This is a genomic window from Thalassospira tepidiphila MCCC 1A03514 (genome assembly GCF_001662875.1).
Classification (GTDB): Bacteria; Pseudomonadota; Alphaproteobacteria; order Rhodospirillales; family Thalassospiraceae; genus Thalassospira; species Thalassospira tepidiphila.
In genome coordinates, this window is sequence record NZ_JPVZ01000012.1 from 57672 (window position 1) to 115342 (window position 57671).

General features: G+C 55.2%; 54 protein-coding genes and 1 pseudogene (2 of these 55 cut by a window edge). 33 read left to right on the forward strand and 22 right to left on the reverse strand.

The window, feature by feature from the left end:
- The 10 genes from TH4_RS18795 to TH4_RS18840 all read right to left on the reverse strand — a co-directional run.
- Window positions 1–566, reverse strand: partial view of a tetratricopeptide repeat protein gene (locus TH4_RS18795; RefSeq protein ID WP_064782346.1) — the start only. It extends 754 nt beyond the left edge of the window; only the first 566 of its 1320 coding nucleotides appear in the window; its start codon is at window positions 564–566; the stop codon falls past the left edge of the window.
- A gap of 99 nt (window positions 567–665) precedes the next feature.
- The gene (locus tag TH4_RS18800) at window positions 666–4136 is read right to left on the reverse strand and encodes a tetratricopeptide repeat protein (protein WP_064782347.1); all 3471 of its coding nucleotides are present in this window, start codon (window positions 4134–4136) and stop codon (window positions 666–668) included.
- Window positions 4137–4138: 2 nt separating this feature from the next.
- Window positions 4139–4864, reverse strand: coding sequence for an OmpA/MotB family protein (locus TH4_RS18805; RefSeq protein WP_008890391.1), 726 nt, complete (start codon window positions 4862–4864; stop codon window positions 4139–4141).
- A complete protein-coding gene (locus TH4_RS18810; protein WP_245228006.1) occupies window positions 4861–5751 on the reverse strand; it encodes a flagellar motor protein MotB in 891 nt (296 codons plus the stop codon). The genes TH4_RS18805 and TH4_RS18810 overlap by 4 nt, the downstream gene beginning before the upstream one ends.
- 11 nt (window positions 5752–5762) lie before the next feature.
- Window positions 5763–6404: a protein phosphatase CheZ gene (locus TH4_RS18815; RefSeq protein ID WP_063087517.1), complete on the reverse strand. Its 642-nt coding sequence runs from the start codon at window positions 6402–6404 to the stop codon at window positions 5763–5765.
- A gap of 35 nt (window positions 6405–6439) precedes the next feature.
- On the reverse strand, window positions 6440–6826 hold the full coding sequence (locus tag TH4_RS18820) for a response regulator (protein ID WP_008890394.1): 387 nt from the start codon (window positions 6824–6826) through the stop codon (window positions 6440–6442).
- A gap of 219 nt (window positions 6827–7045) precedes the next feature.
- On the reverse strand, window positions 7046–7774 hold the full coding sequence (locus TH4_RS18825) for a MotE family protein (RefSeq protein ID WP_064782348.1): 729 nt from the start codon (window positions 7772–7774) through the stop codon (window positions 7046–7048).
- 151 nt (window positions 7775–7925) lie between these two features.
- Entirely contained in the window at window positions 7926–8618 is a 693-nt protein-coding gene (locus TH4_RS18830) for a DUF6468 domain-containing protein (RefSeq protein WP_008890396.1), read from the reverse strand.
- Between the two features lie 3 nt (window positions 8619–8621).
- Entirely contained in the window at window positions 8622–9773 is a 1152-nt protein-coding gene (gene fliM, locus TH4_RS18835) for a flagellar motor switch protein FliM (RefSeq protein WP_063087511.1), read from the reverse strand.
- A gap of 42 nt (window positions 9774–9815) precedes the next feature.
- Window positions 9816–10352, reverse strand: a complete 537-nt coding sequence (locus tag TH4_RS18840; protein ID WP_008890398.1) for a flagellar basal body-associated FliL family protein — start codon at window positions 10350–10352, stop codon at window positions 9816–9818.
- Between the two features lie 486 nt (window positions 10353–10838).
- On the opposite strand from TH4_RS18840, the gene TH4_RS18845 reads away from it, so the two are divergent.
- The 4 genes from TH4_RS18845 (at window position 10839) to flgH (ending at window position 14448) form a co-directional block, all read left to right on the forward strand.
- Window positions 10839–11597 (forward strand): flagellar hook-basal body complex protein, encoded by a 759-nt coding sequence (locus TH4_RS18845; protein WP_008890399.1) that lies wholly within the window; start codon window positions 10839–10841, stop codon window positions 11595–11597.
- Window positions 11598–11667: 70 nt separating this feature from the next.
- Entirely contained in the window at window positions 11668–12453 is a 786-nt protein-coding gene (gene flgG / locus TH4_RS18850; protein WP_008890400.1) for a flagellar basal-body rod protein FlgG, read from the forward strand.
- Between the two features lie 186 nt (window positions 12454–12639).
- Window positions 12640–13569, forward strand: coding sequence for a flagellar basal body P-ring formation chaperone FlgA (gene flgA / locus TH4_RS18855; protein WP_008890401.1), 930 nt, complete (start codon window positions 12640–12642; stop codon window positions 13567–13569).
- A gap of 105 nt (window positions 13570–13674) precedes the next feature.
- A complete protein-coding gene (gene flgH / locus TH4_RS18860) occupies window positions 13675–14448 on the forward strand; it encodes a flagellar basal body L-ring protein FlgH (protein ID WP_063087507.1) in 774 nt (257 codons plus the stop codon).
- 246 nt (window positions 14449–14694) lie between these two features.
- On the opposite strand, the gene dksA is transcribed toward flgH, so the two are convergent.
- The gene (gene dksA, locus TH4_RS18865) at window positions 14695–15111 is read right to left on the reverse strand and encodes an RNA polymerase-binding protein DksA (protein WP_008890403.1); all 417 of its coding nucleotides are present in this window, start codon (window positions 15109–15111) and stop codon (window positions 14695–14697) included.
- A 150-nt stretch (window positions 15112–15261) separates the two neighbouring features.
- Window positions 15262–15705: a flagellar assembly protein FliX gene (locus TH4_RS18870; RefSeq protein ID WP_008890404.1), complete on the reverse strand. Its 444-nt coding sequence runs from the start codon at window positions 15703–15705 to the stop codon at window positions 15262–15264.
- Between TH4_RS18870 and TH4_RS20730 the strand changes: the two genes are divergently transcribed.
- The 25 genes from TH4_RS20730 (at window position 15704) to TH4_RS18990 (ending at window position 44186) form a co-directional block, all read left to right on the forward strand.
- Complete coding sequence (locus TH4_RS20730) at window positions 15704–15913, forward strand: hypothetical protein (protein ID WP_157097807.1); 210 nt, start codon at window positions 15704–15706, stop codon at window positions 15911–15913. The genes TH4_RS18870 and TH4_RS20730 overlap by 2 nt on opposite strands.
- A gap of 160 nt (window positions 15914–16073) precedes the next feature.
- Window positions 16074–17216, forward strand: coding sequence for a flagellar basal body P-ring protein FlgI (locus TH4_RS18875; RefSeq protein ID WP_008890406.1), 1143 nt, complete (start codon window positions 16074–16076; stop codon window positions 17214–17216).
- 2 nt (window positions 17217–17218) lie between these two features.
- The gene (locus TH4_RS18880) at window positions 17219–17563 is read left to right on the forward strand and encodes a rod-binding protein (RefSeq protein WP_245228008.1); all 345 of its coding nucleotides are present in this window, start codon (window positions 17219–17221) and stop codon (window positions 17561–17563) included.
- Window positions 17564–17565: 2 nt separating this feature from the next.
- The gene (locus TH4_RS18885) at window positions 17566–18027 is read left to right on the forward strand and encodes a hypothetical protein (RefSeq protein ID WP_157097808.1); all 462 of its coding nucleotides are present in this window, start codon (window positions 17566–17568) and stop codon (window positions 18025–18027) included.
- 17 nt (window positions 18028–18044) lie between these two features.
- Complete coding sequence (gene flgK / locus TH4_RS18890; protein ID WP_083997194.1) at window positions 18045–20456, forward strand: flagellar hook-associated protein FlgK; 2412 nt, start codon at window positions 18045–18047, stop codon at window positions 20454–20456.
- A 27-nt stretch (window positions 20457–20483) separates the two neighbouring features.
- On the forward strand, window positions 20484–21716 hold the full coding sequence (locus TH4_RS18895; RefSeq protein ID WP_083997195.1) for a flagellin N-terminal helical domain-containing protein: 1233 nt from the start codon (window positions 20484–20486) through the stop codon (window positions 21714–21716).
- Between the two features lie 99 nt (window positions 21717–21815).
- Complete coding sequence (fliW, locus tag TH4_RS18900; protein ID WP_008890411.1) at window positions 21816–22286, forward strand: flagellar assembly protein FliW; 471 nt, start codon at window positions 21816–21818, stop codon at window positions 22284–22286.
- A 110-nt stretch (window positions 22287–22396) separates the two neighbouring features.
- Window positions 22397–23737 carry a flagellin N-terminal helical domain-containing protein gene (locus TH4_RS18905; protein WP_083997196.1) on the forward strand — a complete coding sequence of 447 codons (1341 nt, stop codon included), beginning with the start codon at window positions 22397–22399 and terminating at the stop codon, window positions 23735–23737.
- A 93-nt stretch (window positions 23738–23830) separates the two neighbouring features.
- Window positions 23831–24199 (forward strand): flagellar protein FlaG, encoded by a 369-nt coding sequence (locus tag TH4_RS18910; protein ID WP_064782355.1) that lies wholly within the window; start codon window positions 23831–23833, stop codon window positions 24197–24199.
- A gap of 102 nt (window positions 24200–24301) precedes the next feature.
- Entirely contained in the window at window positions 24302–26071 is a 1770-nt protein-coding gene (gene fliD / locus TH4_RS18915; protein ID WP_064782356.1) for a flagellar filament capping protein FliD, read from the forward strand.
- Between the two features lie 57 nt (window positions 26072–26128).
- Window positions 26129–26629: a flagellar export chaperone FliS gene (fliS, locus tag TH4_RS18920; protein WP_008891644.1), complete on the forward strand. Its 501-nt coding sequence runs from the start codon at window positions 26129–26131 to the stop codon at window positions 26627–26629.
- A 261-nt stretch (window positions 26630–26890) separates the two neighbouring features.
- Entirely contained in the window at window positions 26891–28531 is a 1641-nt protein-coding gene (locus tag TH4_RS18925; RefSeq protein ID WP_157097809.1) for a flagellar hook-length control protein FliK, read from the forward strand.
- Between the two features lie 21 nt (window positions 28532–28552).
- Window positions 28553–29341: a flagellar hook capping FlgD N-terminal domain-containing protein gene (locus TH4_RS18930; protein WP_064782358.1), complete on the forward strand. Its 789-nt coding sequence runs from the start codon at window positions 28553–28555 to the stop codon at window positions 29339–29341.
- Between the two features lie 48 nt (window positions 29342–29389).
- The gene (locus TH4_RS18935) at window positions 29390–31135 is read left to right on the forward strand and encodes a flagellar hook protein FlgE (RefSeq protein WP_064782359.1); all 1746 of its coding nucleotides are present in this window, start codon (window positions 29390–29392) and stop codon (window positions 31133–31135) included.
- Between the two features lie 354 nt (window positions 31136–31489).
- On the forward strand, window positions 31490–33091 hold the full coding sequence (gene fliF, locus TH4_RS18940; RefSeq protein ID WP_008891640.1) for a flagellar basal-body MS-ring/collar protein FliF: 1602 nt from the start codon (window positions 31490–31492) through the stop codon (window positions 33089–33091).
- 79 nt (window positions 33092–33170) lie between these two features.
- On the forward strand, window positions 33171–34427 hold the full coding sequence (locus TH4_RS18945) for a FliH/SctL family protein (protein WP_064782360.1): 1257 nt from the start codon (window positions 33171–33173) through the stop codon (window positions 34425–34427).
- Window positions 34420–34782 carry a flagellar motor switch protein FliN gene (gene fliN / locus TH4_RS18950; RefSeq protein ID WP_064782361.1) on the forward strand — a complete coding sequence of 121 codons (363 nt, stop codon included), beginning with the start codon at window positions 34420–34422 and terminating at the stop codon, window positions 34780–34782. The genes TH4_RS18945 and fliN overlap by 8 nt, the downstream gene beginning before the upstream one ends.
- Before the next feature lie 21 nt (window positions 34783–34803).
- Window positions 34804–35598 (forward strand): motility protein A, encoded by a 795-nt coding sequence (locus TH4_RS18955; RefSeq protein WP_008891637.1) that lies wholly within the window; start codon window positions 34804–34806, stop codon window positions 35596–35598.
- 86 nt (window positions 35599–35684) lie between these two features.
- On the forward strand, window positions 35685–37256 hold the full coding sequence (locus TH4_RS18960) for a sigma-54-dependent transcriptional regulator (protein ID WP_064782362.1): 1572 nt from the start codon (window positions 35685–35687) through the stop codon (window positions 37254–37256).
- Between the two features lie 89 nt (window positions 37257–37345).
- A complete protein-coding gene (gene flhA / locus TH4_RS18965; protein WP_157097810.1) occupies window positions 37346–39508 on the forward strand; it encodes a flagellar biosynthesis protein FlhA in 2163 nt (720 codons plus the stop codon).
- 57 nt (window positions 39509–39565) lie between these two features.
- Window positions 39566–40546 carry a flagellar biosynthesis protein FlhF gene (locus TH4_RS18970; protein ID WP_063087470.1) on the forward strand — a complete coding sequence of 327 codons (981 nt, stop codon included), beginning with the start codon at window positions 39566–39568 and terminating at the stop codon, window positions 40544–40546.
- On the forward strand, window positions 40543–41331 hold the full coding sequence (locus tag TH4_RS18975) for a MinD/ParA family protein (protein WP_008891633.1): 789 nt from the start codon (window positions 40543–40545) through the stop codon (window positions 41329–41331). Before TH4_RS18970 ends, TH4_RS18975 begins: the two co-directional genes overlap by 4 nt.
- A gap of 6 nt (window positions 41332–41337) precedes the next feature.
- On the forward strand, window positions 41338–42981 hold the full coding sequence (locus TH4_RS18980; RefSeq protein ID WP_064782363.1) for a hypothetical protein: 1644 nt from the start codon (window positions 41338–41340) through the stop codon (window positions 42979–42981).
- 86 nt (window positions 42982–43067) lie between these two features.
- Window positions 43068–43469 carry a hypothetical protein gene (locus TH4_RS18985; protein ID WP_064782364.1) on the forward strand — a complete coding sequence of 134 codons (402 nt, stop codon included), beginning with the start codon at window positions 43068–43070 and terminating at the stop codon, window positions 43467–43469.
- A gap of 168 nt (window positions 43470–43637) precedes the next feature.
- The gene (locus TH4_RS18990; RefSeq protein ID WP_064782365.1) at window positions 43638–44186 is read left to right on the forward strand and encodes a DUF4145 domain-containing protein; all 549 of its coding nucleotides are present in this window, start codon (window positions 43638–43640) and stop codon (window positions 44184–44186) included.
- 2 nt (window positions 44187–44188) lie between these two features.
- On the opposite strand, the gene TH4_RS18995 is transcribed toward TH4_RS18990, so the two are convergent.
- The 4 genes from TH4_RS18995 to TH4_RS19010 form a co-directional block, all read right to left on the reverse strand.
- Window positions 44189–44743 carry a prolyl hydroxylase family protein gene (locus tag TH4_RS18995; protein WP_064782366.1) on the reverse strand — a complete coding sequence of 185 codons (555 nt, stop codon included), beginning with the start codon at window positions 44741–44743 and terminating at the stop codon, window positions 44189–44191.
- A 142-nt stretch (window positions 44744–44885) separates the two neighbouring features.
- The gene (locus tag TH4_RS19000) at window positions 44886–45536 is read right to left on the reverse strand and encodes an ATP-binding cassette domain-containing protein (RefSeq protein WP_064782367.1); all 651 of its coding nucleotides are present in this window, start codon (window positions 45534–45536) and stop codon (window positions 44886–44888) included.
- Between the two features lie 12 nt (window positions 45537–45548).
- A complete protein-coding gene (locus tag TH4_RS19005) occupies window positions 45549–47234 on the reverse strand; it encodes an ABC transporter permease (protein ID WP_064782368.1) in 1686 nt (561 codons plus the stop codon).
- Between the two features lie 6 nt (window positions 47235–47240).
- Complete coding sequence (locus TH4_RS19010) at window positions 47241–48470, reverse strand: ABC transporter substrate-binding protein (protein ID WP_167351238.1); 1230 nt, start codon at window positions 48468–48470, stop codon at window positions 47241–47243.
- Between the two features lie 207 nt (window positions 48471–48677).
- Here TH4_RS19010 and TH4_RS19015 point away from each other — a divergent pair, with 207 nt between their 5' ends.
- From TH4_RS19015 to TH4_RS19025, 3 genes are all read left to right on the forward strand, one after another.
- Window positions 48678–49412, forward strand: a complete 735-nt coding sequence (locus TH4_RS19015) for a TerC family protein (protein WP_064782370.1) — start codon at window positions 48678–48680, stop codon at window positions 49410–49412.
- Window positions 49412–49891 carry a YbaK/EbsC family protein gene (locus TH4_RS19020; RefSeq protein WP_064782371.1) on the forward strand — a complete coding sequence of 160 codons (480 nt, stop codon included), beginning with the start codon at window positions 49412–49414 and terminating at the stop codon, window positions 49889–49891. The genes TH4_RS19015 and TH4_RS19020 overlap by 1 nt, the downstream gene beginning before the upstream one ends.
- 118 nt (window positions 49892–50009) lie before the next feature.
- On the forward strand, window positions 50010–50582 hold the full coding sequence (locus tag TH4_RS19025; protein WP_063087454.1) for a hypothetical protein: 573 nt from the start codon (window positions 50010–50012) through the stop codon (window positions 50580–50582).
- On the opposite strand, the gene TH4_RS19030 is transcribed toward TH4_RS19025, so the two are convergent.
- Both TH4_RS19030 and fliI read right to left on the reverse strand, forming a co-directional pair.
- The gene (locus TH4_RS19030; RefSeq protein ID WP_063087452.1) at window positions 50575–51003 is read right to left on the reverse strand and encodes a flagellar export protein FliJ; all 429 of its coding nucleotides are present in this window, start codon (window positions 51001–51003) and stop codon (window positions 50575–50577) included. The genes TH4_RS19025 and TH4_RS19030 overlap by 8 nt on opposite strands.
- Before the next feature lie 26 nt (window positions 51004–51029).
- Complete coding sequence (gene fliI / locus TH4_RS19035; protein ID WP_064782372.1) at window positions 51030–52616, reverse strand: flagellar protein export ATPase FliI; 1587 nt, start codon at window positions 52614–52616, stop codon at window positions 51030–51032.
- 405 nt (window positions 52617–53021) lie between these two features.
- Between fliI and ctrA the strand changes: the two genes are divergently transcribed.
- Window positions 53022–53717 (forward strand): response regulator transcription factor CtrA, encoded by a 696-nt coding sequence (gene ctrA, locus TH4_RS19040; RefSeq protein WP_008891622.1) that lies wholly within the window; start codon window positions 53022–53024, stop codon window positions 53715–53717.
- A gap of 100 nt (window positions 53718–53817) precedes the next feature.
- Here ctrA and TH4_RS19045 read toward each other — a convergent pair whose 3' ends face one another.
- From TH4_RS19045 to TH4_RS19060, 4 genes and pseudogenes are all read right to left on the reverse strand, one after another.
- Entirely contained in the window at window positions 53818–54465 is a 648-nt protein-coding gene (locus tag TH4_RS19045; RefSeq protein ID WP_209272242.1) for a methyltransferase family protein, read from the reverse strand.
- A gap of 609 nt (window positions 54466–55074) precedes the next feature.
- Window positions 55075–55887 (reverse strand): annotated as a pseudogene (locus TH4_RS20930) (CheR family methyltransferase); the annotation flags it as partial.
- Between the two features lie 9 nt (window positions 55888–55896).
- A complete protein-coding gene (locus tag TH4_RS21005) occupies window positions 55897–57558 on the reverse strand; it encodes a chemotaxis protein CheB (RefSeq protein ID WP_064782374.1) in 1662 nt (553 codons plus the stop codon).
- Window positions 57559–57626: 68 nt separating this feature from the next.
- A protein-coding gene (locus TH4_RS19060) for a response regulator (protein WP_008891618.1) crosses the window boundary here: on the reverse strand, window positions 57627–57671 show its 3' portion. 321 nt of this gene lie beyond the right edge of the window; the window shows 45 of its 366 coding nt (coding positions 322–366); the start codon falls outside the window, past its right edge; the stop codon is at window positions 57627–57629.

The window sequence follows — 57671 nt, forward strand, 5'->3', positions numbered from 1 at the left end:
TCGCGACGAACCCCGCGGCCTTCAAGATAAAGGTATGCCAGAACGCTGGCAGCAGACGGGTCATTCAGTTCGCTTGCGCGTTCGAAATAGGAGACAGCCTTTTCGTCGTCCTGCGGCACGCCCCAACCGTTCAGGTAGCAAACACCAAGGTTGTAAAGTGCTGCGACAGAGCCGAACTCGATCGCCTCTTCAAACCAGTGCGCAGCCGTTTCGGCATTTTCCTGAACGCCAAGCCCCTTGGCATAGAGATAACCAAGGTTGTTTGCCGATACCGGACCACCAGCGGCAGCTTCTTCGTTAAACCAGTAGGCTGCTTCGCGGTACCATTGCTGGCCTTCGCCAAGATCCTCGGCAACGCCGAGTCCCTTGCTGCGCATATAGCCATAGCAAACAGCCGCAAAAGCACGGCTCTGTCTGTGAATTTGGTCAAGGATGCGGCGGGTCGCGGACTCATCACGCGGCATGCCGTCGCCCAGATAATGCTTTTGGGCAAGCGAAAGCTGGGCGAAAATGTCCTTTTCGACATTCGCCTCATCGTAATAGACCATTTTAAGTGCACGATCCATCACAGCACTACACTCTTCACCGCTCAAAAAAATCCAACAGAATCATAGCGCTTACACCCACTTTGGGCGAAAAAGGCGCCACCATATAGTTATTGAACGTTAATTTATAGCACTAAGCTGCGACTTTTCCAACTGGTCTCGATAGGTTGCAAGGAAACCTTGGAACTCTTCTACTTCGTCGACGCGATCGGCAAGCGTCCGGTAATCGATCAGGCCTTGGGTCGGCGAAGACGTGATCAGGCTGAACGCCTCGGCATAGGGGCTTTGGGCCATGACTTCGCCATAGCGGCGCTTGAGCATGTTAAGGGTGCGTTCCTGCCCGGCCATCGCCAGATTGACCGCCCAATTGAGCATGTATCGGCCACGCTCATCAGAGATACCGTTTTCATCGAATGGTTCTTCACCGACCAGACGCTGGAACGTCTCGGCGGCGGACATATAGTCGCGGGTATTGCGATAATGGTCGATCCGCAGCAATTCGGCATTGCGCGAATAGTCGCCTTCAAGCGACGCAATCGCCTCGACACCGCGATCCGTATCAAGCAGGGCACGCGCCCGAAGGTGTCGACGCTGGGTGGCAAGTTCATCGGAAACGCCCGGAACTTCGGTCTCGTCGATGATGCGGATGGTTTCCTCGGGCTTGCTATCAAGAAGATAAACCAAGGCCAGTCGCGCCCCGACCCGGGCTTTTTCCACCCCGGTCAGACGGAAGTCGACCTGATGTTCAAGGAGTTCCTCGGCGCGTTCAAACAGTTCGACATCAACCATGCGGTCGGCAAGACGGCGAATAAGTTCGTCGCCCTTGTCACCCGCCGGCGTCAGTTCTCGGAACTCGTCATACAGCGCAACCGCTTTGATCGCCGAGATATTATTGATTTCCTCGCCGAGATACAGGTTTTCGAAAGTCTTGTGCATCATGTCGGTCGCCTCGGTCGCCACCGGCATATTCGGGAAGAAGATCGCGACCTGACGCAGGGTATTAAGCCCTTCGCGGAAATCCTTGTTCTCGATCTGCAGTTCACCGATCCGTTTGAGCAACGCCATCTCGAACGCATCACCACGCCATGCAAAACGCAGTTTCTGAAGCTGTTCGATCGCATCTTCGACCGTCAGGCGTTCAAGCCGCATCAGAAGTTCGGTGCGATCAAAGATCGCGTGCGCACGCGCCTTGCGGTTTTCGCCCTCTGCCACCTGATCCCAGGTCGCAACGGCCTGTTCAAGCTCGCCGGCTTCTTCTTCGAAAATACCCTTGAGGTACTGGATATCCATGATCTTGCTTTCGGAAAGACCCGGGGTCACCAGCATCTTTTCGATCATGTCCATGCCCGCTTCGGGGTTGCCGACGATCAAGGCCTGTTCGGTTGCAATCGGCACCAGACGCGACAGCAATTCAGGCGGGTAGTAGTCAAGGATATGAACACTTTCTAGAAGGTCGCGCGCACCTTCGTTCGGACGCCCGCGCGCAGCCAGGGTCACCGCCCGCCAAAGCTGCATCTCGGGGATCTTGCGCAGGCGTTCATCTTCAAGCAGGCGTTCGGCTTCTTCATATTCCCGGTTCAGGAACTTGACCGCTGCCTTAAGCGCACGGAACTGCAACCGCTGGGCAATCAGCGGATCATCGTGTTCCATTGCGGAAATCACCGCATCGGCTTCGGGTCCCAATCCGTTGGCCAGATAATACTGCGCCAGATCAAGACGCGCCTTGTTGCGATGCTCGTCACCGGATTCTGCAATTTTCCGGCGCAGCCCACGGATGGTTTTATTGTATTGATCCAGACCACCGCGCCGCCAATCATCCAACTCGAAAATAAGACCTTCGCGGCCATCGCCTGTTTGCGCACGCACGCCGGTTGCCGAGGCCAGCAAGCGCGCACCTTCCGGTGAAATGTTAAGACCATCTTCGGCGGTAACAATCACGGCCTGCCCATCATCGCGCCCGGCGACCTGCACGCTGTCATTCATCGGGGCAACGACCACGCCCTGAACGGATGGCAGAACTTCAAATTCCGGATAGCGCAGCGCAACCTCGATGCCATAGCCGTTCTGGGTTGTCGTGGTTACACGCAAAGTGTCACCGACTTCGGGATCATCAATCGGGATAATCGGCCCGACATCCTCAAGTGGTACGATCAGGCGCGCACGGGTCTGTTCGTCCAATTCAATCGACGGACCCAGCTTTTCAACCGGCTGCATGATGCCTTGCTGCATGGTGATGCGCCAATCACCCGTTTCACTCCGGCCGGTGTAAAGGCCGATGCCATCGGGGATTGTCATGCGGACAATCGTTGCGTAAGGGCTTTCGATCTGTTCGACAACGCCGATGATCTGGGCGGCCTGTTGGCGCACGTTATCAAGATTGAGATTGGCACGTACATCAAACGCCAACCACAAGAACCCGGCGCGCGACCATACCGCCGCCCCGCCCGGCTGACCGAACGGGAAACCAAGCGTCAGTTCGGTCGCGGTCTGGTCAACAGTGACAACAAGATCGCCGATGCTTTGCCGTTCGATCGGTGCCTGCCCGTTGGTTCGAACAGTATTACCCGCATTCTGCGCGGCCTGTGCAAGGGCTTCGGGTGAGTTGGGGTCAAGCGCGCCCTCTTCGGGCGTTGGTGCGGCTGCATCGGCCATATCTGGTGCCGCATCTTCGTTCTGCGCAGTTGCAGACGGGGTTGCAGGCGCAGGCGGCGCTGGGGTTGTCACCCCGGCCTCTGGTGTGTCTGTCGTCCGGGTTTGTGCGGTGGTGGTTGCCGGGGCACGCTGCACGCCCATGATATCAACCACGACCTTGTTGCCAGACCGGAAATGGCGCAGTTGTCGTGCCGGGGTCGTTTCGACAACGACATCCAGCGGATTGGTGTCGCCCTGGCGCACACGCACACCTTCGGGCAGGCGTCGTGAAATATCGTTGGCATTGATCCGGGCCGGCGCATCAAACGCGATGGTCTGCGCGCCTTGCGCCCCTTCAAGGACGTAATCGGTGCGGTTTGGCCAGTCAAACACCAGCCGATAGAAGGTGGGATGGCGTCCAACCCGCACGTCAAGCTCCGCCAGTTCTGCCGGGTTATCGGCAACGGTTTCAACAGGCGTTGTCGGCGCCGGGGTTATTTCGGGGGTTTGGTCATCCTGTGCGGGACGCGCCGGGGGTGTCGGTACTGCGGGTGCCGGTGCCTGGGGTTTATCAAGGATATCCAGGACGACGTTGCTGCCGACGTTAAACGCGCGCACTTCGTAATCATCACTCAGCACAAAGGCGATTGTGCGACCATCGGGATCAAAGAAAGCATCAGAAATATAGCGCGAAACCGGCGTCAGAACACCGCGCAACGAAGCCACCAATGGCTGATCGAACCGCACGACCAACTGGTCGCCGATGATCTCGGCGGTGTAATTGACCGGCTCGTTCCATTGCAGAACAATTCGGCCATACCCGTTATGAAGCCCGGAGCGGATGATAACAGGGTCCGCCACCTGGGCTATTGCAGGGCGCATTCCGCTATAAGGCAAAACCATTGCCGTGGTGGTCGCAATTGCAACCGCCAGCAGGATGCGCACGGCAAGTTTCGCCATACTTACGTGCCTCCGATCCCGCTTCCCCCGTGAGGCTCGATTACAATGTCGACCCGGCGCGCCATTGCAAATCGCGCCTCCTCATCCAAGAGTTTGGGAAGCTGGTCGTATCTTGATGCCGCAAATCCGTAAATATTTATGTAATCTGTGTAACCGGATTGCTTTAACTCGTTGGCAACAGCCCCGGCACGGGCCAGCGAAAGTTCCCAGTTCGATGCATATTGCCCACGCCCGCTAAGCGGTCGCGGATCGGTATGCCCCTGAACACCGATACGGTTACCGATATTGCGCAACACCCCGCCAAGCACAAACAAGGCCTGTTGCGCCTTGGGTGTCATATCCGAACTGCCGGCAACAAACAGAATATCACCCGGCAGGGAAATCACCAGTTTGTCGGCTTCGCGCGACATGCGCGCATCCCCCAGCACCGGGTTGTCATCAATCGCGTCGTCAATCACGGCACTGAGATAATCAAGGTTCATTGCCGGTTTGCGATACACACGCGGAATGTTCATGTTCGCCATCGGCTCGTCGGTATCTTCGACCGGCGACGGTTTGATAGATTGCGACAAGGCATCAACGACCTCGTCCCAGCGATCGATCTTGACCTTGGACATGGCAAACAGCATGACAAAGAATGTCAGCAGCAGCGAAATCAGATCCGCCAGACTAAGCATCCAGGGCGGTGGGCCCTTGACCTCTGGCTTGCGTGGTGCGTCTTCGCTCATCCGCCACCTCCCGATGCTTGTGGCCCAAGCGGGATCGGCTGGGAAATGGATGGCTGCGCGCCACCATTTGCCGGCGGGATCATGAATTGTTGTGGCGCGACAGCACCCGTCTGCCCGCCCGAACCAACGCCATTTGCGCCAGAATCCGGCGTCGTGGAGGTCGGCGTTGCGGCAGGTGTTTCATTTCCGTTGCCATTGCCGTTACGATTGATCGGTTCCGGCGCTTCCTTGGGACCGAAATTCCAGAAAAAGCGAAATGTCACGATGAACGGGTCGGCACCCGGGTCAATCCCGACAAAGAAACGGTCTTCGGGTGCGCCGACATCGGTCAGCTCGCGGGCAAATGATCCGGCCTGGGCGATCTGAAGATTGTTTTCAATCTGGATCGTGCCTTTGTCTTCGATCTGGCTGCCCATGACCATTTCCATCTCGTAGGAGGCATACCCATCGTCATCAGCCAGCACTTCGGCAAGCTGGCGCATGAAATCGGCCTGTCTTTCTCGGACCAGGATGGAATTGGTATCAAACAGCTGATCGACATGCATGATGACTTCCATCAACTTGCCCGGCTGAATGACTTCAACCCGGACCACTTTGATGGCGGTCTCGAAAAGATGCCCCAGCTTGTCCTGGGTTTCCTGTGCTGATACCGTTGGCCCCTCGATGGAGGTTACGGTCTGCAAACTGGTTGTCGGCGGGAGAATGGCCGCAAATGCCGAGGAAAGGCTTTCCTGCACTTCGCGGGTTTTGACCTCTTCAAAGGTCGAAATGGTATTGAGCAGAATGAAAAAGGCTAGCAGAAGGAGATAGAGCGCCAGAAACAACGCCACTGCCCCGTTTGTAGGGGGGGAAGGTGGTGTCGGTCCATCGTCCTCTATCTCCGCCATGATAACGCCACTTAGTTAAACATCGCGTCGATGTCGGCCTGCGTTACGCCTTTTCCTTCAAGCTGCGGACCGTTCAGCAAAGCCTCTTCGCCTTCCGGTTCTTTTTTCTTCCGCGGGTTGGCGGCAGCATATTTGGCGATTTCATCACCAAATGCCGTCACAAGCCCTTCAACCCGTTCTTCGATGGATTTCAGGGCCTTGATCACCTTGGTGGTGCGCTGGCCGGTGATATCCTGGAAGTTGCAGGCTTCGTAGACGCGCATCGTTGCACTGGTCACGATTTCGGCCTGTTCTGGCGGCAGAGTGCTTGCGAATTCTTCAAGCGTGTCCATGGCATCAAGGATTTCGTGTGTTGCCCCGGCGGTCGCATCGACGATGGCATCAAGCTCGTCGGTTGCGTTGGGGATATACTCGGCCTTGATGTCGTCCGGACGAAGCGAGGCGATTTCCGATTTCATCTTGCGAATGATGCCGGAAAGCTCATCGAGCTCGCCAAACAAACGTTTCTGATCATCGGTCGGTTTATCGCCCATAAAGCGCGACAACTGATCCATCAGATCGGACAATTGTTCGACCTTCAGGTCATCACCGTCAAGGCGAGCCTGAAGATCATTCAACAACTGACGTAGTTCGTCTTTGGTCGCCTTAGACATAGCGGTATCGCGGGACACCTGCCCCGCGCTCCTGATCAGAAATCACCAATGACAGTCTTCATCTTGCCTTTCAACGTCTCTGCGTTGAACGGCTTGACGATATAGTTGGAGACGCCTGCCTTTTTCGCCATGACCACGTTCTCGGTCTTGGCTTCAGCGGTGATCATGATGAAGGGCATATCCTTCAGTTTTGCGTCTGCGCGGACTTCCTTCAAAAGCTGAAGACCGGTCATCGGCTCCATGTTCCAGTCGGAAATCACGAGGCTGAACGGAGCCTCACGCAGTTTGCGAAGCGCCATGCTACCATCGGTCGCTTCTTCAATATTCGTAAAGTTGAGCTGCCGCAGAAGGTTACGGATGATACGCAACATGGTTTTGTAATCATCCACAATCAGGATCGGCATATTCGGATCGACGGCCATTCACAACTCCATCAGCTATCTGATCTCCCACCCTTGCCTACCATACTTCCGCATAGTAACAAGGCCCCTAATAATCGTGATGTACCTATTTAATATTGGTTAATCAAGATGTTTAACCCACGATTAAATTCGCCACCACGTTGTCTTCGCTCAAAAATTCTCCCCCAACGGCCACTCTTTCCCATTCGGGCCGTGCGGTCAATCCTTTGCAGCATTCCGCTATTGAAGCGGTAACATGTTGATATCCTGCTTGTAGGCCAGCTCGGACGTCAGCGCACGCGCACGGTCCGGCGTCATTTCTGACAGAACCGCTGCCGTGTTGGCTTCGCGCATGCCCAGTGCGACCTGCAAAAGAATATCCATATCAAGATCGTTCCAGATGCGAGCCGCATCTTTCGGCTTCATTTTTTCATAAACGCTGATCAGCTTTTTGATGCGATCATCTTCCTGCGCTTCCTTCGTTTCGACCAGACCTTCGATGGCCGATTTAAGGGATTTCATTTCCTCGATCTTGGCATTGATGCGCGCTTCGGCGGCGGCAATAAGGCTTTCACGTTCGTCAAGGCGCTGCTCCTTGCGGTCCAGCTCGACACGGCGGACCGACAGGTTCTGCAACAGGTCAATTTCTTCCTGGGTGAAAAGGGTCGGGTCACCGCCCAGCATCGGCGGCACGTCGGGGTTACCCGTGACACCGTCAATCGGCTCACCTTCCATGGTAAGCCCTTCCGGGTTATCCAGACCCGGATCGCCATTTTCCGGCGTCGCGGCCTGTTCGGCAGCAGGATCGGGTGCCGGTGCCTGCGCCTGGGCCATCTGCACCACGCTGACACCTTTATTCTCTGCCGTTTCCGGCTTGGCGGAGTCATACGAAAACAGGTTGACCACCCGCATCGAAAGCACCATCACGCCAACCAGAACGACCAACGGCAGAATACGCACACCTGACATTCACACACCCAAGCATGTCGGCACAAAGTGCCCATGCTCCTTCCCGATTGATTTCTGTCCGTTCCAGCGGAACGGGATCCTACCCATTAGATATATAGAAAACTCGTAATCTCAAGACCGACAACAACGCAAATTCGTTGTTTGAAACTTCCTATCGAACCGACCGCAAGGCCGCCAGCAATTCACGTTCTGCCTCGGAACGTCCCGCATCTTCATCCTGATCATAGGGATCGGATACATCCGCCCGACTGCCATATGATCCCCCCGAACGCGCGGGCTCTTCACGGTCATAACCATCATCGACCGGACCATTTCCGCCACGCTCGATCTCGCCGACCATTCTGGCGGCAAGTTCTTCAGCACGGGTTTCAACACCGACGCGATCACGGTCGTCAATGACATCATTGCGGTCTTTGGCAGCCTTCATCCGACCAAGACCGGCATTACCGGCCCCGGCCGATTTTCCACCATCACCGCCAGCAGCGATGCCATCGGCCGCATTTCCAGCGGTACGGCGCACGGAATTAACGTCGCGCGCAGCCTTTTCCAGACGGTTGGCGATGCTTTCACCGCGATCGACCATAAAGCTCAGGTCTTCGTTCAGCGCACTGGCCTTTTCAATATCCTCACGCAGCCGTTCACCAGACTGCTCCGCCATTTCCTTAAGAGCGGTGATCGACGTTTCTGCACGCTCATTGGCGGCATTGAACGCGGTCAGGAAGTTCTGCATGTCTTCGCGGCTACGCCGAAAAGCTGCCAGCTTGCGGTTCAGAATAATCGCATAGACAATCGTAGCCCCCAACAGCACGATCATCACAAGATCCAGATAGAACGCGAAGTCCATCAGCTAGTCTTCCTCGTTTATGCGCGCACGATCACGAACCTGAATGGCAATCCTGTCACCCTTGCGCCCCATCAACCCCTTGAACAACGGCACATCCCCGCAGCGGACCTCGACAGGCGAGGTCGGACCAGTATTAAGAACCAGTCTGTTCCCAACTTCAAGGTTGAGGACATCGCCAAGGGCCATGATCTGTTCATCGAGAACAGCCAATAGATTAACATGGGTCTGCCACAGCTCATTTGCGAGGTGGTTTTCCCAAATGGAGTCACGACCGAACTTTTCCCCCATGAACATCTGAAGCAGAAGTTCACGAACCGGTTCCAGCGTCGCATAAGGGATCAGAAGTTCAAGTCGACCACCACGGTCTTCCATGTCGATGCGAAGCTTCGCCACGATGGCGGCGTTGGCATGACGGGCAATGGTGGCAAAACGCGGGTTGGTTTCAAGGCGTTCAAAGCGGAACGTCACCGGGCTTAGCGGGTCAAACGCAGCTGAAAGATCACCAAGAACCACGTGGATCATACGTTCCACAAGGTTACGTTCAATCGTGGTGTAGGGACGACCTTCAATACGCATGGCCGCCGTACCGCGACGACCACCCAACAAAACGTCCACGATGGAATAAATCAGCGCTGAATCGACTGTCAGCAGCCCGTAGTTATCCCACTCCTCTGCCTTGAAAACACCAAGCATGGCCGGCAACGGGATCGAGTTCAGGTAATCACCGAAACGCAGCGACAGGATGTTATCAAGCGAGACTTCGACGTTATCGGATGTGAAGTTACGCAAGGATGTCGACATCATACGCACAAGGCGGTCAAACACGACTTCAAGCATCGGAAGTCGTTCATAGGCCACCATCGACGAGTTGATGATCGCCTGAATACCCGACTGATCGCCTGCACCCGAACCGTCATCAAAGCCGAGAAGACTGTCAATTTCGTCCTGGTTCAGAACGCGCGCAGATGTACCGCCGCCCATGGCTTCGGCCATATCGTCGCCGCCACCATCATCGTCGCCGTCATCATCGCCGAGCATGGATTCCCATTCGGCGGCCATGTCCTCGCCGCCGTCGTCTCCACCCTCGTCATCGCCGCCTGCCATGGCTTCCCATTCAGCGGCGAGAGCATCATCATCTTCGTCTTCATCAGCCATCAGCGATTGCTTCCTGAATTTGGCACTCGGGCTGCTACAAGATTATTGTACCAGCATTTCCTTGAACAAAACGTCGTTTATTTTCGCAGGCTTGGCTGCGGCACTCACCCGGATCAAAAGTTCTTCGCGCAATCTGAACATCCCTTCGGAGCCGGAAAGATCCTCTGGACGCAGTTCGCGAAGATAGACCTGAAAGTTGTCAACAATGCGCGGCATCATCTGTTCGACCTGCGGCAGCATGCCCTGATCGGCGACTTCCAGGCTGACACGAATTTTAAGGTAACTCTGCTTTCCGCCACCCGTATTCAGATTGACCAGAATTTCCGGCAAGTCGACAAAGCCGACATTTTCCGGAACGCCCGGGTCATTTTCAATCGAATCTTCTGTGATGACTTCCTCGGTCTGCTCGCCACCGCCACCGGTCAGCATGTCTATCACCGGCTGAAGCATACCGGTGAAATACGCCGCCGCAGCACCGCCCAGCAAAAGCAGCACAAGCAGAATGACCACGACCAGCATCTTCTTGCTTCGGCCACCGCCACCCTCGTCCATTTCGATTTCGTCGACGTCGTCACCCATCGCTTCGCAAATTCCTGCGTTTGAAGTTCTATCTTCCTGATCCAGCAAACACTGTGCCGGATTAAAAGCCATAACGCTATCACGTTAAAAATATGTTGCGTTTCGGTCTATTGGTGATTTGTCACAGCGGCAAATATTCCCATCTCAGCGCCATATGTTCAGCCCGGGCACGCAAAGCAATAGCCTGTCGTGGCCATCCCGGAATAAATTGCCGGATCGGCCCATCCGGCTTGTGGCGCAATTGTCAGATGGTCCTTTACCACCCTGCAAACCGGACATGTTTTGCCGACCTCCCCGCCCCCCCCCGGCAATCCTTTGCCCATAAAGGCAGTCGTCAACGGCACTTTCAGTCAAACTGCCGAAAAAAACGACCGGCAACAAATGCCGAACTTAAAATTTATTATTTTAAATCAATTACTTAGTAAAACTGGCACGCAGATCGCATTCCTGATGGTCAAGTTACAGTCCTGAAAGGGAAATTCGACCATGGAAAACGTTTCATACATTGCACTGTCTCGTCAGAAGACGCTGCGCAGCATGATGAACAACCTGTCGCAGAACATGGCAAACATGAACACGACCGGTTACAAAGAGCAGCGCATGATGTTCACTGACTGGATCGCAAAGAACAAGGACGCGCCGTTCCGTGGCGAACGCGAAATCTCGCTGGTTCAGGATATCTCGCAATACAGAAATACCACTGTCGGCAACATTGAACATACAGATCGTCCGCTTGATGTGGCGCTTAGCCAGCCGGACATGTTCTTTGCCGTCGAAACGCCAACCGGTGTCCAGTATACCCGTTCGGGCAACTTTTCCCTCGATCCGGGCGGCCAGCTGATCACCAATGACGGTTTTCCCGTGCTGAGTGATGCCGGTCAGCCTCTGTTCTTTAACGAGGCAGATGGCCAGATCGAGATCAAGGGTGACGGATCCATCTCGACCGATATCGGCCAGATCGGCAAACTTCAGGTCGTTACTGTCGATAACGTGCAAGAAATGATCGTCACCGGGAACACCCTTTATCGTGCGCCGGAAGATGAAAACAACGCAGATGCCGTCGAGCTTGTCGAAAATCCCGGCATTGTTCAGGGCGCGCTGGAAAAATCCAACGTCAATCCGATCAGCGCCATGACGCAAATGATTGACGTTCTTCGCACGTATCAATCGGTCAGCCGTTCTCTTGAAAGCGAGAACGAGCGTATGCGCAACATGATCAACAAACTCGGGGATGTCCGCGCCTGAACCGGCAGTGGCACCCGATAGATAACATCGAATTATAGCGCAAAATCTGCGCAATCGAAGGAGAAGACAGATGCGGTCACTTGATATCGGCGCTTTGGGCATGCAGGCTCAGTCCACCAACGTGGATGTGACCTCGCACAACATCGCCAACATGACCACCACCGGCTACAAGCGCCAGCGTGCAGAATTCCAGGATCTGCTGTATCAGGATTTGCGCCGTGCAGGTTCGCCGTCCTCCGACACCGGCACGATCGTGCCAACCGGTGTTCAGGTTGGCCTTGGTGTGAAGACCGCCGCAATCGGCCGCTACATGGGTCAGGGTTCGCTGACCATGACCGAGAACGAGCTTGACATTGCCATTCAGGGCCGCGGGTATCTTCAGATCGACCTGCCCAGCGGGGAAACGGCTTATAGCCGTGATGGTACGCTTAAACTTGATGCCAACGGTGCGCTTGTGACCAAGGACGGCTTTGCGGTTCAGCCGGGCATCACGGTTCCGGCCAATGCGCGCTCGGTAACCATCAACTCCAACGGTGAAGTTTTTGCCGAGATCGATGGCCAGGTTGCCCCGCAGAATCTTGGCCAGCTTCAGCTGGCGACCTTTATCAACCCGCCGGGCCTTAATGCCCTTGGCGACAACCTCTTCCTTGAAACCGAAGCATCCGGTCAGGCCAATGTCGGCGCCCCGGGGGATGTCGGCTATGGCACGGTTCAACAGGGATATCTTGAATCCTCGAACGTCAACGTGGTTCAGGAAATCACCAACCTGATCAAGGCGCAGCGCGCTTATGAAATGAACTCCAAATCGATCTCGACCACGGACGAGATGATGAGCGCCGTCAGCAACCTGCGATAATTTCCAGTTCTGAAAGCATTTCGTTTGCGCAAGTCGCGGTCACATGATCTGCGAACTTGCGCAAACTGTATTTACGCGATTTATACCGTTCCGTGGTACAGTAGGCGGATGAAGATAAAGAACATAATCCTCGCGCTCGCACTGTTGTCCGCAATTGCATCTCTGCCCCCTTTGACAGAGAGCGCTTTGGCGCAATCATCGCAAGGCAGCAACCTTCGCAACAATCAGCCGAGCAGTTCTTCTGTCTTTCTCAAACCCGATGCCCTGGTCGAAGGTCAGTATGTGACCTTGGGTGATCTGTTTTCCGGGCTAGATCCCCAACAGCAAGATATTGCCGTTGCCCATGCACCACAGCCGGGCAAACAAACCGTTCTTGATTATCGCTGGCTATACGGAATTGCCCAGCGCCACAATGTCGAATGGCGTCCGCGCACAACAGCCGATCAGGTCCTGATCACACGCGCCAGCCAAGTGATTACCATGGATGAGATCCGTGAAGCGGTCGAAATTTCCCTAGTTGACTATGGTATTCAGCGTCCCTTCACGGTCGATCTCTCGAGTGACAATTTCCAAATTCATCTGCCCGTTGACGCCCGAAACAGTGTTGATGTCAGTGCCATCGAGGTCAATTCACGCACCCAGCGCTTTGTTGCCAGCGTGACAACCGGCGCCCAGACGGCCCAACAACGGACATATCGGATCAGTGGCAAATATTACCCGCTAACAAGCGTTCCGGTGTTGGTCGAGCCAGTATCGCGCGGCTCTGTCATCCGTGCCGATCAGGTCGAATACCGCGATTTCCGTTCCGAACGCGTTCCAAACGGGGCCATTCGCGACATCAATGATGTGATTGGCAAGGAAGTCATGCGGCCCAGCAATCCCAATGAACCCTTGATGTTCCGGGATTTGAGCAACCCCATTCTGGTCCGTCGCGGATCGCTTGTGATTATTCGCCTGGTCACCGCCAACATGTCCCTGACCGCACGCGGCAAGGCAATGGAAGACGGATCACTTGGTGATGTCATTCGCGTGGTCAACCAATCGAGCAACAAGACCATTCAGGTCGAAGTCGTTGCCGAGAACGAAGTTCGCGCCCTTCCCGCTTTGTCTCAGTAATCCACGCAGCAAAACGCCACACAACCCGGCAAGCTTTTCCTCTTATATCAGCCGATAATTGGCACGGTACTTGCGTCAAGAAATGCAGGAACCTAGGAGGAATTCATGCCTACTAAAATCACCCAGATATCATGGCGGCGCATTGCGCTTGTCAGTTCGCTCATCGGGGCCACAGCATTGCTGTCAGGCTGCAACGCGATGAAACGGCTTTCCGAAGTTGGCGAACCGCCGAAACTGTCGTCCATTGATAACCCGACACAGTCAGAGGCCTATCGCCCGGTAAGTTTGCCGATGCCGGCCCCGCAGGTTGCTGAACGCAACCCGAACTCACTATGGCGTGCCGGCGCACGGTCCTTCTTCAAGGATCAACGCGCAAACCAGGTTGGCGACATCCTGACCGTGGTTGTTGAAATGGAAGACCGCGCGGCCCTTGCCAACACGACAGTGCGCTCGCGCACCAATTCCGAGGATCTCGCCGTTCCGAACCTGTTCGGGCTTGAGGCAGAAATGACCAAGGTGCTGCCCGAAACCATCGATCCGACCTCGATGCTGGATTTCGACAGCAACACCTCAAACCGGGGTGCTGGAACTCTTGATCGTAACGAAGCCATTGATTTGCGCGTTGCGGCCATCGTTATTCAGGTTCTGCCGAACGGCAACTATGTCATTCATGGCCGTCAGGAAATTCGTGTGAACAGTGAAATTCGCGAAGTTCAGATTGCCGGTGTTATTCGAGCCGCTGACATCAGCTCCGCAAACGAAGTCAATTACGACAAGATTGCCGAAGCCCGTATCTCATACGGTGGTCGCGGGACGATTTCCGATGTTCAGCAGCCACGCTATGGCAGTGAAGTTCTCGACATCATTCTGCCGTTCTAAGATTTGAAAAGTCTTGTGGCTCAATCCCGTTTCCCGGGTTCCGGTTGATCACATGGCGAAGCGTTCAAAGGTCACCTTCGGGTGGCCTTTTTCGCGTCAGAGCGACACAAAAACGAAAAGCCCGGCCAGAAGGCCGGGCTTTTGTGATTTTGGTTATCCCTAACCAGTAATCTCCCACCATGTCATGTCGTTGCATGACGGGGATCGGCCAAACCAAATCCCAAGTATTTTTTCCACCCGGCGCGATCAATCGTCGCGACGTGTGCGCTCCATCCGTTCGTGGCGTTCCTGGGCTTCGATGCTCAGGGTCGCAATCGGACGAGCTTCAAGTCTTTTCAAGCTGATCGGCTCGTCGGTTTCTTCGCAGTAACCATAAGATCCGTCTTCAATTCGACGCAATGCAGCATCAATTTTTGAAATAAGCTTGCGCGCCCTGTCACGAGTACGAAGTTCAAGTGCCCGGTCAGTCTCCGCCGACGCGCGGTCGGTAAGATCCGGTTCCTGAAGTCCGCCATCTTGCAGGTTCGCTAATGTTTCTGAAGATTCATGCAGAAGTTCTGCCCGCCAAGTCAAAAGTTTCTGGCGGAAATATTCCCGCTGACGCGGGTTCATGAACTCTTCGTCCTCAGCAGGACGATAGTCAGGTGGTAAAGTGATAGTCATGTATGCCCTCTATACAGGACTCATCGATCGCGCGGCAATATAGAGGCCACGCGCCAACGGTGCAAGCCGATTGAACAAATAAATGCCAATCACCCCTCAAAGGCGCAGAATTCTGCGATATTTCTATGGAAAATACCTTTGATTAAACAATCAGATCAGGCCGGAAACTTCAAGTTTCGCCAGCTCAACCCGGGCGCGAAGATCAATCTCATCGAGAACAGAAGATAGTTCTGGATCATCAATCATTTCGCGCTGCTGGTCGAGCAAACCGACCAGTTGCTGCAGGCGTGCGGGAGATAATTGGCCACTTAGCAAGCCGTCTCGCACAGCTTCAAGCTGCTCGAGCATGCTTTTTGCGCGCAACATCGCGGCCTTTTTAGGCGAATCCAGTGCATCCCCGCTTTGCTGGAGCGCAAGCAAGGCATCAAGGGCACTAACAGCACCCGCACTTCGAACACCAGCGGCACCGCCAGCATCCCCGGAAGAGTCGAGCGAACGCATGGCGTCAGCAAAACCACTTCCGCCAGATGTGCCGGACGATTTCTTGCGCGAGGTTGCCCCCGCACCAGCAGCCTTGGAACCGCTAACTTTCATGATCCGTGTCCGCTCAGTTGTTGTCGATCTGTTCAATGAACATATGCAGTGCATGGTCGGATGCATTCATTCAGCCCAAGCAGCCAGAGAAAGGGCAAACACCAAACTTGCAGAAATGAGTCTCCCTCAATCGCGCCAGACGCGCAACGGGAAAAAAATGCCGGGTTGGTACATCCGCCGCGACGAGACAGAGGCAAAATCACCTTAAACGCGTCGTTTTCAGAGCATTTTGGCGTTACAAAGGTCGCCATCGGCAGAAAGCCTCAGTTGGCATGGTTTTCGCAAATAGCTTTGCAAACGCGGTTTACCCGATCAATCGCCTCATTTGCCGGATGCGCTGCATCCCATGTAAAAGCGGAATTAAGAGTATGATCACAGGTCTTGGCAAAATAGCACGCAATGCACTCGCAATGCTCACGCTGGGAATGCTTGCCCTGACGCAGCTTACCCCTGCACATGCACAATCACGCATCAAGGATATCGCCGATTTCGAAGGCGTACGTGACAACATGCTGGTGGGTTATGGCCTTGTGGTTGGCTTGAATGGTACTGGCGATGATCTGGGCGATGCAGAATTTACCCGTCAAAGCATGGTTGCGATGCTTGAACGCCTTGGCATCAACGTCCGTGATCAGATCGAGGACCTTGAGTCTGATAACATCGCGGCCGTGATGGCCACCGCAACCCTGCCGCCGTTTTCGCGTCAAGGGTCGCGCATTGATGTCAATATCAGCGCGATTGGCACCGCCGAAAGCCTCCAGGGCGGCACGCTGCTTGTGACCCCGATGGTCGGTGCTGACGGCGAAGTTTATGCCGTTGCCCAGGGTAATCTCGCGGTTGGCGGCTTTTCCGCCGGTGGCAATGCTGAAACCATCGTCAAAGGCGTTCCGACCTCGGCACGTATTGCCAATGGCGGCATCGTTGAACGCGAAATCGACTTTAACCTGAATTCCATGCAGGACATGTCAGTTGTCCTGCGCAACCCGGACTTCACCACTGCACGCCGTGTCTCCGAAGCAATTAATGCCTATCTGGGCGAAGTTGCAGCACGCGCCAGCGACCCGGGCACTGTGCGGCTGAACATTCCGGAACGCTATAACCAGAATATTGTCGCCCTTTTGACCGATATCGAACAGCTTCGTGTTGAACCCGATCAGATCGCGCGTGTGGTGATTGACGAAAACACCGGCACCATCGTGATGGGCGAAAACGTCCGGATCAACCGTGTCGCGATTGCGCAGGGCAACCTGACAATCCGTGTGACCGAAACGCCGCAGGTTTCCCAACCCTCGCCCTTCTCCCAGACCGGCACAACCGAGGTTGTCGACCGCACCAATATCGAGGTCGATGAAGGCGAAGACAATCAGTTGGGCATCATGAATGGCGGTGTCAGCCTTCAGGAACTGGTCAATGGCCTCAACAGCCTTGGCGTTGGTCCGCGCGACATGATCACCATCCTTCAAGCCATCAAGACGTCTGGCGCGCTTCAGGCTGAAATCGAGGTGATGTGATGATGACCGACAGCACCGCCGCACTGATGGCGCAGGCACAGGCCAGCGCACAATACGGCAAGCAAAATAATATCGCGGCCCGCATGGATACACTCACAGACGGGCACATCAAGACCGAAGCACAGGCACGCAAGGCTGGCGAGGAATTTGAATCGATGTTCCTTGGGCAGATGCTCAGCCACATGTTTGCCGGCATTGAAACCAACGAAATGTTTGGCGGCGGGCATGGCGAGACGATGATGCGTTCCATGCTTGTTGATGAATACGCCAAAGAAATGTCCCGCGCAGGTGGCATCGGAATTGCAGATGCCGTTACACGCGAAATCCTCAAAGTCCAGGAGGGATGAAAATGACCACCCAAGAGCTGGTTACCGAACTTAAAAGCGTCACCTATGACCTTATGTCCCTGCTGGAACGTGAATCCAGTGAACTGCGCAGCCTGACATCTGCCGAATATGAGCAATTCCTGTCGGAAAAATCTGCCCTGGCAATGCAGTACGAGCAGCTGGTTGTAAAACTGCGCAGCTGTGGTGACGAACTCCGCGCCATGTCCGAAGAGGACCGTGAAGAACTGCGCGAGCTTCAGGCCGAGTTCCAGCAAGCTGCACGGCGCAATATGAACACGTTACAGGCGGCCAAGGCCACCAACGAACGCGTGGTTCAGGCCATCGTCCGTGCGGTCAATGATAAATCCAAAGAAGAATGCACGACCTATACCCGCTCTGCCACCACCAGCAAGGCGTCGCTCGGCGGTTATGGTCGCACGATCAATAAGTCCGGTGGCGCCTACAGCGTCAACGAAACGCTCTAAGGGTAAAGGCAAAGATCATGTCACTTACTCAGGCACTCAATACTGCGATCTCTGGCCTTAACACGGCGCAAGCCCGTATTGCGATCACGTCTTCGAACATTTCGAACGTGAACACCGAGGGCTATTCCAGAAAGATCGCCGGTCAGGAGACCCTGTCACTTGACGGTGTCGGTGCCGGCTCCCAGGTCGCTGACATTTATCGTAACGTCAACGAGGGCCTGGTACGTGAAATGCGCGGCGAACTGGGCAAAGCCGGTCGCGAAGAAGCCCGTTATGAGTTTTTCATGCGCGTTCAGACCCTGTTTGGTACCACCCAGTCTGATGCTGCGATCAGCCAGCGCATCAACGATCTGGCCGACGCGTTTGAACAGCTTGGCGTCACCCCGGACCAGAATTCCCCGCGCGTCGAAGCCATCGAAAGCGCTATTCAGGTCATGGAATCGTTTGAGCGGCTCTCAAGCCAACTTCAGGATCTGCGCGATGACATTGATGACCAGATCACCGATGAAGTGAATAGTGCCAACACCCTGTTGACGCAGATTTCCGAGCTCAATACCGGCATCATTCGCCTGAACAACCTTGATCAGCCAACGACAGAGCTTGAAGATCAGCGCGATCAGAAGCTTAATGAGCTGTCAAAAATCATCGATATCACGACCTTCAGCCGCAGTGATGGTTCGATCGTCGTGTATTCCGCGGCTGGTGCAAACACACTTCTTGATCGTACCCCCAACAAACTCTCCTTTACACAGACTGCCGGTTTCGAACCGGGTACGGGTGGCTCGGGTGTTTCGCTTGATGGAGAAGACATTACGGATACGCTGCGCACAGGGACCCTGAAGGGTCTGTTCGAGATGCGCGATTCCGAAATTCCGGCGTTGAATGACCAGATCAACGAACTGGCCACTCAACTGCGCGATGCCATCAATGAAGAACATAACAAAGGCACTTCGTTCCCGCCGCCAGCAAACCTTTCGGGCACACGCACGGTTGATGGCAGCGATCCGTTAACAGCGACCGGTGCATTTCGCGTTGCCGCACTCGATCAAAATGGTGACCTTGTTGCCACTGACAGCTGGGCTGACATTGCCCTGCCAACAACACCGGCAACGGTTCAGGGCATCGTTGATGCGATCAATGCCTCGGATGCTGGATCGTATCTGACGGCATCACTGGTGGACAATCGGCTGGTTATCGAAGGCCAGGATGGTAACCGCGTTGCCATTAACGAACTAGACAGTGAGATCACGCTGAGCGATGGTCGTGAGCAGGGCATGTCGCACTATTTTGGTTTGAACGACTTTGTCACGACCACCAAAAGATCCGATGTCATGACCTCTGCCGCGCAACAAAGTTCGACCAGTGCGCTGGGTGTGACGGCAAGTTCATTTACAATCAGTGCAGGCACGGGTGCGCTTGCCGGAGCGGGTATTACAGTCAACTACACTGCAACAGACTCGCTTGAAGATATCCGCGACAACATCCGCACAGCACTTCAGGGTGCAGGCTTCACCGCCGCTGCGGCCGAAGAAGCTGCGTTCATTGTCGAAGATGGTAACCGTTACCGTCTGGTCATTGAATATAATGCCAACCTGACGATCGATGACTCGGGTACGTTGTCCTCAAAGATCGGCTTCACCGAAGATCGTCCGTCCCTGTCTGGCAACATGGATGTCGCCGCGGCAATCAAGAATGATCCCTCGCGGATTGTGCGCGGACAGATGAATGCGGACACTTACAATACCTCGACCGCAATCATCGATCCGGACGCGGCCATTCCTAACTTGGGCCCGCTTGTACCGCCGCCGGTCAACTATACACTGACTGTCAGTGGCAATTTTACAGATGTTGATATCGATTATGATACCAACACTTCGCTACAAGACATCGCTGATGCCATCAACAACAGTGCGACGCTGACGGACAACAATATCACTGCTGAGGTCAAATTCGACAGCCAGTTGGGTGGTTATAAACTCCATGTCATAGATGCGGATGGCGATCCGTTCTATTTCAGCGACGATGGCCTGCCCAACGCAGATGCACTCACGACCGTTCTGGGGCTTGGCATCACTTTCGGCGTTCATGAAGGCGACAACAGTGCCGCAAACTCGATCAGTAATGCCTTTGAACGCACCGATATCCAATTCGGCGCGACCGATGGTCTGTCGGGCGAACGCACATCGCTAACCGATTATGCAGCAGGGATCGTGGCAACCGCAGCGACAAAAGCCAGCATTGCCGAAAGTTCCTATGATTTTCAGGACAATCTGGTGGTTGACCTTAGCACCCGCATTCAGAACGAAGCCGGCGTCAACCTTGATGAAGAGATGTCGGATCTGGTGATTTTTCAGCGTGCCTACACCGCCTCTGCCCAAGTGATTACCACGGTTGAGGAAATGTTTGATGCACTGCTCAATGCAGTTTAAACTGCATGATTATGAAATGAGGCTGTCATGGTAACTCGTGTCGCGACATATACAAACCACACATTGCTCTCGGACTTGGCACTCCGCAATGCTGCGCGTGTAACAGACCTTCAGAATCAGGCGTCCAGCGGGTACAAATCGCGCAATTACGCAGGTATCGCCGACAGCACACAACGCCTGCTCAATCTTGAGACCGAATATAGCCGCACGGAACAGTACCTGCGCAATACAACGCAAGGTAAATTGCGTCTGCAAAGTATGGAAACCGCCGTTGACAGCATGCTGACCATCGCGACCGAAATGAAGAGCTTGCTGATCCAGGCAAGCTCTGCTCAACAGGCTGATGACGTCAATATCCGTAACGAAGCAGACCAGGCACTGCAACAGATTGCCAACTTGCTCAATACCAACCTTGACGGACGCTTCCTTTTTGCCGGTGGACGTTCCGAAGAACCGGCAGTGGATATCGAGAAAATCGGAGCGCCTGATAACTACATCAGCAAACTTAATACGTCAGTGACAAGCGGCGCACTTCTTTCCTCACTTGGCGTAACAACTAACGGCACGCTCCAGATCGTCAGCACAGATGTCGATGGCAACAGCTCGACCTCTACCGTCAACTACAACGCCGCCACCGACGATATCGATGACATCTTGGATGCCATCAATAACGTCACAACCAACCGCGCCATTGCGTCGCTGCGGGGGTTGGGCGGTGAAGGCACAACGCTTTTGAATATTGAAAATGTCGGAAACGGCTCAATCACTATTACCGAAACGGGTGGCGGTGATTTTCTCTCAAAACTTGGTATGGAGAAAATGGGCAATCCGCGCCCGGATGCCGATTATTACATGGGCGATCACCAGATCATGGATCTGCGGGTCGACGACAAGTATGACGTCTCCTATGGCATTCTGGGTGACAACCCGGCATTCCAGAAATTGATCCAGGGCCTTGGCATTGCCGCAAGCACTGAAAACCAGGATGCGCTGACTGTCGCACTCGGCTTTATCAACGATGCAATCAACGAACTTCCAAACGTTCAGGGGCAAATCGGTCTCGATATTGCCAATGTCGAACGGTTCGAAGAACGCCATCAGGATTTCAAAGTTTTTGCCGCCCAGGCCATCACCGACATCGAAACTGTTGACGTTCCCCTGACCCTTGCGGAAGTCAGTCAGTATACGACGGCCCTTCAGGCCAGCTTTATTTCCATCTCACGCGCCGCAGATTTATCTTTGGCTAACTATTTGCGTTGATTGTGATATAAATCGTATTGCGTCTTTAACTGTTTTGTCCGCATGATACCAAGGGTAGCATGCGCGGCATAACCTTTCGACCGTCGGAGAATTGCGGGAATGGAAACCGAAAACGTCGCCGAGAATGAAACACCTGAATCCGTTGTCGTGGAAACACGCTTCGGCGACATCGAGTTCAGTTGGGACAAAGGCATCTATATGCCGGTCGGTCTCCTTGGCTTTCCTGAACACCATGTTTTCGGACTGGCTAACATCCCCAACACATCACTTGATCAGTTCAAGCTTTATCAAAGCCTGACGGATGCAAGCCTGTCCTTTATCGTCGCACCGTACAATATGGAAAGCGGTGTTTACGCAGACAAAGACCTGATGACTGCGCAGAAAAGTCTCGCGATCGAAAGTGCTGACATGGCCATTCTGATGGTTGTCACCATCCGGAGCGCGCCAAGTGGTCAGGGCATTACGATGTCGACCAATCTGCGTGCGCCCATTCTTGTCGACACTGCGCGCCAGGTCGCCTGGCAGCATATTTTGCCCAATGAAAAATACTCTGTGCAGCATGACCTGTAATTTTTGCCTAGCATATTGGCACGCGCATTGCTTTGATGTCCCCCAAGGCAATGTCGCCGAAAGATTGAATGGCCTGAGCCATTCTATCTTATCCGTGTAGGAGGAATAAAATGGCTCTTAATATTATTTCCAACTATGCAGCGAACGTAGCCCATCGAAACCTGACTGCTTCGGACACGATGGCGACGCGCTCGCTTGCAAAACTTTCCTCGGGTACCCGTGTTGTTTCTGCACGTGACGATGCCGCTTCCATGGCCATCGGTGCACGTCTGAACGCAACAACCGAATCCCTCAAGACCGCAACGGTTAACGTCAACCAGGCCAACTCGATGCTCCAGATCGCCGATGGCGGCATGGCAACCATCGATAACATCCTGGTCCGGATGAAGACACTCGCCGTTCAGGCATCCTCGGGCAACCTGTCCGACACCGAACGCGGATTCCTGAATGACGAATTCGTTCAGCTGCGTGAAGAAATCGACCGCATTGCTTCATCGACCAACTTCAACGGCATTCAGCTGTTGGGTGACGGTGGCGACGTCGCGATCAACTTCGACGATCTCGCAACCGGTGGCAGTGGCGCGGCCCTGACCCCGGTCAACGGCTTCGACAACTTTGCCATCACCGATAACAACTACTGGGCGACCGATACCGATAGCGACATCACCGATAACAACTTTGAAGTTGATATCGATTACGCCGCCGGTGGTCAGGTCATCATGACGGTGAACGCCACTGTTGACGGCGACAACCGTTCGCAGTCAATCGACGTAACGGACTATGCTTCGGGCGGCACCACCGCAATTGGGGCTGGTGAAAATGCGACCCTGAACTTCGATGAACTAGGTCTGAGCTTCACGGTGAACACCAACTTCTCGGCATCTGTATCGTCGATTGCCGCAGACAACACTGGTGCGTCGAACTTTGGCTCTGACACCACCTTCAATGGCGTTGCCGGTAACGACTCTTCGGCGAACGTGATCAACATGGCTGCTGACAACGGTCAAGCTCTTCAGCAGACTGTTGACTTCCAAGTCGGGGCAGGAAATACCGCAAATGATCGAATGTCGATTGAATTTTCGTCAGTAGACTCCGATACCTTGGGTGCCGGTGCCCTTGGCACAGAAGTTTCTATCGCTGACCTTGGGGCAAACGCGATTGATACGGCTGCCGGTGCACAGGAGGCTGTAGAAGTTGTAGGTCGCGCAATTGACGACCTGCAGCGTGCCCGTGCCAATATCGGCACCTATCAAAACCGCTTGGACTTCGCCGGACAAAACTTGGCGACCACGCAGGAAAACACAGAGTCTGCACGCTCGACCCTGCTTGATCTTGATGTTGCAGCCGAAATGACTGCCTTCACATCCAAGCAGATCCTGGTTCAGTCGGGTGTCGCAATGTTGGCACAGGCAAACCAGATGCCGCAAAACTTGCTGCGTCTGTTACAGTAACCTAACTCTCGTCCCCCGGCACTGATCGCCGGCAATCGTCTTTTTCAAGTTTCATCCTGCTGTTACAGGATGGCGGCTTTAAGGAGCTGAAAAATGGAAGTCGTAAAAAACTATAGTGCGTCGAGTGGCTCTGGGGGCATCCCCCATGCTGCTGCGAGCGTACCGGAAGTCGCACCAGCCAAAGCCAGTGCGGTTTCTTCACCGGTGGCAAAACCGGAAAACAAACCTTCTGCAGTTCCGCAGAAAATGCAGGATGCACTTGCAAGTATGGATCTGCCCGACCTTGCCGATGGCACGGCACGGGTTGAGCTGAACTTCAACCAGGACACCGGCCGCGTCGTGGCAAAAGTTACCGACCGCACCAGCGGTGAAGTCCTGCGCGAACTGCCGTCCAAGGAACTACAGCAACTGTTCTCGCAAATGCGCGAGTATCTCGGCAGCTTTGTCGACGAAGAAATTTAACACAGCGAGTGGGCGCACATAGGCACGGTTCTTGCAGCTCGGTTTGACAAAACATACCGCTAGCAGGCAAAATCAGCCGGGAGCACCCAAGGAGCTACAACAATGAGCAGTCTGAATTTAAATAATATCTATGTTGGCGATAACGGTCGCGTCCAGTTGTCTGGCGGCTCCTCCAACATCGATTTCGTCGACACTGTCGACAAGATGATTGCTGCCCGTCGTATTCCTGCTGACAATCTTGAAAAACGGATTGAAGCAAACGACGAGAAAATTGCTGCGCTGAAAGAGCTGCAGACGCTTGTTGGTACCCTTAAGGACTCCATGGCGAACCTCTATGGTGCGACCAGCTTTGACAACTCGCGAAATATCTTTGAAGCCAAACAGATTTTTGCTTCGTCGGATGGCACTGAAGCCGGCTCGTTGATGGGTGTTGTCGCCTCAAACGCCGCCGAGACCGGAAGCTACAAGTTCGAAATCAACCAGGTCGCAAGCAGACACAAGCTTTCGAGTAATACCCAGACTGTCGCGGCAAGCGCTGACGTCACAGGGCTCACGGGCACGGGAACATTTACGATAACCGGTGGCTCTGGCAGTTCGTCTGTCACCGTCGCAGCGGGTGATACGCTTCAGGACATCCGTGACAAGATCAACAACGTCAAGGATACGACCGGCATTCAGGCTTCGGTCGTTAAAGTGTCCGAAACCGAAAGTACACTGATCCTGACGTCGGTCGAGGAAGGCGAAGCCAATCGCATGTCGTTCAGTGACGACACCGGCAGTGTTTTGCAAAACCTCGGTGTTCTGACAGACGCGACGACAATCAATGCTGCTAACGTTATTGATGATGGTAACAATGCCAGCATTACGCTTGACGGCATCACTGTTACGCGCGGATCTAACGAATTCTCTGATCTTATTGATGGCCTGAGCATCAGCCTCTATGACGCTGAACCGGGCACCGAGATCACGATTGAAATTGAACAGGACCTTAATCAGGCGAAAACGGCAATCCTCAATTTTGTCGAAGCCTATAATGCTGTTCAGACATTCATCAATGAAAAGACTTTCGTTGATCCGACCACTGGCGAGTCCTCGGAAGATGCGGTGTTGCTCGGCAATACGTCTGTTAAAGGTATTGAATCTGCCCTGCAACAGATTGCGGGCTCCTTTGCGAACGGTGTAACCGATAGGCCCGACAAGGACGATTATTCGGTCCTGGCAGAAATTGGTCTGGATTTCGTTGCCTACGGCGCGAACGAAGACCCGATGCTCAGCAAAACCATCGATCTTGACGAGGCAGCCCTGAACGAGGCGTTGCTCAACGAACCGCAAGAAGTGATGGAACTGTTCCTGTTCCGCGGGAAGTCTGACAATTCTGATGTCACCATGACCGGTTTTGATGGCAAAACCAATGCTGCAACCTATGAGTTCAACATTGATGCATCCGGCGGTACGATCAACAGCGTCACCTACGATATCACCGTAAATGGCGTGACAACGACCGGCAAGAACGCCGTTGTATCGGGCAACAGCATCCGCACGGCCGATGGTTTGCGCCTGTTTTACGGTGGGGATGCAAATGCATCCGATACAGCGACTGTAACCACCAGCATCGGGATCGGTGCGCAATTCTACTTCGAACTGGATTCTATTCTGGACGAAGAAGACGGTAGTTTGACCCAGGCCATCTCCGATCTGGAAGTCCAGACCACTTCTTACGAAGAAAAAGTTGACCGTATTGACGAACGTCTTACTCGGCAGCGAGAAGTCCTTATGGATCAGTTCATTGCAATGGAATCGGCCCTTGCACGCATGAAGAACATTCAGAGTTCTCTCGACGAATTGATGGCCGCCGGAAAAGATAGTGGTTAACTTTTGTCTGCCATACATGCACACTGAACTCACGCTTAGCATACCAAGGAGTGTCGCATGAACGAACACGCCGCCCATACATACAAGCAACAACAGGTCAATACAGCCACACCGGCAAAGATGGTGTTCATGCTGTTTGAAAAGACCTTGTCGCGCTTGCAGGAGGCGCAACACGCGATTGAGCGGAATGACATTCAGGGCCGTTGCAATGCGAACTGCAGTGCACAGGAACTGATTGCCCATCTTTCGAACACTTTGGATATGGAACAGGGGGGCGAAATCGCCGCAAATCTGGAACGGCTCTATACCCACTGCATGCTCCGTCTGATGGATGTGGATCGGAAAAATGATCCCAACGCCGCAGCAGAAGTGATCAAGCTTCTGACACCACTTCGGGATTCATGGGCCGAGCTTTCTGAGAAAAGCGAAGGTGAACTGCGTCAGGCAGTTTTGACCGCGCAACAAGCACGCCCTGCGCTTACGAACGAAACGGCAACTGCAAGCGAAGAAACAGAACCACAGGCACCGGCGAAAACCGGCCTGTCAATTTCTGCCTGATCCCAAACACCAGGTATCTCGCACCGGATTAAAGACCTCCGAAAATTTCGGAGGTCTTTTTTGTTTTTGGCCTGCTTTTGACCGGGCCGCTAAATCACAGGTTCATTTTTGCCCGGCATCGGCCAAACCCCGCGGAAGGCAAAATCTGCCCTTTCTGCCAAGGCACAGCTAACCTGCTGAAACTATGTAGAAAACGTTAACAATCAAAACTGGCCCGCCACTTGCACATGTTCTGACACTGCTTCCATAAGGACCAAGGTCATGAACAGCTCTGCGATTACAAACAGCGTGATGCCAACTGTCTCCATTCCCGGCACAAACCCTAGCGAACGCAAGGGATCGGGCTTTGGGGATGTCATGGCATCAATCACAGACAACTGGTCTGAGCAAAGTCATCAGGTCAAATACGACGCGGCAAAATCTGCCCAGAAGAATTTCGATGATCGGCGCTCAGATATGGATGCCGAAAGATCCGCACGCGACGAACGCAGCATCAATGAGGCGCGTTCCGAAGATCGCCGCGAAGAAGACCCTGTCCGCGCATCACATGATGACTACGAAGATCATGATGATCATGCCAAAATCGATGACCCAAAATCCGATGAACCGCGCGACGTGGAAGCCAACTCGGAAGATGATCGCGCTGGCGAGGACATGAAAACTGCCGATGGTGGTGATCGTTCAAACGATAACGAAGCTGCACCCCAGGACGTGGAAAACACTGCTTCCGCAACCGACGAAACCACATCAGCAGAATCAGATGATACCAAGTCAGACGGCGACAGCCCCCTGACGGCCGACGCTCGCGTGGTCGACCCCAACCAGCCGACACAAGCCGTTCCGCTTCCCGGATCCCCCGAAGCCATTGAACTGGCCAAGGCAGAAGCCGCCAAAATGAAGGCTGCTGGTGCTAATGGTGCAGCAAATGCTCAGAATGCAGCCCTGGCAAATGGTCAGGCAGCAACCGGTGCCGCCAATGGTAACGCCACTGCGGATAGCACGACAGACGGCTTGATGAATTCAACTGCCCTGTCGCAGCCTGCTGCAGCGTCCTCTGCCAAGATGGCTCTGAATGGTGCGGATGCGGGGACTGGTGATGAAATGTCCTCTGACAAATTCCTTTCGCGGGTTGTCGATTCAATGACCGGTGACGGCAAAGGTAGAACCGATGCCACCGGCACCACGAACGCAGCAACCACCGGCCAGACCAATAACAGCACCCAGCAGGCTTCCGCAGCCAACCCGGCACAAACTGCCCAGGCAGCGCAGCAGGCAATGGCAGCAGCAGCCGGACCGAACGCACAAAACAACCCGACCGCCGCGCAGAATGTGTCAACCAACAGTGCGGTTACCGCAACTGGCGGCACTGAGGCCACAGCAACAGCCAACGGCCAACCGGGAAGCACCAACACCCTGCATCAGACCAACACGGGTGGTCAGACCGCGCACACCGCACGTCAGGCCCCGTCGCAACAGGTTCAGCAGCAAGTCGCTGTTTCGATCCGCAATGCAGCCAGCGAAGGCGTTGACAAGATTTCTGTTCAGCTTCGACCGGAACATCTTGGACGCGTCGATGTCAAAATGGAAATCGGTCAGGATGGCCGAATTCAGGGTGTCATTCAGGCTGACACACGCGAAACACTCGACATGTTGCGTCAGGACTCACGAGCCTTGCAGCAAGCGCTGAAAGACGCCGGTCTGAATGCAGACAGTCAAAGCTTCACCTTCGAACACAGGAATGAAGGTGGCCAGAGTCAGGAAGGCAACGGCCAATCCCGCATGACCGCCGATCAGGGCAGCAGCCCGGATGAAGGTGACGTCATGAGTGGAACCGAACTCGCCGAACATGTCGCCATTGGCTACGGGATTAATCCCAACGGCCTTGTCGATATCCGGATATAGAAAAGGTAGAGGGCACATCCTATGACCGTTTCATCCCTGACAAACGTTGGCCTCTCTCAGACCAACACCAATGCCGGTTCAAGCAGCTCTGCCAGTCAGCTAGCGCAAAACTTCGATACGTTTCTGACCCTGCTGACCACGCAGCTCAAGAATCAGGATCCGACCTCGCCGATGGAAAGTGACAAATTCACCGACCAGTTGAGCCAGTTCGCCCAGGTTGAGCAAGGCATTCAGAGTAACAAGAACCTCGAAGACCTGCTCGCAATGCAGGGGCAGCAGCGTCAGCTCTCTGCGCTGTCTTATGTCGGTGCGCAGATCGAGGCAGTTGGTGACACCAACTGGCGCGACGAAGGCGAAGAGCTCACCTACAAATACAATGTCGCGCCGGAAGTTCCCCGTATGAAACTGCAAATTCAGGATCAGAGCGGCAAAACGATCTACTCCGAAGAACTCACCGATGTTTCTGGCCTCCAGACCTTTACCTGGGATGGCAAAAACAACAACGGTGTTGAACAGGACGCAGGTGCCTACACGCTGGTTGTTCAACCGATCGCCGCAAACGGTGACACCTTCAAGGATGACAAGGGCAGACCCGCCTCTGTCGCGATTGGGATCATCGGTACTGTCGACAGTGTCGATATCGACGATACAGACATCTATCTCCGTCTTGGCGATGTCTCTGTGCCGTTCTCGACGCTCACCAACGTCAAGTTGGGCGCGAACAGCACCGATACTGGCACTGACAATACCGATAATACTGATAATACCGGGGATAACTCCGGATCTGAACAGCAGGAAGAAGCCGCCTAGGGCATTCATCCGGATTTGATCAACACCCTGTGAAACAGGAGAAGAAAAATGAGCCTTTTTGGTGCAATGATTTCCGGTGTTTCCGGCCTGAATGCCCAGTCTCAGAACCTGGGCGTCATCTCGGACAACATCTCGAACCTAAACACGATCGGTTACAAGGGAACCATCGGTCGTTTCTCGACCCTTGTAACTGAATCTGCCACAGATACCCGCTACACGCCTGGTGGCGTTCGGTTCCATCCGACCGCACTGATTAGCAAGCAGGGTCTTTTGCAGGCCACCTCGTCAACCACGGCAGCAGCCATTTCTGGCGATGGCTTCTTCATCGTTCGCGGTACTGCATCGCCGGGTACCAATGACGAACTGTTCTTCACTCGTGCTGGCGACTTCAAGCCGGATGATGACGGCTATCTGCGCAACACCGCAGGCTACTATGTTCAGGGTTGGGCGACTGACCGTGAAGGTGGCCTTCTTGATGCGAACGGTAACGCAACTACTTCAAACAGTTCGGCTGTCACCGATCTTCAGGTCCTTGATATCAACTCGATCCTGACGGCAGCTGCATCGACCACCAACATCGAATTCGGTGCCAACCTGAACTCGGACGAAACGGCTGTTACCGGTGGCACGGCAACCTCGACCACCACGGGCCTCGATTATGATACGACCGATCTGACGACGCTTGCCGGCATCAACAACGGCGACCAGTTCAGCATCACACACAACGGCACAACGACGACCATCACCATCAATACGGGTGATACGCTCGAAGATCTGGCAACTGCCATCAGTGCGGTGACTGGTATCAATGCCAGCACCACCACAACTGGCACGAACGACACATTGACACTCACAGCTGCTTTTGCAGATCAAGGAGTGACCTTTGCCAACGTCACCGGCACACCATTTAGTGCAACGGGCATTACGGTTCCTGGTGTTCCAGGCACCCTCGCGCCGACCTATACCGCAGGTAACCTTGCAACCGGAACAGTTGCCGAAGACAACTCGATGCCGGTTACCATCTACGACTCCCTTGGTTCGGCACACACTGTGAACCTTCAAGTTGTCAAACTGGGTCAGAACCGTTGGGGCTTCGAACTTATCGGTAACACCACCTCCGGTGAACTTGATACCACTGACCATCCGAACGGTTTGATCCAGGCTGGCACGATCACATTCGACGGTTCTGGTAACCTTCAGAGCTTTACGGGTGTTCAGGCGACCATCGGTGCCACAACCGTCGGTGTAAACGGCAGTCTGGTCGACACTGATATCTCGGCTGAATGGACCAATGGTTCCGACACCAGCGAATTCACCCTTGATTTCGGTACCATCGGCCTTGGCAACGGCATTACCCAGTTCGCCGCCGGTTCGGATGCGAACGGTAACCTTGTCGAATACACCACCCACTTCATCAACCAGAACGGTGCGCAGGCGGGGACCATGGTGAACTATGCCTTCACCGAGGAAGGCTTCCTGCAGGTGGAATTCGCAAACGGTGTGAAACGCCCGGTCTATAAGCTGGCAATCGCAACGTTCGAGGCCCCTGATGAAATGGAAAACCACACTGGTAACGTTTATCGCCAGACACGTGAGTCGGGTGATTACCTGCTGCGTGAACCAGGTCTGAACGGTGCCGGTAACGTTGTGGCATCGGCACTGGAAGGGTCCAACGTCGATCTTGGTGAGGAATTCACCAACATGATCGTTACCCAGCGCGCCTACTCCGCGAACACCAAGACGATCACCACGACCGATGAAATGCTCGACGAGCTGATCCGTATCAAACGGTAATTGACATCTGTTTCAGGGCGTTAGCCCGCCCTGAAACATATTGCACCAATAGAGACTCGCCCGGCACAATTGCCGGGCTTCTTTTTGCCCGATTGACTCACTACATTAAGGACAGAACAATTCGGTCATTAAATATCCAAGCGATTCAAATCACTGATAAATTTGAATCCGATGACTGGGCAAAAATTGCCGGTTGTTAACCTGTTCTTCAGCATGGAGAACTATTCGTTGTTAATGCTGGTCGTATTCCGCACGGATCGATCCGCATGGGGACAGTGGTAAATTTTCGTTTCGGAGCAGTCGAACGTGGGCGGCTTGTTACAAACACTCAAGGGTCTGGGACCAACGCGGCTGATGGCTATCAGTGGCGTGGGCGTGTTGTTGCTTGTCTTCTTTGCATTCCTGATCATGCGTGTTTCAGCCCCGAACATGGAACTGCTCTATCGCGATCTGGATCCGGCAGACGCCAGCCAGATCGTAAATCGCCTCGAAGACCAGCAGGTTCAGTACCAGTTGCTGAACAACGGTACCGAAATTCTTGTGCCGGCCGATCAGGTCAACCGCATGCGTCTGACCATGGCCGAAAGCGGCCTGCCGACCGGCGGCTCTGTCGGGTACGAAGTATTTGACAATTCCGACGGCTTTGGCGCCACCAGTTTCGAACAGAACATCAACCATGTTCGTGCCCTTGAAGGCGAGCTGGCCCGCACGATCGCATCCATTCAGGCGATCCAGCAGGCACGTGTTCATCTGGTTCTGCCAAAACGTCAGATGTTCTCACGTGAAACCCAGGAAGCCAGTGCCTCTATCGCGGTCAAGATGGCCGGTGGCGAACTGAAACCCGAACAGGTTGTTGCCATCCAGCATCTTGTGGCTGCTGCGGTGCCCCAGCTTGATCCAGGCAAGGTATCGATCATTGATGAACGCGGCCGGTTGCTTGCGCGTGGTGATGGCGAACAACAGTCGTCGACATTCCTGACCCAGACCGCCGATGAAATGCGCATTCGCACCGAAAGCCGCCTGCGCAATACCATCGAAGATCTTCTGTCGCGCTCCCTTGGTTACGGCGAAGTCCGCGCCGAAGTCTCGGTCGAAATGGACTTCAACAAGATCACGACCGCCAATGAGCGGTTTAATCCGGACGAGCGCGTCATTCGTTCCAGCCAGACGATTGAAGAAAACGCGACCAATTCCGAGACCGAGGGCACAGATCCGGTAACACTGCAGAACAATCTGCCGGATGCCAATTTTGATGCCGCCAACGGTGCAGGAACCCAAAGTCAGGAAAGCCGCACCGAAGAAACGGTCAATTACGAGATTTCCAAAACAACCACCACACAGATCAAGGAAATCGGCGAGATTTCACGTGTGACGGTAGCCGTCCTTGTTGATGGCACCTATACCACTGATGAAAATGGCGAGCGCCTGTATCAGGAACGCTCCCCGGAAGACCTTGAAAAGATCGCAGCACTCGTGCGCAGTGCCATCGGCTATGACCCGCAGCGCAGCGATCAGGTCGAAGTCATCAACATGCAGTTCGCTGATACTGCCGACCTGTTCCCGGATGAAGAGATCGAGACCTTCCTTGGCCTCGACAAGGCTGAGATCTTCCGCATCGCCGAGATGCTGGTGCTGGCGATTGTTGCCATCCTCGTCATCCTGCTGGTGGTACGCCCGCTTCTGACCCGTGCGTTCGAAACTCTGCCGAGTGCGGCGGATATGGCACAGCGTCAGCTTCTCGCCGATGATATGACCGCCGATGGCACGCCGGCCCTTGAAGGTCCGGCACCCGTTCCGATGGCACCTGGCATGGATGACGGCGAAGAACTGATCAACCTGTCGCAGGTTGAAGGTCGCGTGAAAGCATCCTCGGTCAAGAAGATTGGCGAGATCGTGGAGAAACACCCGGAAGAAGCTCTCTCGATCATTCGCAACTGGCTGTATCAGGAGAGCTAATTCTCCTGACAGTTATCGGCTCACTGGCAGCCGCAGGGCTGCCTTCCTTTTGTTGCTCAAGGCGTTTTAGCAGTTCGATATGACGGCCATTGAAAAGTTCACATTCTCACTCAGCTTCGACGATGCCGACAACGTAATCCGTTCGGCAGGCAAAGAGGATGAGCACTACGAACTGGGCACGAAAAAGAAGAAAAAGAAAGAAGAGGAAGCCCCGCCGCCCCCGCCGCCTGTCTATACAGAGGAACAGGGTGCACAAATGGTCGCCGATGCCGAAAAGCGCGGCCACGAACAGGGTTTTGCCGAAGGTCACAAACAGGGCTTTGACGAAGCCCATCAGCAAATCATGGCGTCGCTTGAAAAGGCGGTTGGCGATGTGGAATCCGAAATCGCCGAAAAGCTCGCCCAGATTGACGAGCAGCAGAAGCGCGCCAACGCCAAAATCAACGAAGACGCTATTCATGTTGCTCTTGGTGTCATTCGCAAGCTGGCCCCGGCCTGGTCGAAACAATACCAGATGACCGAAATCGAAGACATCGTGCGCCAATGTCTTGCCAACCTGTTTGAAGCCCCGAAAGTCATGATCAAGGTCAATCCCGACCTTGAAACAGAAGTCGGTGCAGCAGCCCAGCGCATTGCAGACTCTCGTGGCTTTTCCGGCAAGGTTGTTGTGGTTGGCGAACCCGACGTCGCAATGGGTGATTGTCAGGTATCCTGGGGCGATGGCACGGCGGTTCGCGACAGTACCCGGATATGGTCGGAAATCAACGCCATCATCGACAATGCTCTGACCCTGCATGCCAACGACCATGATCTGCCCGAAAGCGATATGGGCGATCCCGAAATTCAGGAAAGCCGCCTCGCCCCCGAGGCGAAAGCCCCGGCACAGCCTTCTGCACCGGTTCAGCCAAGCGGACCGGCACCGGATCAGGTCGAAACCGTAAATCAGATCACACCCGAGATGCCATCCTCCGCAGAACCTGCTGAGCCCGGCTCTGATACGCAAGAAGGCGATGGCACCGCGGCGCGGAATATGCAAACATTGCAAGAAGATACGAAGGCTGAATCGGCAACCACCGATGGCGCGATACACGGACCGGAAACGGACACGACACCGCCGCCACAGCCGACACCGGAACCAGACATTACAGATCAGGCGGAAAACAAGCCTGAACCACAAAAAGACCAGACAACGGCGACAGCGCAAGGCCCTGCACAGCCTGGTAATTCCGGCCCGGAAACCGAACAGACGGCTGCGCAGGAAGACCCGACGACCACAGCCGATAAAACGGCTGCTGTGAAGCAACCGACCAAAGACGCAGGAGACGAAAATGGCTGATGATGACGATCTGGAACTCTCGGAGCTCGACGACGATAACATCGAACTCGAGGGCGAAGGGACCGAACTTCTTGCTGCGGCCGAAGCCGGCAGCGAGCAGATGAAGACTTCCAAGGATCTCGAAGCCGTGTACGATATTCCCGTTCAGGTTTCGGCAGTTCTTGGCAAAGCAACCATGCAAGTCAGCCAATTGCTGAAACTTGATCGTGGTGCAGTGGTAGAGCTTGACCGTAAAGTTGGTGAAGCTATTGATATCTATGTGAACAACCGTCTCGTCGCGCGCGGCGAGGTGGTGGTCGTGGAAGACCGGCTTGGTGTGACCATGACGGAAATCATCAAATCCGAGAAAAGCTAACGTAAGAGAGGATATCCGACTATGGCCGAAGGGGGGACTAAAACGTCGTTTGACATTGCGACAGTCGGGGGACTGGCCATTGGCTTTGCGTTGGTGATTGCTGCAATCATCTTTGGTGGATCGCCGGGTGCGTTTATCGATATCCCCTCTGTCCTGATTGTTATCGGCGGTACAGCAGCCATCACGGCTGTCAGCTTTGCGCTGGGCGAGTTTCTCGGCTCTGGCAAAGTGCTAATGCGCACGATTTTCCACAAATCGCGCAATCCGGCGGATGCGGCACTTCAAATTCTTCAGCTTGCCGAAATCGCCCGCAAAGGCGGTGTTCTGTCCCTTCAGGGGCATCTTGATAGCCTGCAAAGCGAAGAATATCTCTGGAAAGGCTTGTCGCTTGTCGTTGACGGCACCCCGCCCGAGGAAGTCGAAGCCATCATGCGCAAGGACATGAATGCCACCATCGGCCGCCACCAGAAAGGTGCGAACATCATGAAAAAGGCCGGTGATGTGGCACCGGCAATGGGCCTGATCGGGACGCTGATCGGTCTGGTGCAGATGCTGGGCAACCTTGATGATCCGTCATCGATTGGTCCGTCGATGGCTGTTGCGCTTTTGACGACCTTCTATGGCGCGGTTCTGGCCAACATGGTGTTCATGCCGCTTGCCGGGAAGCTTGAACGCAACTCCAGCGACGAGGAACTCTTGAATTCGGTCTATATGGTTGGTGCTGTTTCCATCGGTCGACAGGAAAACCCCCGTCGTCTGGAAATGCTGATCAACTCGATCCTGCCGCCGTCAAAACGCGTCAGCTACTTCGATTGATCGTGAATGTGAATATGGTGGTTCTGGCGCATCAACGCTCTTGTGATGCGCCGGGTCCCCGAAACTGATCGGAAAGAGATGATACGATGCAGGTACTGATCGTTGGTGGACTGGGCGGACAGATAGGCGCAGCCAGCAAGATCGCAATGGCGCGCGGCGCATCGGTCCAGTTGGCCGAAAGTGTCACGACTGCGCTTAACATCCTGCGGGCGGGCAACCGGATTGATCTGGTTATGGCGGATATCACCCTTGATGTCGCCGCCCTGATTGAGGGCATGGTTGCTGAGCGCATCACGACCCCGGTGGTCGCGTGTGGCATCGGCAATGACGTCAATGGTGCGGTCAATGCGATTAAGGCAGGTGCCCAGGAATTCATCCCCCTGCCCCCAGAAGCCGATCTGATTGCCGCAATTTTCGAAGCCGTCACCGAAGAAAGCCACGCGCTGATTCATCGCGATGCGCGCATGGCCGAGACACTCCGACTGGCAAGTCAGGTGGCCAACAGTTCGGCATCCATCCTGATCACCGGCGAAAGCGGCACCGGTAAGGAAATCATTTCGCGCTATGTGCACCGCAAGTCCAACCGTTCGGACAAGCCGTTCGTTGCGGTCAACTGTGCAGCCATCCCCGACAACCTTCTGGAATCCGAACTGTTTGGCCATGAAAAGGGTGCCTTTACCGGTGCCCAGGCAAGACGTATCGGCAAGTTCGAAGAAGCCAATGGCGGTACCCTTTTGCTTGATGAAATCAGTGAAATGGATGTGCGCCTTCAGGCCAAGCTTCTGCGTGCCATTCAGGAAAAGGAAATTGACCGGCTTGGCGGCAAAAGCCCGGTCAAGGTCGATGTCCGAATTCTTGCGACCTCGAACCGCAATCTTGAGGCCGAAGTCAACGCCGGCAACTTCCGCGAGGATTTGTATTTCCGCCTGAACGTCGTCAATCTCGACATCCCGTCACTGCGCGAACGTCCCGATGACATCCCGGTTCTGGCCGAGTTCTTTGTCAAAAAATACTCTGATGCCAATGACGTTCCGGTCCGCCCGATCAGCCCGCTTGCGATCCAGCGCCTGCTGTCTCACCATTGGCGGGGCAATGTCCGCGAACTTGAAAATACCATGCACCGTGCGGTTCTGATCGCCGGTCCCGATGAAATCGGGCCAGAAGCCATCATGCTGTCTGGCGAAAGCAGCGCACCCGCCCCGGCAGCCGCAGCCCCAGTATCGCAGGCCCCTGCACCATCTGCGTCTGCACCGGCCCCGTCTACGACAGCACGCGCCAGCTCGGCCTATGCCAGTGCAAATGCCGCCTATGGCGCGGCATCATCGGCCTATCAACCCAGCGCACCGGCTCCTGCACCATCTACCCCATCCGCACCGGCGCATGAGGCCCCTTCTGGGGATGATGACGCAGACAGCGGCGATGACGGCGCGTCCGATGACAGTACTGCTGGAAACGGTTCTGTGACCTCGGCACTTGTCGGGCGTACTGTTGCTGATGTCGAACGTGATCTGATCATTGATACGCTCAAGCATTGCTTTGGCAACCGCACCCATGCGGCCAACATTCTGGGCATTTCCATTCGGACCCTGCGCAACAAACTGCGCCAGTATACCGACGAAGGACTTGCTGTCCCGGCCCCGGGCGACGGTCACGACTGAACATGAAATTTCGGCGCGCTGTCCCCATCTTCAAGGCAGGTAAAGGCGCAACGAACATCGAGCAAGCAACAGGATAACAAGCAAAGACAATGGCCGAAGGTCAAGACATCACACCGACTGGTTCCGGCGGCTCTGACGGCCCCGGCGGCGGTGCGCCGGGCGGGTTAAATCTCGGCGCCATTCAGTCGCGTGTCGCTTCGGCCATGAAACGTGGCGATATCGCCATGGCGCTCGGCTTTATCATGATCCTTGTGGTCATGATGTTCCCGATGCCGCCCTGGCTGCTTGATTTCATGCTGGCGCTTTCGATCAGCTTCTCTGTGCTGATCCTGATGACATCGCTGTTCATCCAGAAGCCGCTTGAATTCAACTCTTTCCCGACAATCCTGCTGGTGGCGACGTCGCTCAGACTTGCGCTGAACATTGCGACAACCCGACTGATCCTTGGCTATGGTCACGAAGGTACTCATGCCGCCGGTGCCGTGATCGAGGCCTTTGGCAGCTTCCTGATTTCGGGCAATTTCGTCATCGGGATTATCGTCTTTGCCATCCTTGTCATCATCAACTTTGTCGTCATCACCAAGGGTTCCGGCCGTATTGCCGAGGTCGCGGCACGCTTTACCCTTGATGCGATGCCCGGCAAACAGATGGCGATTGACGCCGACCTGTCATCAGGTCTGATCAATGAAGAACAGGCAAAGGCCCGCCGTAAGGAACTGGAAGATGAAAGTTCCTTCTTCGGGTCGATGGATGGTGCATCGAAGTTTGTCCGTGGCGACGCGGTTGCCGGTATTCTGATTACGTTTATCAACGTGATCGGCGGCATCATCATCGGCACCGCCCAGATGGGCCTTTCCCTTGCCGAGGCCACCGAGACTTACACGATCCTGACCGTCGGCGATGGTCTGGTGTCCCAGATCCCGGCCCTGATCGTTTCGACCGCAGCAGGCCTTCTGGTCACCAAGGGTGGTCTTGATGGCGCAACCGAAAAGGCCGTTTTCGGGCAGGTCAGTAATTATCCGGCGGCCCTTGGCGTTGCTGCCGCCCTGATGGCGGGCATGTCCCTTCTGCCGGGCATTCCGATGATCTGGTTCCTTGGATTGGCGATCGGGTTGGGGTATCTCGCGTACTACATGGGCAAGCGCCAGAAAGAAGCCGTCGTTCAGGAACAGATGAAAGAAACCCAGGCCGCGGCCGATGCCGCTGGCCCACCGCCAGAAGAACCCATCGCCAATGCGTTGCGCATGGACTATGTGCGTCTTGAACTTGGCTATGGCTTGCTGTCGCTGATCAGTACCGAACGTGGCCAGAAACTGACCGATCAGATCAAGGCACTGCGTCGCCAGCTTGCCGGTGACATGGGCTTTGTCATGCCGTCGGTGCGCATTCAGGACAACATGCAACTGCCCGCCAACACCTATGTGCTCCGCGTCAAGGAGATCGAGGCAGGCCGTGGTGATCTGCGCCCGAACATGTTGCTGGTGATGGATCCGCGCGGCGAGGAAATTACCCTGTCGGGCGAAAAGACGATGGAGCCAACCTTCAACCTGCCGGCCATGTGGATCGAACAGGGCATGAAGGAAGAGGCAATGTTCCGTGGCTATACGGTGGTTGATCCGCAAACCGTGATCACGACGCACATCACCGAAGTGATCAAGGATCACATGCCCGAACTGCTGTCTTATGCCGAAACGCAAAAGCTGCTTGATGAACTTGATGAAGATCAGAAAAAACTGGTCGAGGACATCGTTCCCGGTCAGGTTTCCGTCGGCGGTGTTCAGCGCGTATTGCAGAACCTTTTGACCGAACGCGTTTCCATCCGCGACCTGCCGACCATCCTTGAAGGCATTGCCGAATCAACTGCCTTTACCCGCAACCCGACCTTCATGACCGAACATGTCCGGTCACGACTGGCGCGTCAGTTGTCGGATGTGAATACCAATCAGGACGGCGTCATTCCGCTGGTCACCATGTCGCCGCAGTGGGAACAGATCTTTGCCGAAAGCCTTGTTGGTCAGGGCGAGGAAAAGCAGCTTTCCATTCCGCCAAGCCAGCTTCAGGAATTCATCAACAAGGTCAGAACCACGTTCGAGCGCCTTGGCATGATGGGCGAAAGCCCGGTCCTTCTGACCAGCCCGGGCATCCGGCCATATGTTCGATCCATCGTTGAGCGTTTCCGCCCGAGCACCGTGGTGATGTCGCAAAACGAAATCCACCCCAAGGCACAGCTGAAAACGCTGGGGCAGGTCTGATGCGCATGATCAACCAAACCGCCCTGCTTGCGGACATGACAAACCGGGGGGAACTGAATGCGTCTTAAGACCTTCACCGCCCCCACCATGACCGAGGCGATGGGGCTCGTTAAAGAGCACATGGGCACTGATGCCATCATCGTATCCACACAGGATATCCCCGGCAGTGGCGTGCGCCTGACGGCCGCCCTTGATCGTGATCCCGACTATGGCGATGACGACGGTCCGGCCCCTGCCCTTCAGGAACAGCTTGATGCGGTTGAAGCCGCCCTGACGCGGCATAATTTGCCGGAACGGCTTCGTATTCGCCTGTGCGATCTGATGGGGCGCGAAACGGCTGCTGCATCCGAGCAACAATTGCTGGCCGGTGCGCTTGATGAAATCTTTGATTTCTCGCCCCTGCCGGAAAAGAATACGCCGCGCGCGCTGGCCTTCGTTGGCCCGCCCGGATCAGGTAAAACACTGGCGGTTGCCAAAACCGCGGCACGTGCAGTGATGAAAAAACGCAAAGTTGCTGTTCTTTCAACCGATTACAAACGTGCCGGTGGCATGGCACAGCTTGAGGCCTTTACGCGAATTCTCAAGATTGATCTGCTTGCGGCGAAATCACCGGACGATCTCAAGGCGCGCTTTGGCGAAATCCGCGAAGCCGATGTCATCCTGATCGATACGGCAAGCTGCAACCCCTATCTTGAAACCGAAATTGGCACGCTTCGTGAATTCATGAAAGCGGTGCCGAGTGAACCGGTGCTGGTGAACCCTGCGGGGATTGATGCCTACGAGGCGGCTGACATTGCCAATGCCTTTGCCGATGGTGGCGCAACACGTGTCGTGATCTCGCGACTTGATGTTGCCGCCCGACTTGGCGGTGCGCTATATGGAGCCGATTCAGGAAATCTTTCCCTTTGTAATGTCAGTATGACAGCCCAGGTTGCGGACGGCCTCACCGCCCTTAGTCCCCTTGCCTTGGCAAAACTTCTGATACCGTCCCATCGCGCTGATACCGCGAAACCGAGCTTCTCCGAGGTCGTGAAATGACTACCAAGTCTGATGCATCACCCAAATCTGCCCCGCGGGCCAAAGGCCGCAATGTCCTTGCAGTTGCATCTGGCAAAGGCGGCGTTGGCAAGACCTGGTTTTCCATTACCCTGACCCATGCGATGGTTCTCGAAGGCCACAAGACCCTTTTGTTTGACGGTGACCTTGGCCTCGCCAACATCGACATTCAGCTTGGCCTGATGCCGAAATATGATCTGGGCGGCGTGATTGCCGGGCGGATCAGCCTGAAAGATGCAGTCACCCACTTCCCCGATGGTGATTTTGATATCATTGCCGGGCGCAGCGGATCGGGCAGCCTTGCCAACCTGCCGGCCACCCGGCTTCAGGCGCTGTCGGACGAATTGCTCCAGACCGGCAAGGAATATGATAAGGTATTGATCGATCTTGGTGCCGGTGTTGATCAGGGCGTGCGTCAGATGACCGGCCTTGCCAATACGGTGATTGTGATTACCAACGGCGACCCGACCTCTTTGACCGACGCCTATGCCTTTATCAAGATCACCCATATGGCCCGCCCGAAAACCGATATCCGGGTGGTGGTCAATATGGCCAAGGACAAGAAAGAAGGTCAGGCGATCTATAACAAGCTTCTCAAGGCGTGCGAGGGCTTCTTGAAGATTTCGCCGCCTTTGCTTGGCGTTATTCGTGCGGATTCCAAGGTATCGGAATGCATTCGCAACCAGACGCCACTTTTGACCCGTCATCCGAACTGCGATGCCGCCCAGGATATAGAGGCAATCGCCCAAACCCTTCTTGAGGAGTAGGTTGTCATGACGCTCCCGCCACAAGCAATATCGCCCGGCCCTGCCGTCGGTGGACATGCTTCGGCGGGTGGTACTGCCGGGCAGGCCAATCAGGGTTCGGTTCCGGCACAAATCAATGCAACCGTCACAACCGCCACCCCGCAACAGGTCGCTGCCGCACTGGCAAAGCTCCCGGTCGAAACGTTGTTGCAGGCATCGGTTCAATCACAATCGGGCAATCAACTGACCCTTGCCACCGCCCTTGGTTCGGTCACGGTCAGGATCCCCACCCCGCTTCCAAGCAATCTCGGCGATCTTCTGTGGGCCCGCATTCCGACAACCAATCCCGGCACCGGCCAATCCGCAACGGGCGGCACCCCTGCCGATGGCATGCGCCTGCAACTTTTGCCGCAAACCCTTTCACCGGGGGGATCCGGGGTGACCGGTGCCCTTGCCAACGGAAGTATCGCTGGCAGCAGCCTGACACCCGGCCAGACATTTGGCGCGGTGACGACATCCATCCTGACCATGCCCAATGGCACCCAGTTGCCCGCCGGAAGCCAGACACAGGTCATATTCCTGGGTCAGGGCACGGTAACCGCACAGCAGGCCGCCAATGCCATGGCATCCGCGGCCCAAGCCGGTTCTGCTGGTTCGGCGGGTATGGCAGGTGGCGCCGGCACGGGTGGTATGGCTGCCGGAATGGGACCAACCATTGCCGCACAAACAGCCGCTGGGCAGGCCCCAGCTGGTACCTTGATGCTGACCGGGACAGTCTTGCCCCCTGACAGTGCTGAGGCCCGCCTGCTGCCGCAGGGTTTCACAGCCCTTCGCACCTCTGCCGGGATTGTCGGCATCAAATTGCCGGTTCCCGCGCCCACGGGCGCAACCCTGTCATTTAACGTTGATCCATCGGGCGGTGCCAAGGTATCGACATCCGCCCCGATGACCGAGGCACAATTGATCGCGCGCGGTCAGGCCGCCGCCCTTACCCATGACTGGGACAGTCTGCACAGGGCGGTTAGCGCCCTTCAGCAACATGATCCCGGTGCAGCACTCAGCATGCTAAACAACATTCCCCAAGCGGGCCCCAAACTGACCACCACCATGATGTTCTTCTTTGCCGCCATGACAGGCCAAGGCGGCAGTTTGCGTGGCTGGCTCGGCGATCGCGCCGCGACCAGCCTGGCCACACTATCCGATACAGACGGTGGCGGGCTTAAACGGCTTGAAGGTGATTTTGCCCAGCTGCGCGCGATGGCAACCGAAGAACGTCCGGATGGCTGGCGCGTGATGGCGATGCCGTTCAATATGGGCGACAAGATCGAACAGCTTCAATTGGGCTGGCGGCATGGTGATCGTGAAAATGATCCCGACAAACCCGATGATCAGGGCACGCGTTTCTTGCTGGATCTGTCTTTCAGTGTGGTAGGCCACACCCAGCTGGATGGCCTTGTGAAGGGCGAGGATAGCAAGTTTGATCTGATTGTCCGCACCGAAAACGCGCTACAATCCCATAACCGCGATGACATTCGCGGCATCTTCCGCGAGGCTCTTCAAATTGCCGGTTACACCGGCCATATCCTGTTTCAGGATGGGTCGCGTTTTGTCGAAATTGCCCCGGTTCCCGATGGCAAGGACCCGCATTCCCATCACGGGATCGAAGCATAAGCATCATCATTCTGAAATGAATGCTTTTCCTGCCTTGGGCGCGGACGTATCCTTGAATTTACCTCTTATGACAACGGTTGGAAGCCATGCTTGAGATTTATCAGCGCCGTAATCTGATCCAGACAGAGCCGAACCCGGGCACAAGGATTGATTATGTCGTTACCCTGCAAAGCAATCTGACCGGTGCCAAGGATGTCTTTCCAGCCCGCCTGACGCTGCGTTATGTGCCGGACCGCCTGATCCTTAAAACCAGCAATCTCGCGGAATATTATGCGGAGATCGCCAGTATCGAGTTTGAGAATTTCGAAGCCGCCGCCGTTCTGTTGATGGATGATTTCAACAACGAACTGGTGCCGCGCTGGATCAGCCTGCGCCTGGGCAAACAGACAGCTGATAACGATCAGGTCTTCCACCACGAAACCGCCCTTGAAGACCGTCAGCCCAAATGGGGCAACCCGCGCCTTTTGGATCGTCTGGAACGTTACTAGAGAGTAAGATAAACTTTGAACGAGATATACAAAGCAACTTGCCCTCATTGCAAAGCAGTACATCCGTGTCGGATTGAATGTGAGCATCCAGAAATTGGTGGCGATGAGATTTTAGCTTGGCGAACTGATTGGAGAACTCTCACATGTTTAGTCTGTGAGAGAGCTTTTGTGGAAACCTGCTATAGCCAAGAGGATGACTTCTACGTTGTCCCCCTACCCGACGGACAAGAAGACTACATCCACAACGAAACTAAAGATTATTTTCCCAAACCTCAAAAGTGGGAACCTCCTGAGTGGGTAAACGACCTGCTAGATACTGATAAACATATAGACTTACGAACAGTACTTCGCGAAGTGTACAACTGTTTAAATACGAATTCGCTTATTCTAGTAACTATCGGAATCCGGACCTGCTTTGATATAGCTTCTGACATTTTGGGAATTGATCAAAACCTAAGCTTTGCTCAAAAAATTAAAATTCTTGGTGAGAGTGGAGCTATCGCGGACGCGGCTGTCAAAGAAATAAATATTCTAGTACAAGCAGGAAATGCGGCAGCCCACCGGGGCTGGTCTCCCTCCGATAATCAAATACGCCTCTTACTCGAAATACTGGAACTTTTCTTAGTTAAGGCAGTAGTAAATATCGAGAATGATAATGACAGGGCTAAAGCGCTTGAAGAACTAGAAAATGCAATCCCTGCTAGAGGAAAAGCCTGAATTCAACGGAACGGGTTCCCGTGCACCCACTGGGTCAGGGAATAGCGAAGACCCGCCGTGGTCGGTGCAACGCGGTGCAAAACAAAGCTCGGAAAGAAGATCGCGGATCCCCGCGCCATCGGTGCATCGATAAAATGCCCGGCCGGGTTAAGCTGCAATTGTCCGCCTTCATACTGATCGGGTTCGGAAAGCTGGATCACCATGGTCAGTTTTCGACGGCGCGCAACGTCTGATGCGCCTACATCACTATGCCAGTCATAATGGCCGCGCAAATCCCCGGCATAGCAGGCAATCTGGGCATCCTCGGCAAACTCTGTCAGGGAAAAGTCAAAGACGTTGCGATTGACATCGGCAACCAGATCGACAATGCGCCGACAAACAACCGGTTCCTGTTCTTCGTTAAACCAGGTGATTTTGGATCGGCGAATATGGGTCGCTGCCTGCCCCTGTACGAGGCCACCCTCATCCATCTCGTGGGCAAATCCATTGATCAGGCGGTCACAGGTCGCCGGATCAAGCGCATCCGGGACAATTGCAAACATTTCTTCAGGGAACATTTACGACACTCTCCAGGCCGCACGGGCCTTTTGATTTAACGTCTGGGGCCCAAGATTATTCTTTGCGACAAGATGCTCTTAAGACCAATCATCGCGCGATACCAGAAAATTCAAAACATGTCATCGATCCATGTTCGTGTATCTAGCCACGCAGTTCAATCACCCGCCCACCGGCGGCTGCACCGTCTTCAGGGTCATGGGTTACCATCAGGGTCGGCAGACTGTTCTTGCGGCACAAATCAAATACAAAGGACCTGATCTGGGACCGAAGGCCACTATCGAGTTTTGAAAATGGCTCATCAAGCAACAAGGCACAAGGTTCTGACAACAGAACCCGCATCAGGGCCACCCGCGCGCGCTGCCCGCCTGATAGCGTTGCCGGATCACGATCATAGAACCCGTCCATCTCGGCGCTGCCAAGGGCTGCCTCAACCCGCGCACGCCGGGCCGCACGCCCCTTGATATGCGCGGGCAGGGCAAAGGCCAGATTGCCGCCCACCGAAAGATGGGGAAACAGCAAGTCATCCTGAAACAGAATGCCGACATGGCGGTCTTGTGGTGCCAGCCCATCAAGCACCCTGCCATCAAGAACCACCTGACCGGTCACCTCGAACGCATCGGGCAAGGTGCCACAGATATGCCCAAGCAAACTCGATTTCCCCGATCCGCTGGGCCCCATCAGGGTCACGATCTCGCCCGGCGCAATGGTCAGATCGACCGCAACCAGTTCGCGCCCGTCAAGGCACACCCGCACATCACGCAATTCCAGACCGTTTTTGGCTGCTTCAGGCATGTATCATCCTTATCATCCTTTGTTCTGCGCACCCATGCCGCGCCGGTGACGGAATAAAACCGCCGGGATCAGCAAGGCCAGGGCAAACCCGGCAAACGGTAAAACCATCTGAAACAGGCCATAAATCCCGATCATCCGACGATCCCCGCCCGATGCCAAGGCAACCGCCTCGGTCGTGACGGTGGCAAAGCGCCCTGCCCCGATCAGAAGTGTTGGCAAATATTGCCCGACCGTGACGGCAAGCCCGACGGCGGCGGCGGTTAAAACCGCACGGGTCAATAGCGGCAAACGCACCAGCCAAAACACCCGCGCGGGCGACGCGCCAAGACAAAGGGCCGTTTGCCCATAGCGCGGATCAAGGGCACGAAACGGTTCCGACAGGGACAGAAACACATAGGGCGCAACAAACACCAGATGCCCGAGAACGACCGAGACCAAGGTGCGTTCCAGCCCAAGCAGGCTAAAGAATACCTGCAAACCAAACATGAAACTGATTTGCGGCACCAGAAGCGGCAAGTAAATCAAAAACATCGCCCGCCGCCCGGCCGGCTTGCCGGTGCGCACTTCGTTCTCAAGACAGGCCAGAACCAGTGTTACGGCAATCACAACCGCCGGAATACCGATCAGAAGGGTGGTGGTCAGGCTATTGCCAATCGCATCAAGTTCCCGCGCCCAGAGACGCAATGAAAAGCCACGCGGCAAAAGATCGGGAAACGCCCAGAACCCGGCAACACTCCAGACCAGCAAGACCACAAGCCCAAGAACCACCGTCCCAGCCGCCACCAGTGCCATCACCGCCGACACCCCACGCACAGCGCCATCTTGCTTGAACCGGTTGCCATCAACAGCCCAACGCGCACCAATCACAGCAACAAGCCGCTCACCCGCGATCCAGATTGCCATGGCCGCGATCACGATCAGCAATTGCAGCACGGCTGCACTTGATGCCATGAACCGCAAGGCAAGATCGGGATCGGACAACCATCCCAGAATGCGTACCGCAAGCGGTGCCGGCGTTGTCGGGGCCAGAATGATGGCCACATCAACAACCGACGTCGAATAGGCCAGAACCGCCAGAACCGGCAAACGGATTTGCGGATAGATGCGTGGCAATGTTGCCTTGAACCATCCGGCAATCCTGCCATAGCCAAGACTTGCCGTGACCTGTGCCGTGCGAGCCGTATCCGCCTGTGGCAAGGCTGAAAGCGTCATCAGAAAAAGAAACGGGATTTCCTTGGCAACCAGTCCGGCAATCAGGGCGATGCCCCAAGGGTCATGGATGATCGCAACATCGGGGGGCCGATCCCATCCGGTAAATTGCGCCACCACCCGAACAAACCAGCCCGATGGCGCAATCAAAAATGCCAAACCAAACGCCGCTGTCGCATGCGGTACCGACAGGATCGGCGAGAGTATCCGTTGCAGGGCGTGAAATGTGCGTGTGCCCTGCCACGCGGCACAAAACAGCATGACAATCGCAACCGAGACAAAGGTTGCGATCAATCCATTAACCAATGAAAGCCGGATCGAGGCGCCCAAGCCCGGCTGCGCCACCAAAGCCTGCCACGGTTCAAGGCTGGGCGTCGTGCCCCCAAGGGCGGGTAATATCCCGAACGCAGGCAAGATCGTCCCGATCAGCCCGGCAGAAACCGGGCCAATCATCAGAACAATCGTCAGGATCGGGATAAATCGCAGCATGCGCGATTATTGCACAACGCCGTAACGCTTCTGCCATTCTGTTTCGACAAGCGACATCCAGCTTGGATGCGGTTCCGGCAAGACGGTGCCGCGCTCAGAGGGTGCAAGCGATGCGATGCCAAGATCAAGATTGGCAAACGCTTCCTGCATGTCTTGGGGAAGTTTATCCATCGCCAGAACCGTATCCGCGCCCCAATATTTCGGGTCCTGCTTGCGCAATTGCGCTTCGGGCGACATCAGGAAATCGGCCAGTACAACCGCGCCTGCCTTGGCCGATGCGTTATAGGGGATGGCGACGAAGTTGGTATTGCCAAGGGTGCCGTTCTCAAACACATAGGACCGCACGGTATCGGGAAGCTCGAACGCCTCGATCGCGGATGACACTTCGCCAGAACTGAACGAAAAGGCGATATCGACCTCGTTATCGGCCAAAAGGGTGCGCATCGATGCCCCGTTCTGCGGATAGGCCTGACCATCGCGCCACAGAAGCGGCTGCAAGTCCTCAAGATACCCCCAAAGCGGTGCTAGGGTTGCCTCGGCATCGGCTTCATCGGCGGGCTGTTGCAAAACTTTTGGGTCTTCGACCAGTTCAGTCAGGATCTGTTTAAGGAAGGTCGAGCCCATATAGTTTGGCGGCTGCGGATAGGTAAAGCGGCCCGGATGTTTCACCAGCCATTCCAGCAATTGCTGGGCGGATTTCGGGACGCTATCAAGCTTGGCGGTATCGTAATAGAAACTGACCTGCGCCATGCCCCATGGGGCTTCAAGCCCGTCGGTGGGAACCGTGAAATCATTGATCACGGTTGGTTTGCCTTCGACATCGACATAGGCAAAGTTTGGCGTCTGTTCTGCCCATGGCCCGAACAAAAGATCATTGCGCTTCATCGCGGCAAAGTTTTCGCCGTTAATCCAGATCATGTCGACGGCACCACCATCATCAACACCGGCGGTCTTTTCCGACAGAACACGGGTAACGGCATCGGCAGTATCGGTCAGTTTGACCTGAACGACCTCAACGCCATAGCGTTCGCGCACCTGTTCACCGGCCCAGGCGATGTAATCATTAATGCGCGGCTCCCCGCCCCATGCATGCCAATAAACGGTCTGGCCACGGGCCTGATCAAGGACCGATTGCCAGTTTCCGACATCCGGCGCCGGGTCTGCAAAGGCAGGCGTCGACAACGTCGCCGTCGCAAGCCCAACTGCCAGCGCCAAAGCAGAAACGAAAGTGCGCATTTTTGATCGCATCTCGGACAATCCTTTTACCTGATGACCCAAAGCCCTTCCCGCATGCCGGGTGTGACTGGTTGATTGGTTTTGTTCCTGTCAGTTTTTCAACAGACGGCACATAAAATCAATTCACGCTTGCGTTAGGGGCCTATCAAACACACTTTGTCTGCAACAAGTTGTTCGCTTTTTGCGCCCCTGTTTAGGAAGTTTTCGATGTTTGAATGGATGAGTGATCCCAACATGTGGATGGGCCTTGCCACCCTGACCGCGCTGGAAATTGTGCTGGGCATCGACAACATCGTTTTCCTGTCGGTGATTGTCTCGAAACTTCCGCAAAACCAACAGGCATCGGCACGCCGCATTGGTCTTTTGGCGGCAATGGGCATGCGGCTTGGGCTTTTGGCGGGTATCGCGTGGGTCATGCAATTGACTTCGCCACTTTTCTCAGCCTTCGGTCAGGAAATCAGCGGCCGCGACATGATCCTTATTTTTGGTGGTCTGTTCCTGATTGCCAAGGCGTCCAAGGAAATTCATCACACCATTGACGAGCCTGAAGAACACGGCCCGGGCAAAATCATGTCGAGCTTTGCCATGACCATCGTGCAGATCATGTTGCTTGATATGATTTTCTCGCTCGATAGCGTCATCACAGCGGTTGGTCTGGTCGATCATATTTCGATCATGGTGATCGCGGTCATCGCATCGGTTCTGGTGATGCTGATGGCGGCCAAGACCATTGGCGACTTTGTCGAACAAAATCCCTCTGTCAAAATGTTAGCGCTATCATTCCTTATTCTGGTAGGGTTTGTGTTGCTGCTTGACGGGGTCGAAATACACGTGCCGAAAGGCTACATCTATTTTGCAATGGCCTTTAGCCTGTCGGTCGAGACGCTCAATCTTCTGAACCACAAACGTAAACTCAAACGTCGTGCGCAAGAGAATGGCTGATGAAAAAAGTTGATCCGCCGCTATGTCTGGCAAACGCCTTCATGGAACGCGAACTTGAAAACGTCGACGTATTTGAGTTTCCCGAAGGCACACGCACAGCCGCCGACGCCGCAAACGCCATTGGTTGCGATATCAGCGACATCGGAAAATCACTGGTCTTCATGACCGAGGCATCCCGCCCGGTCCTGATCATCATAAATGGTGCCGATCAGGTCGATCTCGACAAGGTCGCCGCCCTGCTGCGTTTATCCGTCCGCAAGGCCGATGCAGCCGAAGTCCGCGAACATACAGGCTACGCCATTGGCGGCGTTCCACCCTTTGGCCACGCCAAGCCCGTGGAAACGCTGATCGATAAAAAGCTTCTGGCAAAGAAATCTATCTGGCTTGCCGCCGGGACGCCGAAAACAGTGTTTGAGCTTAAAACAAGCGACCTCAAGCGCGTAACGGGCATCGAAACCGGCGTTAATATTGCTGTCTGAAAACGCCAACGCAGTTTAAATCTTCTCTATTTCAGATTGTTTTCTATTCACAAAAACAATCTTAAAAGATATTCCTGAATCGGACCGAGTTTCTGATTTCTACTGGAGTATCAAACAGATGAAGACCGCCATTCAAAAAGCTGCAGCAATTCTGGGCTTGGCACTTTTGAGCGCCTGCGCATCACCGGCCGAGTTCCAGAACATGGTGGTGACCGAAGGCATCGACACTGCCGCGACGCAAAATTCGGCTTTCAAAGACAGCATTGTCGTGAAATCGGTCGATGGCGGCGAAGAAACCAATCCGATGTGGACGTCTGAAATCAGCAGTCAGGCTTTTGAAAAGGCTTTGATCGCATCACTCGAAAACGCGCAGCTGTTGGCAAAGCTTGATGACAACGCGCCATATCGTTTGCGTGTCACGTTGCTTGAGGTTGACCAGCCCCTGTTTGGCCTGGACCTGACGGTCAAAACCCGTGTGCGTTACGAAATCATCGAAAAGGACAGCGATAAAACTGTTTTCAGTGAAGAAATTCCCGCAACCCATACCGCGACCTTTGGCGATTCTCCGTTTGCGATCCAGCGTCTGCGACTGGCAAACGAAGGGTCTGCAAAGAACAATATCGCCGCCTTCATTGAACGCGTCATCGCCGTTTCGCCTGAAATGTCAGGCGAGAACGTAGCGCTTAAATAAGCCCGTCATCGCGCGTGGCCGAACGCATGCCGATTTCGTCAAGTTCGTCTTGTTCTTTCTTGTCTTCTTCGGCGCGTTCGGCCTCAAGCCGATTACGTTCGGCAATTTCGGCAGTTTTAAATTCCTTGAAGGCGTCAGCAACTTCATCGCGAAAGACGTCGATCTTTTCTTCCTGTTCGGCAATCATTTTTTCGATTGCCTCACGCTCGGCGATCACCGCGGTGGCAAACCCGCCATAGGCAAACCCGGCAAGTTCCGGATTTTCGGCCGCGATCTTTTGTTCGGCCAGCACAGCCTGTTCGAGGGCTTCTTTTTCCGCCTCAAGATTACCCAACACGCCAAGCATTTCGCCCAATTGGCGCTGCTTTTCATCAAGCGCCCATTTGCGCATGCGCACCAGTGTTTTGAAATCCTTGGCCATGGGTTACCCTCTAGGGTCCACGATCATTACGATCCATTCCCCGATCCGTCGTTGCCGCCTTCGCTCAGCGCACGCTTGGCCGCGTTCAGGTCCTGCCCGTCACGTTGTGACCGACTACTCACCTTTGGCCCACGATTGATCTTGGGCCCGATTGACGGCGGCGGTGCCGGGCGGGGTGCCGGCATTTCCGGCCCTCCTGCGGGCTGTTGCGGATTGGCGCTTCCCGCTTGCCGCGCCTGTCCACCCGGTTGTCCTTGGGCAGGGGCAGGCTGTTCGGGTTGCTCGGCCAGCATATCGAGACGCCGGGCCAATTCCAGATATCCCTCATTGAGGCGCGTGCATTCCGTCTTGCGCTGTTTAAGGAATTCCTCGATCAGCGGGAAGTAATGAATGGCTTCGTCGACCTTGGGATCGGTGCCCTTGCGATAGGCGCCAAGACGGATCAGCTCCGCCATGTCATCGTAGGTCGCCAGAAGCTGGCGCGCGCGGGCAACGATCTGGTTTTCTTCCTCGTTATTACAGCCCGGCATGGTACGCGACACACTGCGCAGGATATTGATTGCCGGATAACGGCCCTGCTCCGCAATCGCACGGTCCAGCACCACGTGGCCATCCAGAATACCGCGCACCGCGTCCGAAATCGGTTCGTTATGATCATCGCCATCAACCAGAACTGTAAACAGCCCGGTGATCGATCCCTGCCCCGGCCCGCCGGGACCGGCACGTTCCAAAAGACGCGGCAATTCGGCAAACACAGTCGGCGTATAGCCCTTTGATGCCGGCGGCTCGCCAACGGACAGGCTGATTTCACGTTGCGCCATGGCAAAGCGGGTCACGGAATCCATCATGCACAAGACATCGCGCCCGACATCGCGGAAATATTCCGAAAGCGCCATGGTCATATAGGCCGCCTGGCGGCGCATCAGCGGTGGTTCATCCGATGTCGCCACGACGACGACCGAACGACGCAGGCCTTCCTCGCCCAGATCATCTTCGATGAATTCGCGCGCTTCACGGCCACGTTCGCCAATCAGCCCCACCACCGACACATCCGATGTCGTATGGCGCGTCATCATCGATAGCAAACTTGATTTACCAACACCCGACCCGGCAAAGATGCCCATACGTTGTCCGCGACAGCAGGTCAGAAACGTGTTCATCGCCCGCACACCAAGGTCGATCTTGCCCGCAACGCGCTGGCGCGAATGGGCCGATGGTGGCATGTTGCGGATCGGATACGGGCGGTTGCCCTCAGACAGCGGGCCTTTGCCATCAACCGGCTCGCCAAAGGCATTGACCACACGGCCCAACCAACTTTCATCGGGATAGACTTGCGGTTGGGTATCGCCAAGTTCGACTTCGCAGCCGATCCCGATACCGTCCAGAATGCCAAACGGCATCAAAAGGGCGCGTTCGTTGCGAAAACCGACAACCTCGCAAATCACGGTTTTACCATCGCGGCGTTTGACCTTGCACCGGTCGCCAACCGACAACGCACCCTCGACACCGCCAATCTCGACCAGAAGGCCCAAAACGGCTGTCACCCGGCCAACCACGCGATAGTCAGGAATACGGCGGAGTTCTGCGACGATATTGCGGCCAATCTGAAACACGGGCGGTTCTTTTCAGCGAAAATGGTACAAACAACTCTTGTAACACGGAAATTTGCCCCTCCGAACGGTAACAGGGGTGGCAAATCGTACCGCGTCGTACCAAATATATAGTCATAATCGGTATTAAAAAGCCGTGTAGACGATTAAATCGATTTTTTTTCGTTGCATAAGGCTTTTGGAATTAACACCGCAAACCGTTGGGAAAACTTGCGTTCCGTCCCCGAGTCGCTTCTTTGAACGAAAAAAAGTTAACAAGTTGCGACTCGCCTGCTTGCCACGAGTCGCAAAGCAACGTATCGTTAACCGAATGGGGAAAATTTCCCAAAGGCCGGCAATCGTTGGGGCGCTTGTCGATCTACCGGATCAACACGGACTTATTGCGGAACACGGTAACGGAGCAGAGACATGCGGGTGCTGCTTGTTGAGGATGACAACACCTATGCTGACAGCATCGAATTGATGCTTAAGTCTGAGGGCATGGTGATTGACACTACCGACCTTGGGGAAGATGGTCTCGAGATCGGCAAGCTTTACGATTATGACATTATTCTTCTGGACCTTATGCTGCCAGATATTGACGGCTACGAGGTCCTGAGACGTTTGCGCGACGCACGCGTCGAAACACCGGTCCTGATCCTGTCGGGTCTGACCGAAACCGAAGACAAGGTCAAAGGCCTTGGCTTTGGCGCAGATGATTATCTGACCAAGCCTTTCGAGAAGACCGAACTTCTGGCACGTGTGCAGGCAATTGTTCGCCGTTCACGCGGCCATGCCCAGTCGATGATTTCGACCGGTAAGCTCAACGTCAACCTGGATGCACGCACCGTCGATGTCGATGGCAAACCGCTGCATCTGACCGGCAAGGAATATGGCATTCTGGAACTGCTGTCGCTGCGCAAGGGCACGACACTGACCAAGGAAATGTTCCTCAACCACCTTTATGGCGGTATGGACGAGCCGGAACTCAAGATCATTGACGTCTTTGTCTGCAAACTGCGCAAGAAAATCCAGTCTGCGACCAAGGGCGACAATTACATCCATACGGTTTGGGGCCGGGGCTATGTCCTGCGCGATCCCGACACCAACAGCGCTGCGGCCTGATTTTCGGGAACTTGGTATCAGGCATGCCTGATACCGCCCCAACAGTTGCCGCTATACGAAAAACGCCCCGGAGATGAACCGGGGCGTTTTTCGTTTCACATCACGGCAAATAGATAAGCGGATCAACAAGACCGCTGATCTGCAACCGATCAATCAGTTCGAAAATCGGGATCACCATCAGAAAGACCAGCCCGTCGCGCAATGTGCGCCACAAAAGATGCGGGCGAACTTCAAGGATCTCGGCATCGCGCCAGGCACCAAACCGGGGGCCAAAGCGCGGCACGCGCGTCTTGTAATCTTCAAAGGATGCGCCAAAAAGTATCTCAAGCGCCCTTTCTTCGCGCAGGATCACCGGCAAGAACACACCAAACGCCCCCACCCCGAACAACAGGGCAATCAAAAGGCTTCCGGTTTGCGCGCCAATGCCGACTGCGCCGATGAAGCTGAACATATAAAGCGGATTGCGACTGATGGAATAGGGGCCGGTATCGGTCAGATCGCGCGCCTTGCGCCCGCCGATATAGAGCGTGCACCAGGCCCGCCCGAAAATGGCCATCAGGATCAGGACAATCCCGCCGGTCTCGACCGTTTCATGGGTAAACATCTCCACCTGTGCCAGCGACTGCATAAGCGGCAGCGCACACAGCACCAACAGCGCAATACCTGCAATGGCAAGCTTGCGACGGCGCTGGACACGGCGAAGGTCCTGACGCGGTGAGGCGATCGTGTCTGATGGATTTGAGGTCACTGGCCTTCCCGACTTTCAGTTCAACAGAACAGTCGGCAAGAAACCAACTGTCAGCTACTTTTTGTCGTCCGGTTTGCCAAAGCGGGACCGATCAAAGGTCGTGGACGGGCGCGTGGTTCCGCTGGAACCGCTTGTATTGCTGCTGCCTGTCCCCGGCCGTTGTGTCGTACCACCGGCACCTGCACCGGTTCCGGTGCCAAGCGGGCGGCGATAGGTCGAACCCGTGGTATCCGTTGTTCCCGGACGTGTGGTTGAACCTGTACCAGTCGAACCTGACGGTCTGCTGAACGCGCTGCCAGTTGTGCCCGATCCCGTGCTGCCGGTTCCGGTGGTTCCCGGACGGGTGGTTGACGGGGTGGTGCCAAGCGGGCGCTGGGTCGACGTCGTGCCAAAACCTGAACCTGCGGGGCGGGTTGTTGCCGTCCCTGCTGTTCCGGTTGTTCCTGTTGTCCCGACTGCCGGGCGAGCCGTTGTTCCGGTCGTGGTTGCGGCACCGGTTTGCATATGTTTTGGCTTCTGGAAGGCCAAGCCGCCGGGTGCAGCAGCACCGGCCGCACTGGCGGCCCCCGCCTGCGCCTTTTCAAGCGCGGTCAGATCGACTTCCGGTGCCCCCGGACGGTTCAGCTGATAGATGCCACGTTGACGCGCAAGCGGTTTGAACTTGTCGGAAATGCCCAGAACCGTCTCTGCCCCGCCAAGGAACAGGAAACCGTCATCTGGCATCAAGGCGGAAACACGCGAAAGGACGTCACTTTTGGTCGGCTGATCGAAATAGATCAGCACGTTACGGCAATAGACGACATCAAACTGCCCAAGCGGCCGGAAATCTTCCAGAAGGTTGAATTCCTTGTACTGCACCTTGGACCGAATATCGGCCGAGATTTGCCACTGGTCTTCCTTCTTTTGGAAGTACTTGACCAGAAGGCCGATCGGAAGGCCCCTTTGGACTTCGAACTGCGAATACAGGCCTGCGCGCGCCTTGGTCAGGATTTCGCGCGAGATATCAGTCCCGACGATATCGATCCGCCAGCCAGCGAGCTGCGACTTGAATTCATCCAGGATCATCGCCAGCGAATAGGGTTCCTGCCCGGAAGAGGCGGCCGCACACCAGATGCGCAGATGTTTCTTCGACGCACGTGTCTTGATCATGTGCGGCAGGACAACATGGCGGAACTGGTCAAACGGTTTGGTATCGCGGAAGAAGAAACTTTCATTGGTCGTCATCGCATCAACGACTTCTTCGACCAGATTGCGGTCGCCACCGCGCAGCGTACCGATCAGCTCCGTCAGGTCCTTAAGACCCCGTTTGCGTGCAATCGGCATCAACCGGCTTTCGAGCAGATAAGTCTTGTCCTGGCTCAGAACGAGCCCGGACTTTGACTTGATCAATCTGCTTACAAACTCGAAGTCATCCGGCTTCATCATTGTGGGTTAACGACCCCCCGCGAATTTTTTGATATAGGCCGCAATCCCACCCACCGGCAAAACCGCAGAACAGATACCGGCATGCGCCGCAGCGCCCGGCATCCCCCATACAACGCTACTCTGCTCGTCCTGTGCCACGACCATGCCCCCCGCATTGACCACGTCACGTCCACCAAGCATACCATCCTGCCCCATTCCGGTAAGTATTGCAGTCAGAATGTTTCCTCCGTAACTCGCGACCAGACTGCGCAACATCGGATCGACCGACGGACGACAGAAATTCTCGGGCGGGTTCTGATTTAACTTCAGATGCCGGCTGGCACCGCGCCCCTCTACAGTCATGTGGTAATCACCGGGGGCAAGATAAACCTGTCCACCAACAATTGGCATATTGTTTTGTGCTTCCTGACATTTAAGCCCGGTCAGACGGGTGATGTGCTCGGCCAGAATGGTGGTAAAGGTCGCGGGCATATGCTGGGTAATGAAGATCGGCTGGCGCACGCCATTCAGGCCACGCAACACTTCAAACAAGGCCTGCGGCCCACCGGTGGAGCTGCCAATCGCGATCGCTTCGACATTGATGCGTTTTTCCGGCAACAGCGTAACACCACCGCGCGCGGACTGGCGTTTTGCCGGGGCGGGTGCGCTTGCCGAACGGGCCTGTTGGGCGCGTGCACTTTTTTGCGGCGCGGGTGCGGTTGGCCGTTTGGCCGGGGGTGCCGTTCTTGCGCTGGGTGCTGCTGTGGCGGGGCGTTCCGGCATTTTGGGCACGGTTTTGCCCTGCCCGCCTGCGGCAATGGCCGCATCGCGAATAAGTCTGCCCGGATCGCGTGACGGCGTCGTCGAACGCGCCGCACCACCAGCCGGGTTGGCAGCCGGTTTTGCGGCCTGCGTTGCAGTCTCCGACGATGCCGGTGTGGCCGGCTGCGGCTTAGGTGCCGGTTGCTGCGGCATCGGCGTCTGGCGCATCTGGGTTGGTTGCGGACGGTGTTGCTGCATCGGGCGGGGGCGCAATTCGGCGGTAAATCGTTTGCGCTGGATCCGACCTTGTTTGTGAAGCTGCTGATGTTCGACCGACATTTCCGCTCGGAAAGCAGCCGCCTTGCCGCCAGAAGCTGCGTCATCCGGCTCGGATGCCTCGGCATCGGGCGCAGTTGATTTTTCTTCTGGTTCCGGTTCGGGGGCGGCCTGGGCGGCAACGACTTCTGCCGCGGCAGCTTCTTCGACCTCGAGCATCTTGCGACGCTGTTCAGCCCAGGCTTTCACCTTGTCGAGAAGTTCTTCGCGGAACCCCTCGCCGACATTCAGGTCTTTTGACGAGCTTGGCTTGGGGATGTAATCCACAGCCCCCAGCGTCATCGCCTGGAAACTGATATCGGCATTTCGCTTGGTGAGTGTGGACGCCATGATCACGCGGACTGTCGGATCAATTTCCAACAGTTTCGGCAAGGCCGTCAAACCATCCATCACCGGCATTTCGATATCAAGAACAACGGCTTCGATGCCGCCTTTTTCCATGACTGCCAGTGCTTCTTCGCCATTGCTGACCGATCCGACGACTTCGATCTCGGCGTCTTCGGTCATCATACGTGTAACAAGTCCGCGCACGATGGCGGAATCATCCACGATCAGGACTTTGTATGGCGAATGGATGGGCGTTTCTTCCACGTGGTAGCGTCCCCGCTTGATGATGGAGATCGGATCTTGAAGGCTTACAGGTTCGTGAGCACCCCGGCCTAGATCAGGCCGACCTGCTCGAACTTGGCCTGGATGATCTCGCT

Coding starts and splice junctions, on each gene's coding strand:
- TH4_RS18800 (WP_064782347.1), bottom strand. CDS start 4,136: ATGGCGAAACTTGCCGTGCGCATCCTGCTGGCGGTTGCAATTGCGACC.
- TH4_RS18805 (WP_008890391.1), bottom strand. CDS start 4,864: ATGAGCGAAGACGCACCACGCAAGCCAGAGGTCAAGGGCCCACCGCCC.
- TH4_RS18810 (WP_245228006.1), bottom strand. CDS start 5,751: ATGGCGGAGATAGAGGACGATGGACCGACACCACCTTCCCCCCCTACA.
- TH4_RS18815 (WP_063087517.1), bottom strand. CDS start 6,404: ATGTCTAAGGCGACCAAAGACGAACTACGTCAGTTGTTGAATGATCTT.
- TH4_RS18820 (WP_008890394.1), bottom strand. CDS start 6,826: ATGGCCGTCGATCCGAATATGCCGATCCTGATTGTGGATGATTACAAA.
- TH4_RS18825 (WP_064782348.1), bottom strand. CDS start 7,774: ATGTCAGGTGTGCGTATTCTGCCGTTGGTCGTTCTGGTTGGCGTGATG.
- TH4_RS18830 (WP_008890396.1), bottom strand. CDS start 8,618: ATGGACTTCGCGTTCTATCTGGATCTTGTGATGATCGTGCTGTTGGGG.
- fliM (WP_063087511.1), bottom strand. CDS start 9,773: ATGGCTGATGAAGACGAAGATGATGATGCTCTCGCCGCTGAATGGGAA.
- TH4_RS18840 (WP_008890398.1), bottom strand. CDS start 10,352: ATGGGTGACGACGTCGACGAAATCGAAATGGACGAGGGTGGCGGTGGC.
- TH4_RS18845 (WP_008890399.1), top strand. CDS start 10,839: ATGGAAAACGTTTCATACATTGCACTGTCTCGTCAGAAGACGCTGCGC.
- flgG (WP_008890400.1), top strand. CDS start 11,668: ATGCGGTCACTTGATATCGGCGCTTTGGGCATGCAGGCTCAGTCCACC.
- flgH (WP_063087507.1), top strand. CDS start 13,675: ATGCCTACTAAAATCACCCAGATATCATGGCGGCGCATTGCGCTTGTC.
- dksA (WP_008890403.1), bottom strand. CDS start 15,111: ATGACTATCACTTTACCACCTGACTATCGTCCTGCTGAGGACGAAGAG.
- TH4_RS20730 (WP_157097807.1), top strand. CDS start 15,704: ATGATCCGTGTCCGCTCAGTTGTTGTCGATCTGTTCAATGAACATATG.
- TH4_RS18870 (WP_008890404.1), bottom strand. CDS start 15,705: ATGAAAGTTAGCGGTTCCAAGGCTGCTGGTGCGGGGGCAACCTCGCGC.
- TH4_RS18875 (WP_008890406.1), top strand. CDS start 16,074: ATGATCACAGGTCTTGGCAAAATAGCACGCAATGCACTCGCAATGCTC.
- TH4_RS18880 (WP_245228008.1), top strand. CDS start 17,219: ATGACCGACAGCACCGCCGCACTGATGGCGCAGGCACAGGCCAGCGCA.
- TH4_RS18885 (WP_157097808.1), top strand. CDS start 17,566: ATGACCACCCAAGAGCTGGTTACCGAACTTAAAAGCGTCACCTATGAC.
- flgK (WP_083997194.1), top strand. CDS start 18,045: ATGTCACTTACTCAGGCACTCAATACTGCGATCTCTGGCCTTAACACG.
- TH4_RS18895 (WP_083997195.1), top strand. CDS start 20,484: ATGGTAACTCGTGTCGCGACATATACAAACCACACATTGCTCTCGGAC.
- fliW (WP_008890411.1), top strand. CDS start 21,816: ATGGAAACCGAAAACGTCGCCGAGAATGAAACACCTGAATCCGTTGTC.
- TH4_RS18905 (WP_083997196.1), top strand. CDS start 22,397: ATGGCTCTTAATATTATTTCCAACTATGCAGCGAACGTAGCCCATCGA.
- TH4_RS18910 (WP_064782355.1), top strand. CDS start 23,831: ATGGAAGTCGTAAAAAACTATAGTGCGTCGAGTGGCTCTGGGGGCATC.
- fliD (WP_064782356.1), top strand. CDS start 24,302: ATGAGCAGTCTGAATTTAAATAATATCTATGTTGGCGATAACGGTCGC.
- fliS (WP_008891644.1), top strand. CDS start 26,129: ATGAACGAACACGCCGCCCATACATACAAGCAACAACAGGTCAATACA.
- TH4_RS18925 (WP_157097809.1), top strand. CDS start 26,891: ATGAACAGCTCTGCGATTACAAACAGCGTGATGCCAACTGTCTCCATT.
- TH4_RS18930 (WP_064782358.1), top strand. CDS start 28,553: ATGACCGTTTCATCCCTGACAAACGTTGGCCTCTCTCAGACCAACACC.
- TH4_RS18935 (WP_064782359.1), top strand. CDS start 29,390: ATGAGCCTTTTTGGTGCAATGATTTCCGGTGTTTCCGGCCTGAATGCC.
- fliF (WP_008891640.1), top strand. CDS start 31,490: ATGGCTATCAGTGGCGTGGGCGTGTTGTTGCTTGTCTTCTTTGCATTC.
- TH4_RS18945 (WP_064782360.1), top strand. CDS start 33,171: ATGACGGCCATTGAAAAGTTCACATTCTCACTCAGCTTCGACGATGCC.
- fliN (WP_064782361.1), top strand. CDS start 34,420: ATGGCTGATGATGACGATCTGGAACTCTCGGAGCTCGACGACGATAAC.
- TH4_RS18955 (WP_008891637.1), top strand. CDS start 34,804: ATGGCCGAAGGGGGGACTAAAACGTCGTTTGACATTGCGACAGTCGGG.
- TH4_RS18960 (WP_064782362.1), top strand. CDS start 35,685: ATGCAGGTACTGATCGTTGGTGGACTGGGCGGACAGATAGGCGCAGCC.
- flhA (WP_157097810.1), top strand. CDS start 37,346: ATGGCCGAAGGTCAAGACATCACACCGACTGGTTCCGGCGGCTCTGAC.
- TH4_RS18970 (WP_063087470.1), top strand. CDS start 39,566: ATGCGTCTTAAGACCTTCACCGCCCCCACCATGACCGAGGCGATGGGG.
- TH4_RS18975 (WP_008891633.1), top strand. CDS start 40,543: ATGACTACCAAGTCTGATGCATCACCCAAATCTGCCCCGCGGGCCAAA.
- TH4_RS18980 (WP_064782363.1), top strand. CDS start 41,338: ATGACGCTCCCGCCACAAGCAATATCGCCCGGCCCTGCCGTCGGTGGA.
- TH4_RS18985 (WP_064782364.1), top strand. CDS start 43,068: ATGCTTGAGATTTATCAGCGCCGTAATCTGATCCAGACAGAGCCGAAC.
- TH4_RS18995 (WP_064782366.1), bottom strand. CDS start 44,743: ATGTTCCCTGAAGAAATGTTTGCAATTGTCCCGGATGCGCTTGATCCG.
- TH4_RS19000 (WP_064782367.1), bottom strand. CDS start 45,536: ATGCCTGAAGCAGCCAAAAACGGTCTGGAATTGCGTGATGTGCGGGTG.
- TH4_RS19005 (WP_064782368.1), bottom strand. CDS start 47,234: ATGCTGCGATTTATCCCGATCCTGACGATTGTTCTGATGATTGGCCCG.
- TH4_RS19010 (WP_167351238.1), bottom strand. CDS start 48,470: ATGCGCACTTTCGTTTCTGCTTTGGCGCTGGCAGTTGGGCTTGCGACG.
- TH4_RS19015 (WP_064782370.1), top strand. CDS start 48,678: ATGTTTGAATGGATGAGTGATCCCAACATGTGGATGGGCCTTGCCACC.
- TH4_RS19020 (WP_064782371.1), top strand. CDS start 49,412: ATGAAAAAAGTTGATCCGCCGCTATGTCTGGCAAACGCCTTCATGGAA.
- TH4_RS19025 (WP_063087454.1), top strand. CDS start 50,010: ATGAAGACCGCCATTCAAAAAGCTGCAGCAATTCTGGGCTTGGCACTT.
- TH4_RS19030 (WP_063087452.1), bottom strand. CDS start 51,003: ATGGCCAAGGATTTCAAAACACTGGTGCGCATGCGCAAATGGGCGCTT.
- ctrA (WP_008891622.1), top strand. CDS start 53,022: ATGCGGGTGCTGCTTGTTGAGGATGACAACACCTATGCTGACAGCATC.